The organism is Streptomyces cyslabdanicus, from assembly GCF_052663305.1.
Genome location: NZ_JBQRUW010000073.1, coordinates 1 through 56,355, shown reverse-complemented (window position 1 = coordinate 56,355; position 56,355 = coordinate 1). Strand labels below are relative to the sequence as shown.

The window sequence follows — 56,355 nt, the reverse complement described above, 5'->3', positions numbered from 1 at the left end:
GCGCGGGCCACCTTCAGACGGGCCTTGGCCCGGTTCTTCGAGCCCTTCTGCTTACGGGACAGCTCCCGCTGCGCCTTCTTCAGTTTCTTCTCCGCCCGGCGCAGGAACCGCGGGGAGTCGATCTTCGTGCCGTCGGACAGGACCGCGAAGTGGGTGAGTCCGAGGTCGATGCCCACCGTCCGGTCGGTGTCGGGCATGCGGGCCGCGTCGGCGGCCGGGTCGGTGTCGACGACGAAGGAGGCGAAGTACCGCCCGGCAGCGTCCTTCGTCACGGTCACCGAGGACGGGACGGCAGGAAGAGACCGTGACCATTTCACCCGCACCTCGCCGATCTTCGGCAGGTTCAGCCGCCCCGTGGCGGTGATCTTCCAGCGGGCGTTCGCGGTGAACCGGATCGCCTGCCTGGCATCCTTGCGCGACTTGAACCGCGGCGCGCCCACCTTCGGGCCCTTGCGTCGGCCCTTCAGAGAGGTGAAGAAGTTGCGGTAGGCGGTCTCGACGTCCCGCAGTGCCTGCTGCAGCACCACCGCGGACACCTCGCCCAGCCAGTGCCGCTCACTAGTCTTCTTCGCCTCGGTGAGAAGCGTCTTCGACAGCACCGCCGCGGTGGGAAACGGCTGGCCTGCCGCCCGGGCCCGTTCCCGCGCCGCGACCGCGTCGTTGTACACCACCCGCGCGCATCCGAACGCCCGGGCCAGCGCGATGCGCTGACCGGGTGTCGGGTCGAGACGGAAGACGTACCGAAGCTGCACGATCCGGACGCTAGCACCGGTCACCGACAGTCCGGGGACAGTCCGGGGCGGATCAGCCGAATCCAGCTCCGCTGGAACGATCCGGCAACGCTCCGCGTCGCGACCCCCGGATTCGCCTCACCACCCGCGTGAACGCCGGTGCACTGCGAATGAAGGCCGGTAGCATCCCTGGGGCAGGTCCGCCCGTTCGCCGGGGCCGCCGCCGCAGAGCACCTTGCCGCCGTCGCGCTGCGCCCCGGCGATCGCCGACAGTGCCACGTCCCTGCGGACCGTGTTGACCACCGGGCACACCTGGGAGGCCGGGTCGTCGCCCGGCCCCACGCGCAGCCCGGCGACCCGTGGCACCAGCCGCTCGAGGAACTCCTCCCGCACCCGGACGTCCACCACCGCCCGGCTCGTGGCGCTGCACCGCTGCCCGGCCTGCCCGAACGCGCCGTGCACGACCGCGTCCACGGCCCGGTCCAGGTCGGCGTCGTCGCAGACCACGACCGCGTTCTTGCCGCCGAGCTCCAGCTGGGTGCGCAGCAGCCGGTGCGCGCCGGCGGTCTGGATGGCGGTGCCCACGGCGAGCGAGCCGGTGAAACTGATGCCCGCCACCGCCGGGTTGGTGACGAGCGCCTCGCCGGCCGCGACGTCGCCCTGCACCAGGTTGAGCACCCCGTCCGGAACTCCGGCCTGCTGGAACACCTCCACCAGCAGGGCCGCGGTGAGCGGGGTCAGCGGCGAGGGCTTCAGCACCGCCGTACACCCCGACAGCAGCGTGGGCGCCACCTTCCACATCGGGATCGCCAGCGGGAAGTTCCACGGCGAGACCAGGCCCACCACGCCGATCAGGCGGCGGAAGGTGCAGGCGAACGTGCGCTCGTCCTCGGCGGGCGCCGTGACGCCGCCGAGCAGCCGCGCCTGTCCGGCCGTGAAGTCGAGTACGGACCGCGCGCGGGCCACCTCACCGTGTGCCTCGGTGAGCAGCTTGCCCTGCTCGCGGGTGATGACGGCGGCGAACTCCTCGGCCCGTTCGCCGAGCAGTGTCCCGGCCCGGGCAAGGAACGCGGCTCGCCTGACCGGTCCGAGCCCGCGCCAGCCGGGCAGCGCGGCCGTGGCGGCGTCGACCGCCCGGTCCACGTCGACGCCGCCCGACTCGGCGAACTCCCCGATCCGGTCGGTGACGTCGGCCGGGTTGACGTTCTCCCGGGTCAGCCCCGACTCGGCCGGGTCCCACCGTCCGTCGATGAAGTTGCGCCGAAGGTGCTGTGACTGTGCCATGCCCTCCCCTTCGCTGGACCACGCCGGCCGTGCCGCCGGACCTGGTCAGGCCCTCCGAAGGGCCGGGCCGTCACAATGCGCGATTGCCGAATGCGGCCGATAGCCGCGGCCTATCGCGTGCCGGGCACACGCCTGGCGCGTGCCAGGCGCGTGCCAGGCGCGGATCCCGGGTCAGCCGGACGGCTGTTTCCGGCCGTCGGACAGCGGGGTTGCCACGGGATCCGTGAGGGCGTCGAGCAGCCGGTCCGCGGGCAGGGCCGGCACGGTGCGGCCGCCGAAGCCCGCGGTCGTGGTCGCGGCCAGCAGGGAGTTGAGCACCGCCTCCTCGACGGCGTCGAGCACGGCCTCGAACAGGGGCCCCAGTTCGGCGTCGGCGACAGTGGCGCCCGCCTGAGGGCGCGTGGCGAAGGCGATGGCGTAGTCGCCGCTGCCGTGGCCGTAGGCCGCGCCGGTGCGGGCCAGGGCGAACACGGCCCGCCGCGCGACGCGGGTGAGTTGGCGCGCGTCGAGCGGGGCGTCCGTGGCCACCACGATCATGCAGGAGCCGGTCTCCGCGACCGGCGCCGGGTCGCCGGTCAGGCCCAGGGACCGCGGGGTGACGCGGCGGCCCAGCACCCGCAGCGTGCCGCCGAAGTTCGCCTGCACCAGGACTCCGGTCGTGCACGGCCGGCCTCCCAGGTCGGGTACGCGCGAGGCGGTCCCGATCCCGGCCTTGAACCCCAGGGCGACGGTGCCGGTTCCCGCGCCGACGCAGCCCTCGGCCACCGGACCGCCTGACGCCCCGTCGAGTGCGGCCCGGACGTGCTCCTCGTGCACCGGCCGGGCGCGGATGTCGGACAGGAGGCCGTCGTTGCACTCGCCCACGACCGGGTTGAGGCTCTGGACCTCGCCGCATCCGGGCCGTTCGAGCATCCACCCGACCAGGGCGTCGGCGACCCGGAACACCGACAGGGTGGAGGTGAGCAGCACCGGGGTCTCCAGCGTGCCGAGTTCGGTGAGCTGGGTGGTGCCGATGAGCTTGCCGTAGCCGTTTCCGGTGAACACCCCTGCGGGAAGCGGCGCGTTGGGGCCGACGGCACCGGGCACGACGGCGGTCACTCCGCTGTGCACCTCGGGGGGACGCCGGACGGTGGTGTGCCCGACCCGGACGCCCGGCACGTCGGTGATCGCGTTGAGGGGGCCGGTGTCGCCGTGCCCGGCGACGATGCCGAGGTCACGGGCCCGGCGCCGGGTGCCCGGTGCCGGCTGGAGGTGAGCCGTGGGTTCCATACGACCGGACGCTACGTCATGCGCGGCCGCGTCCGGCGTGCGGCGGGCGCCCATGGGGCCCAGCAGGTGGCGGGAGAACAGATGTGGTGCGGCGAACGACTGTCACGGCAGGGGCTGTTCCGTCCAGATGACCTTCCCGTCGGTGGTGTAACGGGTGCCCCACCGCTCGGTGAGCTGGGCGACGAGGAAGAGCCCGCGCCCGCCCTCGTCCTCGCTCGTGGCGCGGCGCAGCCGCGGTGAGGTGCTGCTGCCGTCGCAGACCTCGCAGATGAGGGCGCGGTCGCGGAGCAGCCGTAGCCGGATCGGGCCGGTGGCGTACCGGACGGCATTGGTGACCAGTTCGCTGGCGGCGAGTTCGGTGGTGAAGGCGAGGTCGTCCAGCCCCCAGGCCGTGAGCTGGCCGATGACCGCCGCACGGGAACGGGAGACGACGGCCGGGTCGCTGGGCAGGTCCCACTCGGCGACGTGCTCGGGGCCCATCGCGCGCGTACGGGCGACGAGCAGGGCGACGTCGTCGGCCGGCCGGGCCGGGAGCAGCGCGTCGAGGATCGCCTCGCAGGTGTCCTCCGGGCCGCGGTCGGCGCGGGCCAGCACGGTGCGCAGCGTGTCGAGGCCGGTGTCGACGTCGCGGAGCCGGTCCTCGATCAGGCCGTTGGTGTACAGCACCAGTTGGCTGCCCTCGGCCAGCTCCAGCTCGACGGTCTCGAACGGCACGCCGCCGAGCCCGAGCGGCGGCCCCGGCGGCAGGTCGACGAACTCCACCGTGCCGTCGGGCGCGACCACCGCGGGCTGGGGGTGCCCCGCGCGGGTGAGGGTGCACCGCCGGGACACCGGGTCGTACACGGCGAACAGGCAGGTGGCGCCGATGATCCCCGAGTCCGGTTCCGGGGTGTCCGCCGCCCGGCCCTCGCCCCGGTCGAGTTGGCCCACCAGGTCGTCGAGGTGGGTGAGGAGCTCGTCGGCCGGCAGGTCCAGGGAGCAGAAGTTCTGCACGGCGGTGCGCAGCCGGCCCATGGTGGCGGCGGCGTGCAGGCCGTGTCCGACCACGTCGCCGACCACGAGCGCCACCCGGGCGCCGGACAGCGGGATGACGTCGAACCAGTCGCCGCCCACTCCGGCCTGCGCGGGCAGGTAGCGGCAGGCGACCTCTACGGCGTTCTGCTCCGGCCGTCCCCGGGGCAGCAGGCTGCGCTGCAACGCCAGGGCGGTGTGGTGCTCGCGCGTGTAGCGGCGGGCGTTGTCGATGCAGATGGCCGCGCGGGCGGCCAGTTCCTGGGCCAGGGACAGGTCGTCGTCCTCGAAGGGGGCCGGTTTGCCGCAGCGGTAGAAGCTCGCCACCCCGAGGGTCGCGCCCCGGGCCCGCAGCGGCACGGTGATCAGGGAGTGGATGCCCGCCGCGAGGATCCGTTGCCCGCGCTCCGGGTCCTGGGCGAACCAGCCGGCGGCTTCGGACAGGACGGGTTCGAGGACGGACTGCCGGCTGTCCAGGCTGTGGGCCTGCGGTGTGAACGGCGCGAACCGGACCTCGTCGCCGAGACCGTACAGAGGGGATTCCTCCTCCACCGCACCCAACGCCACCCGGCGCAACGCGGTGCCCGCGCGGAACGGCTCGGGCTCCTCGCCGCGCAGCACGGCATCGGGCAGATCGACGGCGGTGAAGTCGGCGAACCGGGGGACGGTCACCTCCGCCAGTTCCTCGGCGGTCCGGGTGACGTCCAGCGTGCTACCGATCCGCAGGCCGGCGTCGTGCAGCAGCTCGAGACGCCGACGGGCCTGCACTGCCAGCCGGCCGACGCCGGGCTCGCCGACGAGCAGCGGCCAGCTTCCTCCTTCGTCGCCGTGATCGTCCGTTCCGGCCCGGGCCGGGGTGTGCGGCCCTTCGGTTGCGGGTGTCGCAGGGGGCGCCGTCGCCGGCTTGTGCGGGGCGACCGGGGGTGTCCGGTCCGGCTTCGGTGCGACGAGGGGCGGCGCGGGCGGGATGGCGACGGGGGCCGCCGAGGAGGCCCGGGACGACTCCGCCGAAGCACCGGGTCCGGTGACCCGCAGGCTCGGTCCGCCGAATACGCGGGCCTCGACGACCACACCGGCCTCGCCCGTCGGTCCGGTGACCGGGCGACGTCGCAGCATGGCGACCCGCCCGCCGGTCAGGGTCACCTCGTCGAAGGTGTGCTGCGGGGAGGCGATGAGCGCCTCGGCCTTCTCCCGCAGCAGGGCCAGATCGATCCGGCCGAGCCCGCTTCCCTCGTGGTCGTCGTCCTGACCTGGCGGTGCGCACGCGGACCAGGACCATCCGGCCGTGCCGTGGTGTGCCCGTCGGTACGCGGCGAGCAGGGCCCTTTCCCGTGCCGTGGCCTGCTCCAGCAGCTCCGCCTCGATGTCGTGTGCGGCTTCGCCGGCCAGCCTCAGCATGACGGGGTCGCTGCGCTCACGCAGGCAGGAGAGGTCGACGACCGCCTCGGTACGCCCGCTGAGCGGGTTACGGACGGGCGCGCCCGCGCACGCGAAGGGCTGCAGGCAGTCGGCGAAGTGCTCACGGCCCACGACGTAGAACGGGAGGCGACCGGCCAGCGCGGTGCCCACGCCGTTGGTGCCCGCGGCCGACTCGGAGGCGTCGCATCCGGGCGCGAACTGCACCTTGTCGAGACGCTGCAGGAGCTGCCGGCCTCCCCCGTGCCGCTGGACCATGCGGCCCCGCCCGTCACACAGCACGACCGTCACGTTCATGTCGGTGAGCGACGCGGACAGGTCCTTCAGCACCGGCTCGGCCGCGCGCAGCAGCCGGTCGTCCGGGTCCAGCTCGATCGCGCGCGGAAACCCCGGCCGATGCGGCTCGAAGCCCGCGAACCAGCACCGCTTCCAGGAGTCGAGCACCAGGCCGCGGACGTCCGATTCGACCAGCGCACCGGTCAGAAAACGCTCATGGGCATCGGCAAGCCCGCCGATGTCATCCCATGCGATGGGCACCGGGATCACTTCCTCACACGAAAGTGCTCCCCGGTCGTGTCGCCGTTCGGCCGGTCCGGGAACTCCTCCACATCCACTCACCGTAGACCTACTGCGACGTGAACGACAACATGCGACATATGGGGCTAATCGTCACGGTGCCAAGGCGGGTTCGCCGTGCGGGCACGAGGGTCCCTCGCGGATGACGGACGGCGGCCCAACGGCGGGGCGTGGCCCGTCGGCTCAGTCGCCGCGGAGCAGGCGTGTCTCGGCGGCCGGGAGGCCCTTCGTCCACCAGTGGCCGTAGCGCCGGTAGACCGAGTCCTCGCGGTCGGCGAGGAACAGGACGAGTGATCCGGCCTCCGCGGCCAGCCCGCGCCAGACGTGCTCGGGAAGCGGGTGGAAGGCGGTGGCCTCGATTCCTCCGTCGACGGGACGCCAGACGCCCGCGACGTAGCCGTCGACCAGCAGGGTGGGCAGCACGTCGCCGTTGACGCGCGTCACCAGCTTGCGGTACGCGGGTGGGATGACGCGACTGCGGTCGGCGTAGGCCAGCAGGATGCTGTCCCACATCGCCATCAGCCTGGGCGGGGCCGGGGTGTCCTCGGCCGGCCGCGGCGCGCCGGGGATGTCGTACAGCACCGTGCCGCCGGGTCCTGGCACCTGCTCCAGTTCGGCGGTGAGCCCCTGCAGCGCCGCTTTCACCCTGGCCTGCTGGACCAGCGCGAACTGCGCCATGTCCGGCACCGAGGCCGGGCCGAAGCCCTCCAGGTAACGGCGTATCAGAGTGCGCAGCCCCGCGAGGGCGGCGTCCGGATCGGCCAGCGTCGGCGGTGTGGCGGCGGCGATGTACGACTGCCGGGTGCCGAACGACCAGGGGCCTCCGGTGGGCGCGTGCCACAGCGGCGCGTACTGCCGCAGCATGCGCCAGGCCGTCGGTTCCACCGGAGTGCCCAGGACCTCCTCGAGCCGGCCCCGCACCTCGGCGGCGGACCGCGGCCGGCCGGTGTACTCCAGCAGTCCCGGGACCAGCGCGTCGGCGTCGGCGGCGGTGAGCCCGGAGGCCGTGAAACGGGGGTCGCCGAGCCGGGAGCCGCGCAGTGTCGGTTCCATGGCCTCGCGGAACGCCCGGTAGTCCGCCGCGTGGACCATGTGCAGCGTGATCCGCATCAGTGTCGACCTGACCGCCCGGTGGCCGGTCACGGCGGCGTCGAGGCCGGCCGGGTCGAAGCCGCTGAGCCGGTTCCACAGCGCCAGGTACGGCGAGGCGGGCTGCTGTGCCTGGAGGGCGACCACGCGCCGCACCGCGTCGGCGGCGGTGAGCGGCTCCCGGGCGAGCAGCAACTGCCGGGCGAGAGTGGAGCGGTTGAGGGCGCGTGCGGTCACCATCGGGCCATCATGCCCCGCACGTCGGCCGGTTGTGCGGGAGACCCCCCCGTGAGCCCCCCGCACTTCCACCGGAGGTCAGGGTCAGACCCTGACCTCCTCCCCGACCTCGGCGCTCTCGGCCGCGGTCGCCTTCGGTGCCCGGCGTCCGGGCATCCACCAGTTGGCCTTGCCGCACAGTTCCATCACGGCGGGAACGAGGACCATCCGGATGACGGTGGCGTCGATGAGCACGGCGACGGCCATGCCGAGCCCGCCCTGCTTGACCGCGAGGTCGGGGCCGAGCAGGGAGGTGGTGAACACGGCGACCATGATGGCGGCCGCGGCCGTGATGACCTTGGCGGTCCGCGCCAGCCCGACGGTGACGGCGCTGCGGGTGTCGCCGGTGCGCTCGTACTCCTCACGGACCCGCGAGATCAGGAAGACCTCGTAGTCCATCGACAGGCCGAACAGGACCGGCATCATCATCATCGGCACCCAGGTGGTGACCGGCATGGCGGTGGGGAACCCCAGGGCCGGGCCGAACCATCCCCACTGCACGATCGCGACCAGCACACCGTAGGCGGCGCCGATCGACAGCAGGTTCATCACCGCGGCCTGGAGCGCGATCGTGACCGAGCGGACCATGGCCACCAGCAGCACCAGGGACAGCGCGATGACAACCGCGATCATCAGGGGCAGGCGGGAGCCGGCCTCGTCGGCGAAGTCGATCGTGCCGGCGTTCGGGCCGCCGACGTAGACCTGTTCGCCGGCGGACGCCTGGGGGAGCACGTCGTTGCGGAGCCTGTGCACCAGCTCGGTGGTCGCCGCGTCCTGGTACCCGGTCTTCGGGAAGGCCATGAACATGGCGGCCTGCCCGTCCTTGCTGACCTGGGGCGGCGTCGCGTAGGCGACCCCGTCGGTCCTGCTGACCGCTGCGACGACGTGGCTCAGGTCGCCGCCCCGGGAACCGACCTCGGTGGCGAAGATCAGCGGTGCGCTGTAGCCGGGCCCGAAGCCCTCGGAGAGGATCTCGTAGGAGATGTAGCTGCTCCGGTCGTGCGGCTGGACACTGGCGTCGGGCTGGCTCAGCCGCATCGACAGCGTGGGGGCGCTCATCACCAGCAGGATCCCGGCGGCCGCGACCGCCGCGACCAGCGGCTTGCGCTGCACCACCCCGGCCCAGCGCTCGGCGAGGGGACGGCGCCCCGCGTCCGGGGCGTCGTCGGCCTGCCGCCGACGGGAGGCACGACGGGGCAGACGCAGCGAGTTGATCCTGTAGCCGGTGAAGCCCAGGAACGCCGGCAGCAGGGTCACCGCGGCGATCATCGTCAGCAGCACGGCCACCGAGGTGGCGACGGCCACGCCGGTCATCAGCCGCTGTTGCATGACGACCAGGCCCAGCAGCGCGATCACCACGGTCGTACCGGCGAACAGCACCGCGTGACCCGCGGTGGCGAGGGCCTTGACGGTGGCGGACTCCGGCTCGTCACCCTCCTGCAGGGCGTCCTTGTAGCGGGTCACGATGAACAGCGCGTAGTCGATGCCGACGCCGAGCCCGACCATTCCGGCGAAGAACACGGTGAAGTCCGGCGAGGGGACCACATGCCCCAGCAACTTGATCAGGGCCACGCCACCCAGGATCGCCAGCAGCGCCGTCACGATCGGCAGGCCCATCGCCACCAGCGACCCGAAGGCGATGAACAGGATCACCGCTGCCGCCAGCACACCCACACCGTCGGCCGGGCTCTGCGCAGGCGTCTCGGCCTTCTCCGCCTTGTTCCCGCCGAGGCCGAACGTCACCCCGTCGCCGGAGGCGTCCCTGACCGTGTCCACCAAGGGCTTGACCTTGGCCTTGTCCACGTTCTTGTCGGTCAGCGGGATCGTCGTACGGGCGATGTGGCGATCCTTCGTCACCAGATTCGCGTTCTGGTACGGCGAGACCACCGGCCCCGTCTCGGGGGAGTCCGCCAGATCGGCGACCACCTTCTCGATCTTCCTGCGGGCGGCGGGGTCGTCGATCCCCTTCTCCGCCCTGATGGCGAGGGTCAGCGTGTCCCCTTGCTGTTCGGGGAAGTGCTTCTCGATCAGGGCCTGCGCCTTGGCCGACCCGGATTCCCCGCCGGTGAAGTCGTTGTCGGGGGCAGCGCCGAAACGGAAGCCGAAGAACGCCACGGCCACCACACTGACGATCCAGGTCAGCAGGACCAGGCGGCGGCGCCGGTAACAGAACCGGGCCAGTCCCGCCAGGGCTCCTTCCGTACGGGGCGTGTCGGTTGCCGTCATCTTCTCCTCCTGCGACTGGACATCGCCCGATCATGTCCGCCGGACCCGCCTGGAGACGTCCCGCAGGCGCAGACACTTCGGGCTGCCGCCGACGGCGCAGGCGGGAGCCCGCGCGTACCGCGGGCGCCACCCCTGTACCGCGGGCGCGGTACAGGGGCGCTCGTCCGCGAGCGTGATCCGCCCGCGGCGGCATCCCGCTAGGGTGCGCCCATGGACAGAGGACGGTTCGGTGTTCCGGCCGGTGCCGGGGACTGGGCGATCGCCGTCGGCGTGGCGGGGGCGCTGCTGGCCACCGGGCTGTCCGGGCAGCACTCCGCCGACGGCCTCGGCCTGCTCGGCTATGCGCTGCTGGCGGCCGGCGGCCTGGCGCTGGCCGCGCGCCGACGGGCCCCGCTGCCCGTGCTGGCCGTGACCGGACTGTGCGCGGTGGGGTACCAGGCGGCCGGTTTCGATGTGCCCGCCGTCGCCTACCTGTTCGCGGTGTACGCCGCCATGCGGGCGGGGCACCGCACCGTCACGGTGGTGACGAGCGTGGCCATGCTGGCCGCCCTCCCCCTCGCGGCCCTGGCCTCCCTGCACGACCTCGGGGAGGCGTTCGCGCAGGCCCGCGGCGCCCTGGAGGTGGCCTGGCTGGTCGCGGCCGGCGCGGCGGGCGAGGCGCTGCGGCAGGCCGAGCGGCGGGCGGACGAGGCCGAGCGCACCCGGGAGGAGACCGCGCGGCGCCGCGCCGACGAGGAACGGCTGCACATCGCACGGGAGTTGCACGACTCGCTGACCCACCAGATCTCGATCATCAAGGTGCAGGCGGAGGTCGCCGTGCATGTGGCCCGCAGGCGCGGCGAGCAGGTGCCGGCGGCCCTGCTGGCGATCCAGGAGGCCGGACGTGAGGCGAGCCGGGAGCTGCGCGCGACCCTGGAGGCGCTGCGCGACGACGACACCGCCCCGCCACGCGGCCTCGACCACGTTCCGGACCTGGTGGAAAGAGCCCGTGCCATCGGCCTGGACGCGACACTGACGATCGAGGGGAAACCGCACGACGTGCCCGCCGCGGTGGACCGGACCGTCTACCGGATCGTCCAGGAGTCGCTGACCAACATCGCCCGGCATGCCGCCGCAGACACCGCGTCGGTCCGGATCGACTGCCGTGCGGACGCGCTCACGATACGGGTCGACGACGACGGCAGGGCCACGCCGGACACCACCCCGATGCCCGGTGTCGGACTGCTCGGGATGCGTGAGCGCGTCACCGCTCTCGGGGGCCGGTTGCGGGCGGAGCCGCGCGTCGGGGGCGGCTTCACCGTCCAGGCCGAACTTCCCGTGGAGCAGACGTCGTGATCCGTGTCCTGCTGGTCGACGACCAGCCGCTCCTGCGCAGCGGCTTCCGCGCGCTGCTCGACATGGAGGACGGCATCGAGGTGGTGGCGGAGGCCGGTGACGGGCAGGAAGGCCTGGCCCTGGTCCGGGAGCATCTGCCCGACATCGCGCTCGTCGACATCCGGATGCCGGTCCTCGACGGCATCGAGGTGACCCGGCGCGTCGCCGCGGACCCGGCGCTGTCCGGGGTGCACGTCGTCATCCTGACCAACTACGGCCTGGACGAGTACGTCTTCGACGCGCTGCGCGCCGGCGCGGCCGGGTTCCTCGTCAAGGACATCGTGCCGGAGGACTTCCTGCACGCCGTGCGCGTCGCCGCGCGGGGCGACGCGCTGCTCGCGCCGTCGATCACCCGCAAGCTGATCAGCCGGTACGTCACCCAGCCGCTCGACACGGGCGTCGGCCCCGGCCTGGAGGAACTGACCAACCGCGAACGCGAGGCCGTCGCCCTGGTCGCCCAGGGGCTGTCCAACGACGAGATCGCCGACCGCATGGTGATCAGCCCGATGACAGCGAAGACCCACGTCAACCGGGCCATGGTCAAGCTCCGGGCCCGCGACCGCGCCCAACTCGTGGTCCTCGCCTACGAATCGGGCCTGGTGACTCCGCGGAGCCGCTGACCGCGTCCGGTCACCGGCGACCGCCACCGCTGTGCATCGTGCACGGGCCGCCGTGGGCCCCGGAGGCCGACGGGCCACGCGCCTCCGACCGGGCGATCGTGGTCACTCCGCGCAGTGAAACCCGCGGGCCCCCGGAACCGGCCTGCCCGGCGGCAAACCCGGGCCGCACTGCGGGGATGCCGCGGCCGCGACCCAACACGGGCCGAAACGGAGAGCGAGATGACTGTCGCTCGATGTGATCTTCTGTGTGTGTCGTCGGGCAACGGGCCCGAGGTGTCCAAGGGGATCTCATGCACACATCCGCTGACGGCAGGCCCTTCGCCACCGCATCCCTCGCCGGCATCCTTCATCCGGCCGGCTCGGGCGCCGCCGTCGCGCCCGCCACCACCATCGACCACGGCCCGGTCCTGCTCGCGCCGAGCCGCGCCGGAGCAGAGTGGATGCGGCGTCCGCGGTTCCGCGCCGGCTCGTGCGTGATCTACTCCGTGCAGGGGCGGCGATCCCGGTGAGCGTCGACGCGTGTGTACGCAGGGAGGCGCGGCGGGCGCCGGAACCGCACCGGCCGCTGGCCGGGATCCCGTTGACCGCCGCGGGCGGCTCGACGGCGCTCACGGTCGCCGCCGAGCACCTGGCGCTCCTCGGCTGCGAACCGGCCACCGCGGGTCCGGAGCACGGCACCGGTGACGCCGGTGACGCGGGCACCCTCGTGGCCGCTTCGGGTTCCGGCAGCCTGACCTGCGCCCTCGACTGGGCGGGCCCGGTGGCGCTGCCTCTGGCGAGCGAGGCCGACGTGCAGTCCGCCTGCGGCATCGCCCACATCCACGGGCGCCGGTACGGGGCGCCCACGCCGCTCGGACTCGACTACGCCGGAGCGGTGACCGGCGTGCTCGCCGTGACCGGCGTGCTCGCCGCGTTCCACGCCGCCGCGCGCGGCACCCGGATCGGCCGGGTGAGCACCTCGGTCGCGCAGGGCGCGCTCCTCGCCGCGGGCCAGTACCTGGCCATGGCGAGCGCCGCCCCCGCGCACCCGTCGGACGTGCCGGTGCCGGTGGCACGCCCCGCCGCGGACGCCGGCGCCCCGCCGTTCACGAGCGCCGACGGGGTCAGGTTCGAGATCGAGACCCTCGACGCCGAGGCCTGGCAGCGCTTCTGGACCGTCCTCGACGCCGAGCGGACCGCGATCCGCCGTGGCTGGCCGCCGTTCCAGCACCGGTTCGCCACCGCCGTCTGCCCGCTGCCCGCCGCGCTGCACCGCGTCGCCGCGCGGCGTCCGTACCGGGTGATCCGCACCGCGGGCGCCCGGACCGACGTCAGCGTGCTGCCCGTCCGCGGCCTCGACGCGCCGGAGCCGACCGCCCTGCCCGAGACCCCGTGGACCGTCAGCGCGCTGTCCGCGGCCCGGCACGCGGTGCCCTCACCCGCGGCGGCGGCCCCCACGGTGTCCCGGCCGCTCGCCGGGCTGGTCGTCGTCGAGTCCACCGGACGGGTGCAGGGACCGCTCGCCGGGACCGTGCTCGCCCGGCTCGGGGCCCGGGTCGTCAAGGTCGAACCGCCCGGCGGGGATCCCCTGCGCGGCACCGAGCCGATGGTCGGCGACTGCTCGGCCCGGTTCCTGGCGCTCAACCACGGCAAGGACGTGGCGGAGGCCAACCTGCGGACCCCGAGCGGCCGCGACACGCTCCGTGAACTCGTGCGCGACGCCGACGTGTTCCTGCACAACTGGGCCCCCGGCAAGGCGGCCGCGTGGCATCTCGACGCCACCGACCTGGCCGGGGTCAGGCCCGGCCTCGTCTACGCCCGGGCGTCCGGCTGGGGTGAGGCTCTCGGGCCCACCCCGCCGCTCGGCACCGACTACCTGGTGCAGGCGGGCAGTGGTCTGGCCGGGCTGACCGCGCGGCACGGCGAGCCGCCGACGCCGTCGCTGATGACGCTGCTCGACGTGCTCGGCGGGCTGGTCTGCGCCGAGGGGGTGCTGGCCGCGCTGGTGGCGCGGTCCGCCACCGGCCGCGCGGGGCACGGGAGCGCCCCGCCGCTGCGCGTGGACACCTCCCTGCTCTCCGCCGCGGCCGTACTGACCCGGCACGGATCCGGTGGCGCCGCCGCCTCCCGCCGTCCGGCGCCGTCGGTCCCGCTGACGACCGACCTGACCGAACTCGCCGCGGACCCGCGGTTCGGCGCCGCACTGACCCGGGCCGGCTGCGTTCTGCCCGGTACACCCTGGGAGTTCACCGCATGACGGAGACCTGGACCACGGCCGGCGGCGTCGACGTACCCGACCGGGTCCCGGCACGGCCGCGCCGCCGGCACGCCGAACAGGGGCCCGTACCCGGCCGTGGCCTGTGCGCCCTCTTCCAGGCGCGGGCCGCGGCACACCTCGAACGCCCCGCGGTCGTCGACCCCGAGGGCACCCTCGACCGGCGTGCCCGGCGGATCGCCACGGCGCGGGGTACCCCGCGGACGCCCGGCGTCACGACCACAGGGAGCGTCCATGACCAGTGACCTCGGCTCCGAGACCGCCACGGAGCCGCCACTCCAGGACGTCGGCGACGTCGGGCTCCGCCCCGGCCTGCGCCCGGGGCCGCGGCTTCCCGCCTACCTCCGGCCGGCCAAGCTCGGCATGGTCGACCACTACCTCAGCCTGGCCGTCGTCTGGTCGCTGCTCCCCGTGGCCCAGCGGTTCGACGGGGCGTCGTTGCCGACGCTGCTCGCGTTCCTGCTGGGCGAGGTGTGCCTGGTGGCGGCGGCCGTCGCGTTCGGCGACGTCACCAGCCACCGGGACGGAAGCGGCGCCGCGCACTACGGCCACGACGCGCCGGGGCGGGCACTGGCCCGCAAGCCACTGTCGGCCGGGGCGCTCACCGAGGCGGCCGCGGTCCGTTTCGCCTGGGGCGCGCTTCTCGCCGGGTGGCTGTGCTGGACGGTGGCGCTGGTCTGCGCGCCGCACCGCCCGGTGTGGGCTGCCCTCGCCCTCGCGGCCGCCGCCGTCGTCGTCCCGCAGTACTCGTGGGGCCTGCGGTTCACCTTCCCGGGCCTTCAGGAAGTGAACCTGGCCGTGGTCGGCTGGGCCTTCGTGCTGCCGCTGTTCGGCCTGCTCACCGGGGAGTTCACCGGGCTCGCGGTCGTGGAGGCGTTCCTGTTCGGGCTGGGGCCGGTCCTGTTCGGCGTGTACTCGAACCCCCACGACGTCGAGGGGGACCGCGTGGTGGGCCGGCCGACCGCCGCGCGTCCGCTGTCCCTCGCCGGCAACCGCCGGTTCGTCGGTGCGCTCTCGGTCGTCGAGACCACGGTGATCGTCAGCGCGCCGCTGCTGGGGATCGCCCCGTGGTGGTTCCCGCTCGCCTTCGTCCCGCTGAAGGCGACCCGCGTGAGGCAGTTCACGGTCGGCATGGTGCGCGGCGACGTCCTGCGCGGCCGGCTGATCGGCATCCGGGCCCACCGGATCCTCGTCGTCACGCTGGTGGCGGTCAACCTCCTGAACACCAGCCTCGCCTGAGCCGGAGGGCGGCGCGAGGACCCGAGCCGACGTCCCCGCGCCCCGCGCGGAGGCCCACCCGGCCCCTCCGCGCCACGCCCCACCGTCCAGCAGCTCCCGTGCGCGCAACGCGATTCCTCGGAGGTCACCCGATGAAACTCCTCGCCCCCGGACCGTTCTTCGACGTCCTGGCCGACCGCGGCACCGGGACGACGGTCCATCTGAGCCGGCCGCTGGACATCGCGGACGACGGCCGGACCACGTACGACATCCCGGACCTGGCCCATCTGGTGAGCCAGGCGGCGGGCTGGCTCGAGGGGCTGGGCGTGGCGCCGGGCGACCGGGTCGCCGTGATCAAACCCAACCACTGGGACTACGTCCTGCTCGCCTGTGCCGCCGCCCGTATCGGCGCGGTGCCCGCGCTGATCTCCGACCGCCTCCCGGCGGAGACGCTCCAGGTACTGCTCAAGCGCCTCGACGCCGCCGCCCTGGTCACCACCTCGGCCACGCTGGCGGCCGCGCGCGGTGAGGAGACCGACCTCACCGCCTTCACCCGCCGCACCCTGACCCTCGACGCCCCCGCACCCGGCGCGGTCCCGCTCGCGGACGTGCGCGGCCACCGGACGCCGCCGCCCCGCCCCCGCCCGGACGACCTGACCCTGGCCATCATGCACACCTCGGGAACCACCGGGGTCCCCAAGCTGGTCCGGCACTCCGCCAGAACGCTGATCCACCGGATCGCCGCGGCCGAGACCCGGCGCCTGCCCCTCGTGTCCACCCGACGCGACGACACCGTCGCCCAGGCGGCGTCGTACGCGCACGGGCGGGGTCTCGCCTGGACCATCAGCGTGTTCTGGCTCGCGCCGCGCGCGGCGGTGATCCTGGACGGCTACGGTCCCCGGCTCGCCGAACCCGTCCTGCGCGCCCATCCGCCGACCGTGCTGGAGGCCACGCCCTCGGCCTTCGTGCGCTGGCAGCCGCTGGCGGCGTCGCCGGACAACCCCTTCCACGACGTCCGGCTCTACATCAACACCTACGACGCCGTCCACCCGCCCACGGTACGGACGTTCCTGACCGCGACCCGGCGCCGGCTGCCGCTGTGGGTGCAGGTCTGGGGGCAGTCCGAGACCGGGCCGCTCACCTTCCGCTGCCTGACGCGCAGGTCGGTGCGCGCCACGGGGGAACGCCATCCCACCACCCGTGACCTGGGGCGGAGCGTGCCCGGGACCGCACTGCGCGTGGTGGACCCGGCGACCCTCCAGCCCGTAGGGCGTGCCAGGCCCGGCCTGGTGCAGGCCCGCACGAGAACGCTGTGCGCCGGATACGTCAGCGAACCGGAGCGGATGCGCGCCAAGTTGTCCGGTCCCTGGTTCACCACCGGGGACCTGGGCCTCATCACCCGCTCCGGCCGGCTGCTCCTGCTGGACCGCGAGGTGGACGCGATCCCCGACGGCAGCTGCGTCGAGATCGAGGACGTGATCCACGACCGGCTGCCGGAGGTCGTCGAGGCGGTGGTGCTCGGCCGCGCGAGCGGACTGCCGCAGCCGGTCCTGGTGACCCGGGACGGCACGCTGGACATCGGCGCGTGGCGGCAGGCCGTGACCGACCTTCCGCCGCTCGGCGAGCCGACGGTGCTGCCCCTGGACCAGCTCCCGCTCACCGCGACGGGCAAGGTCCGGCGGCAGGAACTGCGCGACCGACTGCTCGACGGCGCACCGCCGTACGGCACGGGGCGGTGGACCTGAGCCGGGACCCGGCTCCATCGGGCGATGAAGTCGAGCCCGTAAGCCGGCCCCGCCCGGGCCACGAACCCGAGCCTCCGACCCTGACCGGCCGTCAGAGCGTGACCGGCCGTCAAAGCGTGACCGGCCGGCGCGCGGTGCTCGCGGTGTGTCCGAGCGCGGAACTGACGGGGTATTGACTTCCCTATGCCCATTAGGTTTTCTTAATGGCATGAGGGAGGACCGGAGGCTGCGCCGACGCAACGACACCGTGCGGGAGATCCTCGACACCGCGCTCGAGGTGATGGCGGAGGAAGGCGTGGCCGCGCTGAGCCTGGCCGAGGTGGCCCGGCGGATGGGGATGCGGCCGCCCTCGCTCTACCAGTACTTCCCGTCCAGGACCGCCGTCTACGACGCCCTGTTCGAGCGAGGGATGCGTGAGACGGTCGGCGTGCTCGAGCCGTACCGGGCCATGCTGTCCCGGGATCCGCGCGGCGCCCTCCTGGCGGGCCAGCAGGCCACCGTGGCCTGGGCCATGGCCCATCCGGTGCTGGCACAACTGCTGTACTGGCGGCCCGTGCCCGGATTCGAACCCACGCCACGGGCCTTCGAACCCGCGGTGCGGCAACTGGAACTCCTGCGGGCCGCCCTCCGGGCCGCGGTGGGCGCCGGGCAGCTGTCGCCCGCCGCCGCCGAGGAGGACGGGGTGGCCCTCTACACGGCGCTGATGGCCGGAGTGATCAGCCAGCAGCTCGCCAACGAGCCGTCCGCGCGGGTCGAGGAAGGCCGCTTCACCCGGCTCACCCGGACGACGGTGGACATGTTCTTCCACTTCTACGCCCCCGAGGAGGGCGAGTGCGATGACACAGACCTACGAGGAGGCCGCACGCCTGCCGCGTACCGACCGTGACCAGTCGGCCGCGGTCGCCGAGGCGGAGGGCCGGGCCGCCATGGACGTCCTCGCGAAGCTCGGCGACGACGACTGGCACCGTCCCACCGACTGCGTGGAATGGGACGTGCGGACGCTGGTCTCCCATCTCGTCGCCCAGTGCGAGGACAACATCTCCCTGGCCACCATGGTGCGCAGGGAGATCACGGGCCGGCTGCGCCACCGGGGCATGGGCCCGGTCGACGCGCACATGGCGGCGCAGGTCGCCGACCACGCCACCGCGTCCGGACCGGAGTTGGCCGAGCGGTTCGCACTGCTGTGGCCCCGCGCCGTACAGGCCCGTCGGCGCCGCCCGGGACTGATGCGGCGTGCCAGGGTCGGCACCGGTGTGGCGGAGACACCCCGGATGTCCGTCGGCCACCTGCTCGACACCATCTACAACCGCGACCTGTGGATGCACCGCATCGACCTGGCACGGGCCACGGGACAGTCCCTCGTGGTGGGAGAGCACGACCGGCTCATCGTCGAGCAGGTGGTCCGCGACCTGGCCCTGGCCTGGCCGGGAGCGCCCGTCGCACTGGAGCTCACCGGGCCCGCCGGGGGCACGTGGCTGATCGGCTCGGGCGAGCCCGCGTCGGTCGTCCGGGCGGACACCGTCGCCTGTCTGCGCTCCCTGGCCGGACGTGATCCGGACGTACCGCTGGAACTGGTCTCCGGAACCGACGCGGCTCTCGCGGCCACCCGCCGCGCCCGGATCGTCTTCTGATCCCTCGTCGCACGCCCCGGCAGCGGGCCCTGCCGGGGCCATGGGCCGGCCGTCGCGGTACTCACCCGCCGGCTGACCGGCCCGGTACGCTCGGCGTCCCGCTGCCGGCGGGACTCGACCGCGCGTACGCGCGGCAGGAAGGAGCCGAAGGGCATGCGTCCCACCATGAGGCAGGGCAGCGGGGAACGGCTGCCCGAAGGGCTCGCGGAGGCGATACGTGAGACCGCCGGTGACATCGCCGCACTGTTGCGGGGCGCGGCCGACTCGACGCGCGCGGTACCGCGATCCACGTGGACGGTCGGCGAGGCGGCCGCCCATCTGGCGCTGGCCAACGAGTTGATGGCCGACCTCGCGCGCGGGCGGGAACGCCCCTACGGGGACGGCACACCGCAGAGCCTGGCCGCGGCCAACGCGCGGGCCCTCGCCGCCTTCGAGGAGCGTCGGCCCGAACCACTGGGGGCGATGATCGCGGAACAGGCCGAGGCGTTCCTGGACGCCGTGGATCGGGCCGCGGGCGAGGGCGCCGCGGACGAACCGGCGCTCGTCACGCCGCTGGGCCGCATGGGCAGGGCCACGCTCGCGTCCTACCTCCTGACGCACATGCTGGGCCACGGCTACGACCTGGCGCGGGCCCTGGGCCGCCCGCACATGGTCGACCCCGGACGTGTCGGGTTGTGCATGCCGTTCATGCTGCTGGTCATGCCGAGGGTCGCCGCGGCGTCCACGGCGGGCGTGACGGCGCGTTACTCCATCCGGCTGCGCGGCGGCACCACGTTCGGCGTCGCTCTCGACGACGGCGCCATGCGCGTGACCCCGCGGCCTGAGCTCCGGCCCGACTGCACCATCCTGATCGAACCGGTCGCGTTCCTCCTCATCGCGTTGGGCCGCCGCACCCCGTGGTGGGCCATGGCCAGGGGGCACGTCATCGCCTGGGGCCGCAAGCCCTGGCTCGCGCCCGGCTTCCCGAACCTGTTCACCGCCCCCTGATCCGCCCGCCCGGCTCCGCCGCGTCGCGGCCCTCGGACATTGCGTCGGCACCGCTACGAGGAGAAGGTCTCGATGTACTCCTCGGCCTCCCCCAGTTCCGGCGCGTCGCGCAACTCGATCCGCTCCCCCAGGCGTTCGAGCTCCAGCAGGGTGACGGTGTTCTCGCCCGGCACCAGGAGCGGCGCCGGGAGGTAGAGCGTCACCTGGGGGCCGATCTCCCAGTACCGGCCGAGCAGGAAGCCGTTGATCCAGGCGAACCCCTTGGCGAAGCCGGGGAACGCCAGGAAGGTGTCGGCCCGCTCGTCCACCGTGAACCGTGCCGTCGCGAATCCGGCCGGGCCCCGCGGGTCGGTGGCGGCGGCCGCGCGGGCGAGCTCCCGCGCCGACCACTCGTCCAGCGGCAGCGGCCGCATCGTCCAGCCGTGGACCATCCGGCGTCCCACCCGGACATGGCCGAGGATGCCCTTGCCCTGTCCGAGGAGCGGGCCGTAGTTGATCCGTCCCTGGTTCTCGACGAGGAGTTCGAGCCGCACCCGGCGGCCTGTGCCGTGGAGGGTGAGCGAGCCGGCCTCCCGGTCGACGACCCCGGCCGGGGCTCCGTCGACGAAGACCTGGGCGCGGTCGTGCAGCCCGGTGACGGCCAGTTCGAGGGCGCCTTCGGGGAGTTTCGGGTGCGCGCGGTAGAGCACCAGGCCGGAGGACTGCCCCAGTTCCTCGAAGCTCAGCGGGTGGGGTGAGGCCACCGGCCGGGACACGGCCTCCAGCCCGTCGAGCAGTGCGGCGCCCCGGACGACCGGGACGGCGCGGGGTGCCAGCAGCGCGGGGTCGGTGGGCGGTGGCTGCTCCGGGGGGCCGGTCAGGACGCTGAGCCGGTCGCGCAGGGCGAAGAACTTCGGGGTGAGCCCGCCGTGTTCGGCGATCGGCGCGTCCGAGTCGTAGCTGGTGACGGTCGGCTGGAGGGTCTCGCCGTCGTGGTTGGCCCCTGCCCAGAGCCCGAAGTTGGTGCCGCCGTGGGCCATGTAGAGACTGACCGAGCCACCGGCGTCGAGGATGTCGCCGAGCGTGCCCGCCGCGCTCCGCGGCGACCGGACGTGGTGCCGCTCCCCCCAGTGGTCGAACCAGCCGTTCCAGAACTCCGCGCAGACGAACGGCTCGCCGGGGCGGCGCGTCCGCAGCAGCGCGGCGGCCTCGGCCGCCTGAGAGCCGAACGTCGCGGTCGCGAGCTCGTCGGGCAGGGTGCCGCCGTCGAGCATCAGCGCGGTCGGGCCGTCGGCTGTGAAGAGCAGTTCGGTGATGCCGCGCTCCACCAAGGCGTCGCGGACCCACCGCAGATACCCGTGGTCGTCGCCGTAGCTGCCGTACTCGTTCTCGATCTGCACCGCGACGACGGGTCCTCCACGCGCCGCCTGAAGGGCGCCGAGGCGCGGGATCAACTCGTCGAACCAGCCCGCCACCGCGTCCAGGAAGGGGCCGTGCGAGCACCGCGGCCGCATCCCCGGGGTGCCCGTCAGCCAGGCGGGCAGGCCGCCGTTGTCCCATTCGGCGCAGATGTACGGGCCGGGTCGCACGATCGCGTCCAGGCCGGCCTCCTGCGCGAGGCGCAAGAACCGTTCGACGTCGCGTGGGCCGTCGAAGCGCGTGCGGCCCCGGTGCCGCTCGTGGAAGTTCCACGGCACGTAGGTGTCGACCGTGTTCAGGCCCAGGGCGGCGAGTCGCGCCAGCCGGTCCGGCCACTGGTCGGGGTGGACCCGGAAGTAGTGCAGCGACCCGGCGAGGACGCGGTGCGGGCGGCCGTTTCGCAGGAGTGCGCCGTCGGCGTGGGACAGGGCGGGCACCGCCGTGCGCGTGGTGGGCTTCTTCACGGCCTCTCCCTTCGGTGTGGGTGGGGAGAGCGGAACCCGGCTCCCCCGCGGTCCGCCGCACGGCCGGACGCGCTGACGTGCCGGAACTATGACACAGGATGTTAGCGATGCCAATGGCGGCCCGCTCCGCTCCTTCGTCCACTCCTTCTCCGCCGCTTCTCCGCCCGGACAGGCACTCCGAGCAGCCCGGACGCCGCCGTGCGGGCGCTATCATCGCCGTCGGAGGAGCGAACGAGGGAACCCATGAAGCAGCGGAGCGAGGGCGACGACGCCGCACGGCCCCCGGGCATGACCGATGTCGCCCGGCTCGCCGGGGTCTCCCCGCAGACCGTGTCGCGGACCCTGGCGGGCCACCCCAACGTGCGGGAGGGAACGCGGGCGAAGGTCCTCGCGGCCGTCGACCAGCTCGGGTACCGCAAGAACAACGCGGCGCGGATGCTGTCGTCCGGCCGCAGCCGCACCCTCGGTGTGGTGACGCTCCAGACCACCTTCTACTCGCGCACCGCCGTCCTGTACGGCATCGAGAACGCGGCGCGCGAGGCGGGCTACTCGGTCTCCACCGCCACCACCGCCTCCCTGGACACCTCCGCCATCGAGGGAGCGCTGGCGCGGCTCGCGGAGCAGGGCGTCGAGGGGATCGTCCTCGCCGTCCCGCTGATCCACGTCAGCAGGCGGATCGAGCAGCTCACGGGCTCGGTTCCGACCGTCACCATCGACGGGTCGCGCACCTCCGCGACCGAGGTGGTGGCCGTCGACCAGACCCAGGCCGCTCGCCTGGCCACCCGGCATCTGCTGGATCTCGGGCACGAGACGGTCTGGCACGTCGCCGGACCCCGCGCGTGGCTCGACGCGGTCAGTCGCACCCAGGGCTGGCGCGACACGCTGGAGGCGGACGGCAGGAGCGTCCCGCCCGAGCTGGAGGGTGACTGGTCGCCCGCGTCCGGGTATCGCAACGGCCTCGTCCTGGGCCGGATCCCGGATGTCACGGCGGTGTTCGTGGCCAGCGACGAGATGGCCTTCGGAGTGATCCGGGCGCTGCACGAGCTCGGCAGGCGGGTGCCCGACGACATCTCCGTCGTCGGCGTCGACGACATCGCCCTGGCCGAGTACTGCTCGCCGTCGCTGACCACCGTGGCCCAGCCGTTCACGCAGATGGGAGCGCTCGCCGTCGCCCATCTCATGCGCCATCTGGAGAACCCGGGCGCCGCCCCGGACCCCGCGTCCGTCGAGCCGGCCCTGATCGTGCGCGCGAGCACCGCGCCGATGCGCCGCGGCGGCCAGTAGGAAGCCCTCCGCCCACGGCCGCGGCGGCGCCGGGTGACGGCCACCCACGGCCGGCAGCGGCCGGCGCGGCCAGCGCGGCCGGCGGCGGATGCTGCCCGCCCGGGATGCGCGGCGATGCCATGCCCACCGGTGAATCGCCGTCGGCATCTGGTGTTATCGATGCCATTCCCCTACTGTCTCCCCCGCCCCATCAGCGTCATCACGGCCCGGCAAGGGCCCCGTCTTCCTCGCTCTCCCGTTCCGGAGTCATCAGGAGGCCCCAGCGTGGATGCCATCCACTCGCAACGTCCTCGACGCACACCCCGGTCAAGAACAGGCGCCGCCGCGACCGCCGCGCTGCTCGCGCTGGGCACACTGTCGGCCGGTGCCCTTCCCGCCCATGCCGACCCGGCCACCGCGACGGCGACGGCCGCACCGGCTCCCCCGGACCACCCCGCGACACCGGTCGAGCTGACCGGACCCGGCCTGACGGTCCAGGTGGCCAAGGAGTTCCCGCAGGTCATCTCGTACACGATGGGCGGCAGAACGCTCGACGGCCAGGCCCGGGCCCTGGACACCTTCACCGTCAACGGCACGGCGCACACCGCCACCACGACCATGAAGGCGCACGGCGACCAGGCCGTCTACACCTCCGTGTTCGCCGATCTGCCGGACCTCACGATCACCTCGACGATCACGGTGACCGACCAGAGGACCGTCGTCTTCGCGGTGAAGAGCATCGAGGGCGCCGCCGCCCACACCGTCGACCAGTTGTCGATCCCCGACCAGTCACTCCTCTCCGCCGACTCCTCCTCCCCGGGCACGACCCTGGCCCGTACGAGGATCTCGACCGACTCGACCACCACGGCCGACGAGTTCGTCCCGGTCACCGCCGCGACGGCCCCCGACAAGGCCGCCGTCGGCACGCCGTACGGCTTCGTGAGCAACGGTGATCTGGCCGGCGGCATCATCACCAACGCCACCGATGACTCCGCGCAGGACAACAACGACAACTGGAACACCCGCCTGCAGTCGCGGATCGTGGACGCCGGCAACGGCGCCCGGCGCGCGGAGCTGTCGGCAGGCACCTACACCTACGCGCCCCGGGGCGCCACCGACCCGCGGGTGAGCACGTACGCCCTTCCCAAGGCGACCGTCGTGCTCGCCGCGGACGCCAACGGCGACGGCCGGGTGGACTGGCAGGACGGCGCGATCGCCTACCGGGACCACATGCCCCGGCCGCTCGGCGCGGACCGGGTGCCCGAACGCGTCGTGCAGCACATCCCCTTCAACTTCGCGAGCCAGGCGACCAATCCGTTCCTCAAGACGCTCGACAACGTCAAGCGCGTGTCGATGGCCACGGACGACCTCGGCCAGTGGGTCCTGGAGAAGGGCTACGCCAGTGAGGGCCACGACTCGGCCCACCCGGACTACGGCGGCAACTACAACACCCGGGCCGGCGGGCTCGCCGACCTGAACAAGCTCACCAAGGCCGGCGCCGGGTACAACGCCGACTTCGCCGTGCACGTGAACGCCACCGAGGCGTACCCGCAGGCGAAGAACTTCAGTGAGGCCCTGGTCAAGGGCCAGGTCAACGGCTGGGACTGGCTGAACCAGTCGTACCACATCGACCAGCGCGCCGACCTGGGCTCCGGAGCCGTCCTCGACCGGTTCGAGCAACTGCGCCACGAGGCCCCGGGCGTCAAGGGCCTCTACATCGACGTCTACTACTCCAGCGGCTGGCTGGCCGACTCGCTGGCCACGCAGTTGCGGACGATGGGCTTGGAGATCGCGACCGAGTGGGCCTACAAGTTCGAGGGCAGGTCGACCTGGTCCCACTGGGCGAGCGACAAGGGCTACGGCGGCGCCACCAACAAGGGCATCAACTCCAACATCGTCCGGTTCATCGCCAACTCCGACCGCGACGTGTGGAACGTGGACCCGCTGCTCGGCGGGTCCAGCGTCAAGGAGTTCGAGGGCTGGACCGGCCACGACGACTTCAACGCCTTCTACCGGAACATCTGGACCGACAACCTGCCGACCAAGTTCCTCCAGCACTACCAGGTCATGGACTGGGACTTCGGCAAGTCCGCCACCCTCACCGGCGGCGTCCGGGTCGCGATGGCCGACGGCAGACGCCAGGTGTCGATGGACGACGCGGTCGTGCTCGACGGCGACACCTACCTGCTGCCCTGGGGCGAGGCGAAGGGCGGCAACGGCACCTCCTCGCCGAGCCGGGCCGACAAGATGTACTACTACAGCGCCTCCGGCGGCACCCACACCTTCGACCTGACCCGGCAGTTCGCCTCCACCCGCACCTTCACGCTGTACAAGCTCACCGACCAGGGCCGGGTGAAGGCCGCCCAGGTGAAGGCCCAGGACGGGCGGGTGACGCTCACCGGCGACAAGGACCAGCCCTACGTCCTGGTCCCGAACGGGAACCAGGCCCCGCACCGGGACGCGCACTACGGCGAGGGCACCGGCCTGGTCGACCCCGGCTTCAACTCGGGCGGCCTGGACGCCTGGAACCCGCGGGGCGGGGCGGCGGTCACGCGCAGCGCCACCGGTGACAACGTCGTGCGGCTCGGTTCCGGCGAGTCCGGCATCTCCCAGCGGGTCAAGGACCTCAAGCCGGGGCGGCGGTACACGCTGAGCGCCGACGTCGAGGTCGCCGCCGGGCAACGCCGCGCCGTCACCCTGAGTGTGACCGGCGACGGGGTGCGGGCGGGCAACGGTTTCGACACCACCCCGCTGCGGAACACCATGGCCGCCGACTCCAAGCAGGGCACCTACGCGCAGCGCGCGTCCGTCGCCTTCACCGCGCCCGCCGACGGCAAGGCCACCGTGGCGATCGGCGCGGCGGCCGGGGACGCGGCGGTCACCCTCGACGACGTGCGGATCATGGCCGACACCTCCACGCCGCTGCCGCGGGGCGAGGACGGCCCGTCCGGCGGCACCGTGGTCGCCCAGGACGACTTCGAGGGCAACCAACCCGGCTGGGGACCGTTCGTGAAGGGCGACGCGGGCGGCTCCACCGACCCGCGCACCAGCGTCAGCGACCTGCACGCCCCGTACAGCCAGAAGACCTGGAAGAACACCTACTCGCCCTACGCCTCGGGCACCCTCAAGGGCCAGGCGGTGGACGACGTCATCGGCGGGAAGCACTCGCTGAAGGCCCACGAGGAGAACACCGGCCTGGTGTACCGCACGGTGCCCGCCACGGTGCCGTTCACCGCCGGGCACAAGTACGCGGTCTCGTTCCGGTACCAGACCAACGTCGAGGGCCAGTGGGCCTGGGTGACGGGGGCGGACCGGGTCGGGGACGGCAAGGTCGTCTCCCAGGACATCACTCGCGAGACCCTCGCCCCCGCGCTGGACACCGCGACGTACTCCAGGGAGATCGTCGCCGGCTGCGGCGACACCTGGGTCGGCCTGCGCAAGCTCGGCGGCACGGCCGGCACGGACTTCGTCCTCGACGACTTCCGCGTGACCGACCTCGGCCCGGTGAGCGGCGGCGCCGCCTGCGCGAGCGTGGCCACCCCGGCCGGCACCGACCTGAGCCCCGGCGTGCCGGGCGAGTACGTCACGACGTTCACCAACAACGAGCAGAGCGACGTCACGAACGTCGCCCTGCGGCTCGACGGGCTGCCCGACGGCTGGACCGCGATGGTCGAGAAGCGCGACGGCAACCTCTTCGAGAGCGTGAAGCCGGGCGCGACCGTGAGCACCACCTGGATCCTGACCCCGCCGAAGAGCGCCGCGGGGACGTCGGCGGCCTGGAAGGCGACGGCCGTCTACGCCGACTCCGGCGCCACCAAGACGGTGTCGGCGGACGCCAGGGCCACGGTCTCGACCGTCCCGGTCCTCTCACCCGGCTCGATGACGGCGACCGCCGACTCGGAGAACCTCTCCTCGGGACCGGCGGAGGGCCCGGTGTCCAACGTGCTGGACGGCGACCCGGGCACCATCTGGCACACCGACTACAGCCACGGGGACGCGCCGTACCCGCACTGGGTGACGCTGAAGCCGGCCGGTCCGGCCGACGTGGACGGCTTCGGCTATCTCGACCGGCAGAGCGGCGGGCCGAACGGCCGGGTGGCGGACTACGAGGTGGCCGTCTCCGACGACGGCCGTGCCTGGACCACGGTGGCCCGGGGCACCCTCGTCGACTCGCCGCAGATGCAGCGGATCTCCTTCCCCTCGGTGCGCGCCTCCTACGTGCGGTTCACCGCGCTCAACGCTCTCAACGGCCAGCCGTTCGCGGCCGCCGCCGAGATGCGCGTGTACGGCACTCCGGTGGACCTGCCCACCGGGTACCCGCCGGCCGACCGGCCGTAGCAGCGGCACCTGCCCGGGCCTGGGGGGGGGGGGAAGGGGGGGGGGAGGGGGTGGAAGGGGTTGTTTTCGGTGGTGGTGACCCTCCCCTCCCCACCCCCCCCCCCCCCCCCCCCCCCCCCCTTTCCTTCCCCCCCCCCCCCCCCCCCCAGGCCCTGCTACGGGACGTGCCGGGCCGGGCCGGTGGCCAGGTGGAGCAGGGACTCCAGGGGGCCGCGCCGGAACAGTCTGGTCCATGCCGCGGCCAGCAGCACGGCGGCGGCGATGAAGGCGAGGAGCACCGGCAGCGCGGACATGCCGTCGTCGTCGACAGCGGCCACGTGCCAGACGTCGGAGAGGAGCCACAGGGCGACGATGTGCAGCACGTACACGGTCAGCGCGATCATGCCGACCTCGGCGACGGGCCCGGTCAGGCGCGTGAGCCTCGGCAGCCGGTCGGCGACGATCAGGCACACGGCCATGACCACCAGGGCCACGCCCGTGTTGCCGAGGATGGAGAACGTCGTCTCACTGTGCGGCGCGGCCACCAGCAGCCAGGCGGGCGGGATGCGGTCCCCGGTCTCGCCCACCCGGTCGGACCACCACGCCGAGTTCGCCGAGCCGCCGTCCGTGGCGGCCGAGACGGCCGCCAGGGCGTGCGGGACCAGGCGCAGGGCCAGCCAGGAGCCGCCGTAGCCGAGCAGGGCGAGGGCGCCGCCGGCCGCGGCCAGCCGGGACCGGACGCCGGGCCGGGTGAGGTCGAGCCGGGCCACCGCCATGCCCGCGATCAGGAACGGGATCCAGGCGAGGACCGGATACCCCCCGGTGAACAGCAGTTCGATGATGCCGTCCGTGCCGGTGATCCGGGCCAGCGGGTCCCGGCCGATGACCGCGTCCGCCCAGTGTCCCTGCTCGATCGAGATCCGCAGCAGGTAGAGGATCTGGGGCAGGACCAGTGCTCCGGCGGCGGCGACAAGCGCCAGGACCCCGGCCCGCAACCGGTACAGCGGCAGGACGGCCAGGAAGAGCAGTCCGTAGAAGCTGAGGATCACGTCGACACCGGTGTCGAGGGCGGTCAGGGCGTAGCCGAGGACCACGAGCACGGCCGCGCGGATCATGATCCTGACCACCGCCTGGCGGCCGGCCCGCCCGGTCCGGGGGCTCGGCCGGCCGGTCAGGATGATCAGCGAGAAACCGGCCAGCAGCGCGAAGAGCGCCGAGGAGCGGCCCCGTGCCGCCTCCAGCAGGAACCCCACCGGTCCGCCCACGGTCACATCGGGTCCGACGTGGGCGGAGTACATACCGAAGACCGCGAGTCCGCGCGCGAGGTCGATGCCGACCAGCCGTCCGGTCGACGGCGGCCCGGCTCGGGTGGACGGGGGCTCGGCCCCCGGCCCGGACGACGTCTGTGACGGCACCTGCGACGGCCCGGTCGACAATGCGTTCTTCGTCATGTCCCCAAACTCTTCGAAATTCCCGAACCAGTGTATATGCCGCGTTTCCGGAGACACCCGGCCGACCGGCCGGAGCCGTCCCGGCCGGTCGGCCGGCACCCGCCGCTGACCGGCGGGAGGCCTCCGCGGTCCGCGAGCGGGCGGTCACCCCGCGTGATACAGATCGAGCGAAGGGGCTGCGACGAGCGGAGCGCACGTGATCCGGGTAGTGGTGGTCGACGACGAGGCCCTGGTCCGCGGGGGCTTCACGCACATCCTCGACGCGGCGGACGACATCGAGGTCGTGGCGGCGGTCCACGGCGGCCGGGCGGTGCGGGCGGTGCGGGAGTCGCACCCCGACGTGGTCCTGCTGGACATCCGGATGCCGGACGTGGACGGGCTCACCGTCCTGGCCGACCTCCGGCGCCTGCCGGACCCTCCGGTGGTCGCCATGCTCACCACGTTCGACACCGACGAGTACGTGGCGACCGCGCTGCGCTCGGGCGCCGCCGGTTTCCTGCTCAAGGACACCGACCCCGAGCAACTGCCGTCCCTCGTGCGTGCCCTGGCCGAGGGCGGCACGGTGCTGTCCTGCGAGGTCACCCGGACAGTGGTGGACGGCTACCTCGGCGGCGGCGTGCGCGAGCCGTCCGCCGTCCGGCGCACGGCCCGGCTGACCGAGCGGGAACGCGCCGTCCTCGTCCTCATGGCCGAAGGGCTCGCCAACGCCGACATCGGCGCCCGGATGCATCTGAGCACCGGCACCGTGAAGGGCCATGTCAGCGCCGTTCTCGGCAAGCTCCGGGTCGGCAGCCGCGTCGAGGCGGCGCTGATCGCCGAACGCGCGGGCCTGCTCACGCCGTCGCGGGACGGCCGTGCCGGATGAGTGCGCGACGGCCCCAGCCCGCTCTGCTCGACGCCGCCCTGGTCCTGGCCGCGCTGGCCGACGCCGCGGTCCACGTCCACGCCGCGGCGCGCGGGGGCACGGTCTGCGCGCTGCTCGCCGCCCTGGCCTTGGCGCTGCGCCGCCGACTGCCCTTCACGACGTTCGTGCTCACGCTCCCGAGCGCCCTGATCGGCGACGTGGTGATCGCCCCGATGACCGCGCTGTACACGCTCTCCTCGCTCAGCCGCCACCGCCCGCTGCTGGCCGGCTGCGCCCTGGTCTACGCGCCCACGGACTTCCTGCCCTGGCCGTGGTCGTCCCTGAAGGCCGCCGAACTCACCCGCACCGGCAGCCTGTTCCACCTCAGCTACACCCTGGCCACCGCGGCCGCGCCCGTCTTCCTGGGCCAGCTGGTGCAGGCCCGACGCGACCTGTCGCTCCGGCTCGCCGAGATCTCCGAAGCCCGCGAGTACGAACGGCTGCTGACCGCCCAGAGCGTGCTCGCGAAGGAACGCGCGCAGCTCGCCCGGGAGATGCACGACGTGGTGTCCCACCAGGTCAGCCTGATCGCCGTGCAGGCCGGGGCGCTCCAGGTGGCCGGCCCCGACGCCGAGACCAGGAAGGCCGCGGCGACGATCAGGCGGCTGGGTGTGGAGACCCTCGACGAGCTGCGCCACATGGTCAGCGTGCTGCGCGCCTCCGACAGCCGCCCCACCGAGCTCACCCCCCAGCCGTCCCTCGCCGACCTGCGCCGGCTGGTGGACGGCAGCGGCATCGACGCGGAGCTGAAGACGGACCTTCCCGAAGACCTCCCTCCCCCGGTGCAGCGCGCCGTCTACCGCACCGTGCAAGAGGCGCTGACCAACATCCGCAAGCACGCGCCCGGCGCCCGGGCGACCGTCCGCATCGAGCACAGCGGCGGCACCCTGCGCGCCACGGTCGCCAACACGGCCCCCACCCGGAGCGCCCTCCCGCTGCCCAGCGCCCGGCACGGCCTGGCCGGTCTGCGTCAGCGCGCCGAACTCCTCGGCGGCACCGTCACCGCCGGGCCCACGGCGGACGGGGGCTACGAACTCCTCCTGGAACTGCCGACCGGCGACCCGTCGTGACCGCCTACGGCAGGTGGGCGGGCGGCCTGTGCCGGTGGCCTCCGACACGCGCCCGCGGTCGAGCGTGCCACGAGGGAACCGGGATGCCCGGACGACCGCCCCGCGCCGTCAGGACCTCCATCGCACATAGGACTTGAAGATCGGTCCGGGCAGCCGGGCGGCGAGCCGGTCCTGACTCTGGCGGGACAGACCGGCGAACGCGCAGCCGATCGCCGGGCCGGCCAGCAGGGTGATGAGGGTGGCGACCAACGCGGCGTCGATCACGCTCTCCCTCTGGTAGCCGCCGAGGGCCAGGGCACGGACCCGGATCCGCCTTCCCGCCTTGCCCTCCGCCCAGTGCAGGGCCGCGGCCGTGTCGACGAGGCTTCCGTCCTCGGCGACGAACAACCCGGAGCAGGCCCTGCTCTTGACCCCCCTGCTGCCCGCCTCCCGATGGCACTCGCGGGCGGTGAACTCGCCCGGGGTGCCCGCCCATCCCACCGCGGAGACCTCCACCGTCCCCAGCAGCAGGATGCCGATCACGAGGGCGGCGGACCCGCACCACCACAGGAGGCGCCGGAGCGGGGAGGCGGCGGACCGGTCCGCTCGATCGGCCAGTTTCTGCAGGGTCCGCTGCCGTTGCGCACCGGTGTGCCATCCGGCGGCCCCCGGGGCGCCGGGCGCGCGGTGGACGCTCGCGGCGGCGGCCGCGGCCCTGCGGCGCCGCACTCGCCGGCGCAGCGCCGCCCGGTGGTGGAACCTCGCCACACCTGCCTCCCGCCCGGCCGCGCCGTCACCGTCGGCGGGCCGGCTTGGTCGTCGACGTCGGCCCGTGGTCGGCGTCGGCCCGCCATCGTCGCCCGTCTCAGAGGCGACTGAACGTCTCGATGTCCTCGGTGAACTCCTCGATCGCCTGGGCGGTGAGCGTGGGCCGGGTCTCGGCGACGGCCTCGAGGTAGTCCTCGGTGGTGGCCGGGCGGCCCTGCCGATGCGTGACCTCGCGTTCGAAGGCGGCCTGCGCCCCCTTGCGGGCGGCGAACTCGATGTCGGCCGGGGTGAACAGCTCACTGGCGGCCACCAGTTGCGCCACGTCCACCGAGTCGGTGGTCCGGAGGTAGCGGTCCCAGATCGCCGAGCGGGCCGTCGCGTCGGGGGGTCCGATCGGGATGACGTAGTCGAACCGGCCCGGCCGCAGGAACGCCGGGTCGAGGGAGCGCACCGAGTTCGTGGCGCAGGCCAGCAGCCGGGAGTCGTGCTCGCGGAAGCCGGGGATGAGCTTCAGCAGTTCGTTGGTGACCCCGTGTCCGGGGTCCACCGCCATGCCGGAGCGCACGCCCGCGATCTCCTCGACCTCGTCGATGAAGAGCAGCACCGAGTCCAGTTCCGCCAGGTCCGCGAACACCTCCCGCAGCGCCGCCGCCAGCCCCTCGTTCGTGTCGGCGGCGAGCCGGGACGGGAAGAGTTCCACGAACGGCCAGCTGAGCCGGGAGGCCACCGCCTTGGCGAAACTGGTCTTGCCGGTGCCGGGCGGGCCGAACAGGATGACCCCCTTCGGCGGGGCGACGCCGTAGCGGTCGGCGAGTGCCGGCTCCGCCAGCGGGAGCACGACACGTCGTTCGACGACCTGCTTCTCCCGTTCCATGCCGGCCATCGCGTCCCAGAGTCCCTCGGGAAGCATGCGACCGCCCAGCTCCGTGAGGGCGCCGGCGTCGGAGGGTCCGTGCGGTTCGAGTTTCTCGTAGTAGACCAGGTCGTCCCGGAACCGGTAGCCGCAGTGTTCCAGGGCTGTGCTCCCGGCGGCACCGGGGGGCAGCAGGGCGCTGACACGACGTACGCCCACGGCCCTCAGGCGCCGTTCCAGCTCGGTGAGGAGGGCGCTGCCGATGCCGCGCCGGCGCCACCGGGCGGCGAGCGCCACCAGGAGGACCCAGCCGCGCTGGCCGCTCGCCTGCGCCGCGGCCATGCCCACCAGTTCGTCGCCCACGACGGCGACCACGGCGTTCTGTCCGGCCCGGGCCTCGGCCATCACCTCCGAGACCGGGAAGACCGGATCCTCGTTGGCCTGCCGGCTCTCCTCCCAGATCAGGATCGCCTGGTCCAGATCGTCGTCGCGATAGTCGCGCAGGTGCCATGCGGGCATCGCAACCACCTCACCGCTCCCGGCAGTCCATTGTCTCCGCTGGACCGCCGGGCGTCGAGCCAGGCGGGCCGGGCGGGTGCGGTAGGTGTCCACCCCGGTTCGTCAGTGGAGCGAGCTCGAGTCGAGGTGGGCGAACACGACCACGTTGTCCTGGTAGCCGTCCTTGGCGCGGTCGTACTTCCCGCCGCAGGTGATCAGCCGCAGCTGGGGAGTCGCGGTGTCCGCGTAGACCTTGTCGTCGGGGAAGGCCGCCTTGCTGAAGGAGTCGATGGCGTCGACCTTGAAGCGGGCCACGGTGCCGTCCGCGCGGGTGATGTCCACGACGGCTCCGGGTTCGAGCGAGGGCAGCTCGGCGAAGACCGCGGGACCGGTCTTGGTGTCCAGGTGACCGACGACGACCGACGCTCCGCGCTCGCCGGGTGCGGGACCGCCCTTGAACCATCCGACCAGGTTGGTGTCGTTGGCCGGCGGTGGGTTCAGTTGTCCCGAGGCGTTGAGGGACAGTTGGGTGAACGGCGCGTTCACCCCGATGTCCGGGATCGACAGCCGCGTCGGTTCCGAGCGGAGGAGTGACCTGCCGTCGGCTGCGGTGCCGGAGCCGGGGGTTCTGGTGCCGGCGCTGGGGGTTCCGGCGCTGATGCCGGGAATTCCGTTGCTGGCGCCGGGAGTTCCGGCGCTGATGCCGGGAATCACGTTGCCGGTGCTGGGAGTTCCGGTGCGGGCGTCGGCGCTCGGCGCGGGCTGCGCCGGCAGCAAGGGCGGCGCGGGCGGCGCGGCTTCCAGGGAGGCGACCGCCACCGGACGGTTCGTGTGCTTGGGGTGCGCCACGGGCGCGGTGACGAGGGAGTTGTGAATGAGCGCGATGCCCAGCCCGACCGCTGCCGCGGGCCACAGCAGGCGGAGCCGGTAACGACGCGTGGCGGGCTTGGTCCCGCTCTGCTCCGTCTGGGGCGGCTGCTGAGAAGCCATGGACGGTGCCTTTCGTCAAGAGAGGTGGTACTGGCCGCGGGCGACGGTTCGGGTCGGCCGCCGCTGCCGCGGCCTGCTCTGCCCTCCGGGGGGAGGTGACGCAGGCCGCGGCAGCCCAGCGACAAGCAAGATCAGTCCGATCAGGCCGCGGACGGACCCGACGCCTGACGGCGGCGGAGCATGTACGCACCGGCGCCCAGGCCGCCGAGCAGCAGCGCCGCCCCGACGCCGAGGGTGGTGGTGTCGGTGGACGACTGGGCGAGCCCGCCACCGCCGGCGTGCACGCCACCGTGCGGCCGGTGCCCGCGACCCTCACCACGGTCGCCACGGTCGCCGCGGTCGCCCTGGTCACCACGGTCGCCCCGGTCGCCCCGGTCGCCCCGGTCGCCCCGGTCGCCCCGGTCGCCGCGGTCGCCCTCGTCGTCACGGCCACCACGGTCGCCCTCGTCGTCACGGTCGCCGTCGGCCTTCATCAGGGCCAGGGCTCCCCCACCGGCGTGCACGCCACCGTGCGGCCGGTGCCCGCGACCCTCGCCACGGCCCTCGCCGCGACCCTCACCACGGCCCTCGTAGCCCTTGTCATGGCCACCGCGGCCTTCGTCGTCGCCGCGTCGATCGCTCTTCCTGCCCTCGTCGCTGTCGTTGTCGTCGGAGTCCTCACCGCCGCGCTTGTCAGCCTTGGCCGCGTGCTGCTGCGAGGAGGGGGACGCGGTCATGGTCACCGCGCTCGCAGCAGGGGCGGACAACGCCACGGCCGCGGCCAGGGCCGCGGAGGTGAACAGAGTACGGGTGATACGCATGGGTGTTCCTTCCGTCACGACTGCGAGAGCCGGCCCAACGCCCACTCAATCGGGAATCGCAGCAGCGACGTGATCACCTTCAGCGGAATCCTGACGCCCCACCACTTGAGCGCCGCATTCGGACTACTGACGCCCCCTCCATACCTCCGCGCGAGGGAACGGAGGCGGCCTGGGACACGGCCCGCCCTCCCTCGGCCAGGGGCGACCGAAGCCCCGCCCTCGGCCGGTCTCCCGCTGCCCCCGTCCGCCATCCGTTCGGCCCGCAGCCGATCGGTGACCGCGCACTCCACCACCGCTCAACTCCCCTGAGATGACTAGCGGTTGAGGGGCGGCCTCGGCCGGCTCCGGGCGCCGGCCGGCACCGACCAGCGGCCGTGCAGGGGGTGCTTCCACCCGACGGAGGAGTATAATTTTCATCAGTTGATGAATTACCGTTCTCCTGAGAGGAAGGGCGTGATGGAGCGGACCACGTGTTGTGTGGTGGGGGGCGGCCCCGCGGGCATGGTGTTCGCCCTGCTGCTGGCCCGCTCGGGCGTCGCGGTGACCGTGCTCGAGCAGCACGGCGACTTCCTGCGGGACTTCCGCGGCGACACCGTGCACCCTTCGACCTTGGCGCTGCTGGACGACCTGGGGCTGGCCGAGCGCTTCGCGCGACTGCCCCAGCGCCGGGTGCGCACCGTCCAACTGCCCGCCGGGCCCGGCGGGTCGATGGTGACGGTCGCGGACCTCGCGACGCTCCCCGGCCCGTACAACTACGTCGCGATGGTGCCCCAGTGGGACCTGCTCGACCTCCTCGTGGACGAGGCCCGACGCGAGCCGTCCTTCGAGGTGCGGATGAACACCGAGGCGACCGCCTTCCTGGTCGAACACGGCCGGGTCACCGGGGTGCGCTACCGCACCTCCGACGGCCGCACCGGTGAACTGCGCGCGGTCCTCACGGTCGCGTGCGACGGCCGCGGCTCGCTGGCCCGCTCCCGGCCGGAACTGGGGCTGCGCCGCTTCGACTGTCCGATGGACGCCTGGTGGTTCCGGCTGCCGCGGCACGAGGGAGACCCGAGCGGGCTGGTCGGCGGCGCGGGCGACCGCCTCCTGACCGCGATGATCGACCGCGGCTCGTACTGGCAGTGCGCCGCACTCATTCCCAAGGGGACCGACGCCGAGCGCCGCGCCGCCGGCCTCGACCGCTTCCTCGCCGACTTCGCCGCCGCCGTGCCCTGGGCCGCCGACCGCACGCACACGCTGCGCTCCTGGGACGAGGTCAAGCTCCTGGACGTGCGGCTGGACCGGCTGCGGCGCTGGCACCGCCCGGGTCTGCTGTGCATCGGCGACGCCGCACACGCGATGTCCCCGGTCTTCGGCATCGGCATCAACCTCGCCGTGGAGGACGCCGTCGCCGCCGCCCGGTACCTGGTCGGGCCGCTGCGCCGAGGGACCGTGGGCCTGCGCGACGTACGCGCCGTGCAGCGCCGCCGCCGTCCCACCACCGTCGTGACGCAGGCGCTGCAACGGGCCGCCCACGCCGGATTCATCGGGCCCGTCCTGCGGGGGCGGCAACCGCTCGGCAGCGACGACCGGGCCCGGCGCACCGCGGGCCTGCTCAGCGCCTCCCGGGCGGCCCGGCGGCTGCCCGCGTACTTCCTCGCCTACGGCGCGCTGCGCGAGCGCCCGCCGGAGAGCGCCGTCCGCCGACGGAGGCGGACGTGACGCCGCGGGGTGCGGTGGCTCAGTCGGCGTCGTCGCGCAGTGCCCGGTGGATCTCCCGCAGCGAGCCGGTCAGCCGGGCGTAGTCCTCGCCCGCCACCGGTGTGACGAAGCGGCGCTCGACGACCCCCGCGTGTACGGCCGCGGCCCGGAGGAACACGGCACGGCCTTGTTCGGTCGGCTCCACCAGGACGCTTCTGCGGTCCTCGGGGGACGGCAGGCGCCGGACCAGGCCGGCCTCCTCCATGCGGTCCACCAGGCGGGTGATCCCGCCGCTGGTGAGGGTGAGGTCGGTGGCCAGCACCCGCTGGGAGACGTCCTCGCCCGGCTGCCGGCAGAGCCGGATGAGGACCTCGAACATCGTGTGGCCGATCCCGCACTCCTGGCGCAGAGCGGTGTCGATCCGCTGCTCCAGACGCGTGGCGACCTTGATCAGCAGGCCGAAGTCGCGCACCAGCGCACTGTTCGCGGCGCGGGCGGTCTCCTCGTCCTGCCGGGTCGCGTCGTCCACCTCCCTGATGCCCTCTCTCACTTCGGTCCCGCGTGGTCCTGCCCCGCCGAGTTTACTGCCGAATCACCTACCGATGCCTCAACCACTGAGCAATCAGCCGCTGACTGGTTGATTACTGAGCAGTTGATTGCTGAGGAGTCAACGAAGTTCTATGGTGGCGGCGTCCGTACGACAGCCGGAGAGAGGGAGACCAGTGGACCTGCAGCACTGGCTCGGCCGAGCCACCCAGTCGATACAGGAGTGGGCCGACACCTTCGCCCCCTACGAGCCGCACCCGTCGCTCCGGGTCGACGACGACCGGTTCGCCGCCGCCTTCGAGGAGTTCACCGGCCGGCTGAAGGACAACTACCCCTTCTTCCATCCGTCCTACGTGGGCCAGATGCTCAAGCCCCCGCACCCCGCGGCGGTGGCCGGCTACCTCACCGCGATGCTGATCAACCCCAACAACCACGCCCTGGACGGCGGTCCGGCCACCGCCCGCATGGAACGGGAGGCCGTCGCGCAACTCGCCGCGATGTTCGGCTACGACACCCACCTCGGCCACCTCACCACCAGCGGCACCATCGCCAACCTCGAAGCCCTCTTCGTCGCCCGGGAACTCCACCCCGGGCGGGGCGTCGCCTACAGCGAGGACGCCCACTACACCCATGGCCGGATGTGCCGCGTCCTGGGCGTGGAAGGCCACCCCGTCCCCACCGACGACCGGGGCCGTACGGACCTCGGCGCCCTGGAGGAGCTGCTGGGGACCGGCCGGGTGGGCACGGTCGTCCTCACCGCGGGCACCACCGGGCTCGGGGCCGTCGACCCGATCCACGAGGTCCTGCCCCTCGCGCGGCGCCACGGCGTCCGGATCCACGTCGACGCCGCGTACGGCGGCTTCTTCACCCTGCTCGCCGGCGCCGGCGGTGACGCTGGGCTGCCGCCCGAGCCATGGCGGGCGATCGCCGGGTGCGACTCGGTCGTCGTCGACCCGCACAAGCACGGACTCCAGCCCTACGGCTGCGGTGCGGTGCTCTTCCGCGACCCGGAGGTGGGGCGCTTCTACCTGCACGACTCGCCGTACACGTACTTCACCTCCGACGAACTGCACCTCGGCGAGATCAGCCTGGAGTGCTCGCGCGCCGGGGCGTCGGCGGCCGCCCTGTGGCTCACCTTCCGGCTCCTGCCGCCCACGCCCGACGGTCTGGGCGGCGCCCTCGCGGCCGGCCGCCGGGCCGCGCTGAAGTGGGCGGACCTGATCGACGCCTCCGAGGTCCTGGAGCTGTACCAGCGGCCCGAGTTGGACATCGTCACCTACTTCCCCGCCGTGGAGCCCGCCACGCTGAGCGCCGTCGACACCGCCTCCGCGCGCGTCCTCGGCGACGGCATGACCGGCCCCGACCCCGTGTTCCTGAGCACGCTGCGGGCCGACCGCGAGGCGTTCTCGACCCGCCACCCGAAGATCGTCGCGGACGCCGACGGCGCCCGCGTCCTGCGCAGTGTCCTGATGAAGCCGGAGGCCGAGCACCACGTGGAACGGGTCCACGCCGAGGTCGAGCGGCTCGCCCTGTCGCGGTGACCGCCCGGAGGCACCGTGACCGGCCCGTTCCGGCGCACGGCGCGTAGCCCCTCCCGCCCTCGCCTGGTCAGGGTCGCCCGGTGGTGCGACGCTGGGGAGGTGAGGTGAGGTGTCCGAGGAAGGGATTCCGGGAGGGCCGATGGGACGTGACGTCCCGGCGCTGGTCTTCACCCGCGAGGACCGCCGCCGGTACCGGACCAAGATGCAGAAGTGCCTCGACGCGTTCGCGCAGATGCTGCGCGAGTCACGGTTCGAGTCCGAGCGGCCCCAGGTGGGGCTGGAGATCGAACTCAACCTGGGCGACGACGGGGCGGAGCCCGCGATGTGCAACAGCGACGTGCTCGAGGCGATCGCGGACCCCGCCTGGTCGACGGAGCTGGGCCGGTTCAACCTCGAGATCAACATCCCGCCCCGACGGCTGACGGAGGGCGGCCCGGACGCCTGGGAGTCCGAGATCCGCGCCGCGCTGAACCACGCGGAGGACCGCGCCGGTTCGGTCGGCGCGCATCTGATCATGATCGGCATCCTGCCCACGCTGCTCCAGGACGACGTCGGCGAGGCGGCGCTGTCGGAGAACCCGCGCTACCGGCTGCTCAACGACCAGGTCTTCGCGGCCCGGGGCGAGGACCTGCACATCGAGGTGGACGGCGTGGACCGGCTGCGGACCTACGCCGACACGATCACTCCCGAGGCCGCGTGCACCAGTACCCAGTTCCATCTCCAGGTCTCCCCCGAGGAGTTCGCCGGGTACTGGAACGCGGCGCAGGCGATCGCCGGGGTCCAGGTCGCGCTGGCGGCCAATTCGCCGTTCCTGTTCGGCAAGGAGCTGTGGCACGAGACCCGTATCCCGCTGTTCGAGCAGGCCACCGACACCCGCCCCGAGGAGATCAAGGTGCAGGGGGTACGGCCCCGGGTGTGGTTCGGCGAGCGGTGGATCAACAGCGTCTTCGACCTCTTCGAGGAGAACGTGCGCTACTTCCCGGCGCTGCTGCCGCTGTGCGACGAGCAGGACCCCGCGGAGACGCTGGACCGCGGCGACATCCCGGAGCTGGCCGAACTCACCCTGCACAACGGCACGATCTACCGCTGGAACCGCCCCGTCTACGCCATCGCCCACGACAAGCCGCACGTGCGGGTGGAGAACCGAGTGCTGCCCGCAGGACCGACCGTCGCCGACACCCTCGCCAACGGCGCCTTCTACTACGGGCTCACCCGCGCCCTGGTGGAGGAGGACCGGCCGGTGTGGTCGCGGATGTCCTTCTCGGCCGCCGAGGAGAACCTGCACACGGCGGCGCGGCACGGTATGGAGGCACTGCTGTACTGGCCCGGGATGGGCGAAGTACCGGTGGCCGAACTCGTGCTGCGACGGCTGCTTCCGCTCGCCCACCAGGGACTGGAGCGCTCCGGTATGGACGACGCCTGGCGCGAGCCGCTGCTCGGGATCATCGAGCAGCGGTGCGTCACCGGTCGCAACGGCGCGATCTGGCAGAAGGAGATGTTCCACCACATCGACGCCACCGCCCACTGCGGCCGGCACGAGGCGCTGCGGCGCATGACGCGGCAGTACGTCGACTACATGCACCTCAACGCCCCGGGCCACACGTGGCCGGTGGACTGACGGAGGCGTCGGGACGGGCGGTGGCCCTGCGGACCCGGGGATCTCGGGGCCGGGGACCTCCTAGTTGCGTTGATGTGCAAGTATAGTGGAGGTCCGCCGCCGGCATCGAGGAGGTGAGAGACATGGACTCCAGTAGTAGTCCGGGCCGCCCAAGGCCCCGCGTTCCCATGTCCCCCAGCTCCCCGGGCATCCGGTAGCCCGCGGCCCCGCGCCGCGCAGGCGGCCGCCGTGCCCTCGTCCTGCCCCACTCTCCCGGGGCGAGGGGAGGTTCCCTCGTGAACCTGACCACGTTCGACTTCGCCCTCCGGCTCGCGGCCGGCGTCGGCTGCGGCGCCCTGATCGGCGTCGAGCGCCAATGGCGCGCCCGTATGGCCGGCCTGCGCACCAACGCCCTGGTGGCCTGCGGCGCCACCTTGTTCGTCCTCTACAGCGAGGCGGTCGGGGACTCCGGCAGCCCCACCCGGGTCGCCTCCTACGTCGTCTCCGGCATCGGCTTCCTCGGCGGCGGGGTGATCCTGCGTGAGGGCGGCGGCGTCCGTGGCCTCAACACGGCGGCCACGCTGTGGTGTTCGGCGGCGGTCGGGGTGCTCGCCGCCTCAGGCCGGCTCCAGCTGTGCCTGCTCGGCACGGCGGTGGTCCTGGCCGTGCACCTGGTGTTGCGCCCGGCGGGCCGGCTGATCGACCACGTCCCGCAGCGCGACCCGGACCACGAGGGCGTACGGGCCACGGTGCACCTGGTCTGCGACCGCTCCGACGAAACCCATGTCCGCGCCCTGCTGTCGCAGGCCCTCACCGGCGGCGGGGTGGCCGCGACCGGGTTGCGGGTGCGGCGTGACGACGGCGAGACCACGGTGGTGCAGGCCGCCGTGTCCCTGGCCGGGGACCCGGCGCGCGGTCTGGAGCATCTGGTCGCACGCCTGGCCCTGGAGCCCGGCGTCCGGGACCTGCACTGGCATCTGGACGACGCGCCCCTCGGCACGGAGGGGAAGGTGGTGGCGGCATGAGCGACCTCGACGTGCTGCGCGCCCGCCGCGCCGTCCGCCTGGCGGCCCGGCAACTGGCCGAGGACGCCCCGAAGCTCGCCCGCGGCTCCGCGACCGCCTACCGGGCCGGCCTCGCCGTCCGCGCCGCCGCACTGCACAGGGCGGCGCTGGCCGCCTGGTCCTCCGGCATACCCGAGGACGTCATCGCGGCCGACGGACTCCTGCCGCGGGCCGTGGTACGCCGCTGGATCGCGGCCGGACAGCCGTCGCGACGCCCCTGCGACAGCCGGCGCTGACCGCCGACGCCGGTGCCCGCGCGGGCAGCCGACACGACCGGCCTCGCCCTGCCCACCGAACCCCGCGACAGACCTGTCGCGACCGACGACGCCACGGCGAAGTACCGGCGAGCACCCGGACCGGTCCGAGCGGACGACGCCCGGTGTCCCGTGCGCGAGCGGCGGATTGTGTCCGCCGCGACGCGCGAGCCCCCGTGGTCGGGGGGCCGGATCCCGTGCCCTCGGTCGTCACGCTGTCCGAGGAACACCTGTATCCGTCGGGCCCCGTCCGGTAGATGTGGGACGGCTCCGCCCGTTCTCGTCCGCATCCTACCCGGTGGTGATCATGGAATCCCACCCCCACCCGTGCCCGCGGCCGCCCTCGGCCCGCCCCGCCGAGCCCGTGCTCGCCGGCACCGCCCGCCGGGGCTCGGGTCCGGCCGCCACCCTCCCGTCCAACGCGAAAGGCCGGCCTTCCCCGTATGAGCATCCCTTTCGAACTCCCCGCCGAGGACCGCGTGTCGAGTCCCCACACCGGCTACACCCGGGCGCACTGGGCAGCGGTGGCGGACGGGCTCACGGCGGCGGCCTGGCGGTGGAGCACCCCCGGTGACGCCCTGCTCGACCTGCCGGGGCGGCCCTCCCGTTCGGGAACGCGGTCCGACGGTCTCGAGGGGTATGCCCGCACCTTTCTCGCCACCGCCTTCCGCGTGGCCGGTGCCGACGGCGACGACCCGCACGGCCTTCTGGAGCGCTACGCGCGCGGCCTCGCCGCGGGCACCCGTACGCCCGGCCGCGACGACATGGAGTCCTGGCCCTCGATCCTCGACCACCACGTACAAGGCCAGCCGATGGTCGAGTCGGCGTCGGTCGCGCTCGGCCTGCGGCTGACCGCGCCCTGGCTGTGGAAGCACCTCGACGACGGGGTGCGGGACCGGGCGGAGGCCTGGCTGCGCGGGGCGCTGCGGCACACGCCCGCGCCGAACAACTGGTACCTGTTCCCGTTCACCGTCGCGGGGTTCCTGGACTCGGTGGGGCGCGGCGACGCGGAGACCGCCCGGGCCCGGGAGCGCGCGCTGGACCTGCTGGAGGGCTGGTACGCGGGCGACGGCTGGTACTCCGACGGCGACGGCCGCGCCTTCGACCACTACAACGGCTGGGCCCTGCACCTGTACCCGGTGCTCGACGCCCACCTCGGCGACGACTCCGCGCTTCTCGCCCGCTGCGGGGACCGGTTGCGCGCGCATCTGGAGAGCCTCTCGCTGATGTTCGGCGGGGACGGTGCCCCCGTGCACTACGGGCGCTCCCTCACCTACCGTTTCGCCGCCTCGGCCGCGGTCGGGCTCGGCGCCCTGACCGGCCACACGCCGCTGGCTCCGGGTACCTCGCGCCGGCTGATGAGCGGCACTCTGCGGTATTTCCTGGACCGGGGGTCGCTGACCGGTGACGGTCTGCTGAGCCTGGGCTGGCACGGTCCGCACGAGGCCACGCTGCAGGCGTACTCGGGGCCGGCCTCCCCCTACTGGGCGTCGAAGGCGTTCGTGTCGCTGCTGGCGCCGGCCTCCCATCCGCTGTGGACGGCGGTGGAGTCGCCCGCGCCGGTGGAGGAGCGCGACCGGGTGCTCGCCCTGCCGGCCGCCGGGCTGCTGGTGCAGGCGACCCGCGCCGACGGGATCGTACGGCTGCACAACCACGGCAGCGACCACGTCGGTCCGCACCTGGGCGACGCGGCGGCCGGCGACGACCCGCACTACGGGCGTCAGGCGTACTCGACCCGGACCGGCCCGACGGCGCCGGGGAACGTCGCGGACAACCATCTGTCGGTGGAGGTGGACGGCCGGCCCAGCACCCGGCGCCGCGTCCGTCCGCTGGGCGCCGGCCACGGCGACGGCTGGGGCTGGGCGGCGTCCTGGCACCGGCCGGTCTTCGTCACCGGCCCCCCGATGGTGCCGGGCCTGCGGGTGGAGAGCGTCACGGTGGCGTACGGACGTCACGAGCTCCGGGTGCACCGGGTGGTCGGAGCCCCGGCCGGCTCCCGCGTCACGCACACCGGCTGGGCCACCGGACCGGAGCAGGACGCCGTCTCGGCGCTGCACGGGCTGCACGGCTGGGACCCCTCCCCCGGCACGGTCCGCGCCCCCCAGGGCACCGCCTACACCCGGTGGGCCCGGGTGCCGCGCCTCACCGGCCGGACGGAAGGCACGTCCGTGCACGTCAGTCTCGCCACACTGACCGCCGAGCGGGACCCGGAGCCCGCGGTGGAGGCCGTGTCCCGATGCGTGGCCGACGAGACCGGTGTCGAGGTGACCTGGGCCGGCGGCGCACGCACCCGGATCGCCTTCGCCCCGCTGACCGTGTCGCACGACGGGAACCGTGAACTCCCGGGCGCCGTCCATGCGTAATGAACGTGAGCGTGGGCAGCCTCGTCTGTGAAAAAGCAGTGCGGGGTTGTGAGCGTGTGGTGCGCCGAGCGCACGACGGACCGTCAGATTCACGCTCTGCACCGGGACTTGACCGCCTAAATGGTAGATATCACGCAATCTGCCTTATGTAGCGAACACATAACGGTTAACGGGCCGGCGGCGGCAAGCAACACCCCGCATATCAGGGCGCAACCAAGTGGCGAACGCTGCTGGGCACTTGCCCTCATGGAGTTGCGGAGGGTCCCCTAAGTGAGTGATAGCATCCCCGCGTCTGTGACCTTGGTCCACTCGGCTCGCGCACCGCATTGAGGTCGGTCTGTTCTCAACGCGACAGCGGTCGGGTCGCTTTGAGTGGTTGCGCCACGGACTCCCACGAGGTGCCACCCACCCACGGCTGCAGACCAAACGCCAGGAAAGGTTTCCATGATTCGAGACGCACTTGTGTGGTGCCTGGTTGCCGCGGTGGTGCTCGCCGTCGCCGCGGCCCTGGTGCTCTATCGTCGGAACAATGCCATCACGACGAAAAAGAGCCAGGCCGAGGCTGCCTACACGCAGAAGTTGAGCGAGGCCGAGGGGCAACTTGCCACGGTGTGGCATGAATTGCAGCGCCACAAGGCCGAGCACGACCAGACCATCCGAGAGGCCGAAGAGGGGGCGGAGGAAAGCACCAAGGCCGTCCTCAAGGGCTCCGCGCGCTTTCTGCAGAGCCTCGCGGCCGAGCAGTTGGCACTTCTTGAGGAGATTCAGCGGAAGTACGGCGGACACGCCGTGCTGGCGGATCTGCTGGAAGTGAACCACGCCAATGCGCAAATGGCGCGTAAGGCTCAGGGCATTGCCGTGATGTGCGGTGCGCCGCTGGGTCGCCGCAGTAAGCCCGCCAGTGTTTATGACGTGGTGCGCAGCGCGCAGGGTCAGATTCGCAACTTCCGCCGTGTCGAAATCATGCAGCAGACCGGTTTCGCGTTGAAGGCGTCCGCCGTTTCCCCGGTCGCTCTCGCGGTCGCGGAACTCCTCGACAACGCCGCCAGTTTCTCCCAGCAGGGTTCGCCGATCGAGGTGACCTTCCAGCGGGTGCAGAAGAACCTGTGCATCGTCATCGACGACGCCGGTGTCGGCATGAACGACGAGGACCGGCTCAAGGCGTCCACCCTGCTGGCGGGCGAGTTGCGCCCCCGGCTGTCCCAGCTGGGCAACCAGCCGAAGTTCGGTTTCCCCGTCATCGGCCTGCTCGCCCAGCAGTACGGCTTCCGGGTGGACGTCACCGGCATCTCCCGCTACGGCGGTGTCCGGGCGGTCGTCCTGCTGCCGGAGGAACTGTGGACCGAGGAGGACATCACGCCGCCCGAGATCTCCCAGGTCAGCCCGATCCGCAGCGCGACGGGCCGCTCCGAGGCCGGGACGCGTACCGCGCACGGCCTGCCCAAGCGGGGGTCCCGCCAGGTGCCCATAGCCAGTGTTCCCGACGCCGTTCCCGACGCCGTTCCCAACAGCGACCACCGGGCCGAGCCCGTCGCACCGTCGGACGAGGCCGGCCGCGCCGGCCGAAGCCTGGGAGCCTTCCAGCGCGGCACGATCTCGGGCCGGAACCTCTCCGCGGCTCCGTTCGAAGGGTCCGATAACGCATGACCAGCGACCTGTCGTGGATGCTCGAGGACATCGTGAGCAACGTGCCGAAGGCGCGGCACGCTGTTCTGCTGTCCGCAGACGGTCTCCCCCGCGGAGCGACCGACGGCATGTCGGAGAAGGACGTGCGCACCATATCCGCCGCCATGGCGGGGATGCAGGCGCTGAGCCGGGCGACCTCCCACTTCGCCGGTCCGGGTGAGGACAGGCAGTGGAACCAGACGATCATCGAGTTCTCCCACGGCTGGATCTTCCTGATCGGGGCGGGGCAGGGTGCCTACCTCGCCGCGGCCGCGGCGCCCGACGTCGACATGCAGCAGATCTCCTTCCGCATGCACCGGCTCGTCGCCAGGCTCGGCAACAACCTCACCTCGCCGCCCCGGGTGAACGCGGAGGCCGCGGCCGAGCGTTCCGGCCGTGCCGGGGGCCACCAGGGCGCCAGGCGGGGAACCGGCCTCCCGATCGCCGAACTCGACGAGGCGGTCGGCGCGGTGCGGGGAGCCCGCCACGCGGTGCTGCTGGGCGCCGACGGTCTGCCCCGCGGGGCCACCACGGGCATGAGCCAGGACCTGGCGGACACGATCTCGGCGGCGATGACGGGCATCCACGCCTACAGCCGCGCCACCTCGCAGTTCGCCGGTGTGCACGAGCACGCCCGATGGCGGCAGACGGTCATCGAGTTCCAGCACGGCTGGATCTTCCTGATCTCGGCCGGTCACCGCGCCTTCCTGGCCGCGGCGGCCGACCACGACGCCGACATCGAGGAGTTCACGACCCGGCTGCACCAGGTGGTGCCCCGGCTGAGCGCCCACCTGTCACCGCACGGGGCGGTGAGCAGCCAGTGAACAACGAGCCCGATCTCGAGCTGACCTCGGCATTAGTACCACTGTTCGTGGTCACGAACGGGCGTTCCCTGCCCCCGGACCACGCCTACGAGCGCACGACCCTGGTGTCCGCCGAGGACGGTGTCTCCGCCGCCGGCCTCATGCTTTCCCCGGAGGCGGGCCAGGTTCTGGAGATGGTCACGGACGGCTTTCTGTCCGTCGCCGAAGTGGCCGCTCATACGCACCTGCCGCTGGGGATCGTGCGGATTCTTCTGGCGGAGTTGGAAGAGGGCGGCCTCGTCATCACGAGGAAGCCCGTCCCCCGCGCCGAACGTGTCGATCGGGAAATCCTCAGCGCGGTACTCGATGGCCTCAAAGCCCGATTCGGAGCGTGATACGTGTACCTGGATTCAGCCGTCTCCACCGCGGTCAAGATCCTTGTGGTGGGCCACTTCGGAGTCGGGAAGACCACGTGCATCGGAAGTATCTCCGAGATCGAGCCTTTGCGGACCGAAGAGGAGATCACCGAAGCGAGTGTGGGATTTGACGATCTGTCGGGAACTCCGGACAAGACGACCACGACGGTCGCCATGGACTTCGGCCGTCTGACCATCAGCGACGAGGTGGTGCTCTACCTCTTCGGAACGCCTGGTCAGGAACGGTTCAAAGAGATGTGGGAAGAGCTGTCCCGGGGTGCTCTCGGCGCCCTGGTGCTGGTCGACCCCGAGCGGCTCTCCGAGTCCTTCCCGGTCCTCGACCTGGTCGAGCGTTTCGGCCTGACCTACGCCATCGGCGTCAACCGCTTCGAAGGCACCACCGACTACCCGCTCGCGGAGGTGCGCGAGGCGCTGAACCTGTCCGCTCAGACCCCCGTCGTCACCTGTGACGTACGGGACGAGAACTCCGCGGCGCAGGCCCTCATCACCCTCGTGCACCACCTTCTGTCCCTCATTTCTTAGGAGCGACCCGCACATGCAGCAGCATCCCGGCATACAGGGGCCTCCTCCCGGCTGCCCCGCCCACGCCAACGTCCCGGTCTACGGACCGCAGTTCGGCTCCGATCCCGACAGCCTCTACGAGTACCTGCGCACCCTCGGCCCGAGCGCGCCGGTCGACGTCGCCCCGGACGTCCAGGTCGAGCTGGTCACCAGCTACGACGCGGCGCTGTACATCCTTCAGAACCCCGCCTCGTTCGTCCGGGACTCCCGGCGCTGGAACGCGCTGAACCAGGGACGTGTCCCCGAGGACAGCCCGGCGGTGCCGATGATGGGGTACCGACCCAACGCGCTGTTCAGTGACGGCGCGGCGCACGCCCGGCTGCGCCAGGCGGTCACGGACAGTCTGGCCAGCGTCAACGAGCTGCACCTGGTGCGGCAGACCCAGCAGTCCGCCGACTACCTGATCAGCCGGTTCAGCACCGACCGCCTGGGCCAGGCCGAGTTGATGGCCGACTACGCCCAGCCACTGCCGCTGCTGGTCTTCAGCGACCTGTTCGGGTGCCCGCCGGAGATCGGCGACCGCGTCATCGTCGGCATCAGCGGCATCTTCGACGGCACCCCCAACTCCGACCAGGTGCTGGCCGAGGCGCTCGGGGAGCTGATCGCCCTCAAGCGGCGCCGTCCCGGGCAGGACCTGACCACCCGTCTGATGGAGCACGCCGCGGGGCTGACCGACGAGGAGGTGCTGCACCAGCTGGTGACCCTGCTCTCCGGAGGCACCGCTCCCCTGGCGGCGGCCATCGGCACGAGCAGCGCGCTGATCCTCGACGAGCAGTGGCAGGCCGGCCTGCCGATCGAGGACGCCGTCACCCAGGTCCTGTGGAACTACGCGCCGATCGCCAACTACGCGGCCCACTACCCGACGCACGACGTGGAGTTGGGCGGCAGGACGCTCAAGGCCAACGACCCGGTCCTGATCTCCTTCGCGGCGGCCAACACCGATCCCCGGCTGGCCGAACACCGTGAGCAGCTCAGCGCGAAGGCGCATCTGGCCTTCGGCGCCGGCCCGCACGCCTGCCCGGCCAAGGACCCGGCGTTCATGATCGCCGTGACCGCCGTCGAGTCCCTCCTCAACCGGCTGCCCGACGTCGAAGTGCGGGTGCCGTTCAAGGACCTGAGCTGGGTTCCGGCACCGTGGAGCCGTTCGCTGGTCGCGCTCCCGGTCCGGTTCACGCCCCGGGTCGTGGCGCCTGCGCCCGCTCAGGCGCAGGCGGCCACCCCCGCGCCGCTCGCCTCCACCGCACCGCCCCGACCTGCGGCGACGTCCGCGGCCAAGCCCAAGGCCGGCATGTTCAGCCGCTTCCTGGCGTGGACTCGAGGGGAGTGACGAAGGCAACCCCGACCGGCATAGTCATCTCGTATGTTCAAGCCACCGCTGGGGTATGCATGGCGGCTGATACCTAGAAAGGAGCCGTCGTGGAGACAGCGGTAACTCCGCCCCCCGACAGACGTTTTGCGGTCTCGCTCTTCTCTCGTCTACGGACGTCGAAGGGCCAGGCCAACCCCTTTCCGATCTACGCGGAGCTTCGGTCGAGGGGCGGAGTCGTCGCGGCGCCCTGGGGAGGTCATCTCGTGACGCGCTTCGACCTGTGCGATCAGGTCCTGCGCAACCGGGACTGGCTGGAGCCGGACGCCCGCTGGCGTGAACAGCAGGGGGACGGCACCCGTTGGACCGCCCCCTCCTCACGCGAGATGAGCAGGACGCTGCCCGCCCTCAATCCCCCCGAACACACCTGGGTGCGCCGGTCGGCCGGCATGTTCGACCGCACCTCCCTGGAGGAGATCCGTGGCACGGTGAGCCGTATCACGGGTCGGCTCATGGACTCTCTCGCCGATCAACTGCGCGAGGGAGAGGCCGATTTCAACGCCCTGGTCAGCGAGGAACTGCCGGTCGCCACCATCGGGCACTGGCTGGGCCTGCCGAGCGCCGACTTCCCGCGGCTGCGCGAGCTGACCCACGACCAGGTCTTCACCCAGGAGTTGCTGCCCTCGGCCAGCCAACTGGCGCTGTCCGACGCGGCCACGGCCGAACTGCGCACCTACTTCCTGGAACTGGTCCGCGAACGGCGTGCCCACCCGGGCGACGACCCCGTCTCCCGCTGGATCACGCTCTGGGACGACATGGAGAGCGACCGGGACAGGGCGGACGAGGCCGTCTACTTCCTGGCGCTGTTCGTGCTGCTGGCGGCCCTGGAGACGACGTCCACCCTCTTGTCCACCATGACCCTGCTGCTCCTCGAACACCCCCGGCAGTGGAACCGGCTCACCGTCACCCCCGACCTGGTGCCGGCCGCCGTGGAGGAGTCGTTGCGCTACGACCCGCCCACCCATGTGATCAGCCGGGTCTCCTCCAGGGACACCGAACTGGGCGGTGTCGAGGTGCGCAAGGACGAGATGGTCCACCTCATGGTGGGAGCGGCCAACCGCGATCCCGCCAAGCACGAGGATCCCGAGTTGTTCAACCTGCACCGCAAACCGGCACACCTGGCCTTCAGCGGCGGCATTCACTACTGCCTCGGCGCACCCCTGGCCCGGCTGGAGGCCCAGACCCTCCTGCACCACCTGGTCGGGCGCTTCCCGAACCTCACGCTCGTGCGCCGTCCCACGTGGGCGCCGCGCGTGGCGTTCCGGCGCCCGCTGAACCTGGATGTCGCTCTCATATGATCGAAATGACCAATATCCTCGATACCTTCCCTTACAAAGCGATACACGTCGAGCAGGACGGACCGGTGCTCCAGGTCCGGCTCAACCCGTCGGCGCAGGACAGCTCGCTGACCGTCGCGGCTCTCGACGACCTCCTCTCCCTGCTCAACAGCCTCCATGACCGGCCCGACATCCGGGTGTTGCTGCTGTCGGCGGTGGGCGACGACTTCTGCCTCGGCGCCGATCGCGACGAGTTCCGGGCGGCACTGGCGGAAGACCCGACCGGCGGTGCCATGCGCCGCATCGTGGACAAGGCCTACCGGGTGTGCGACGCCCTGGAGAACTCGCACGCGGTGACGATCGCCAGACTCCACGGCAAGGTCGTGGGCGCGGGACTGGCGCTCGCCTCCTTCTGCGACCTGCGCGCGGGAGCGGACACCTGCCGGTTCCGCATGCCGGAGATCGCCCTCGGTCTGCCCCCTGCCTGGGGAGGGGCCATGGGCCGCCTGGTCGCCGAGGGCGGGTCCGCCAGGATCCGCGAACTGATGCTCACCTGCGAGCCGTTCGACGCGGCCACCGCCCACCGGCTCGGGCTCCTGCACAAGGTCGCGCCCGTGGAGGAGCTGGACGCGGCCGTCGACACCTGGATCAGGCCCCTCGTCCGGCGCGCGCCGGAGGCCCTCACCCTCACCAAGCGCATGCTCGCCGGCTACGCGCGGGCGGACCGCACCGCCGATGTGGCGCTGCTCGACGCCCATCTCCTCACCGCGCAGCTCAACCAGGGCCGTGCGGTGGCCCAGCGCTGACCGCGTTCTCGGTCCGTACGCGCCCGACGCCTGCCCGGTGTCGGGCGCGTACGGCGTTTCCGGCGTCCGTGACGACGACGGGCCGGCCGTCGCCGTGCGCTCGCCGTCGCCGCGTCACACCTCTGGCCCCGGGGACCTACCGAACGGTATACAAGCCCGGTCGAACGTGCGACGGCGGCGCCGCCCGGTGCCGGCCGCGTGCGATGTCCCGGCCCAGGGGGAGGAACTGATGGTTCATCGGGAACGTTCGGGTGTGGCGGCCGCGAAGCGGCGGTGGCCGGTCGCGGTGGGGGCGGCGCTCGGCGGATGCGCGCTCGTCGCCGCCTCCGCGGTGCCCGCCTCGGCGCACGGCACCGGGCCCGGCGCGGGATCCGGCCCTGGCGGGCACTACGTGTCGCTCGGGGACTCCTACACCTCCGGCCCCGGAATCCCCGGGCAGGTCGATGCCGACTGCGGGCGTTCGGACCGCAACTACCCGTCGATCGTGGCGGCCGAGCGGAAGGTCGCCTCGTTCCGGGACGTGAGCTGCGCCGGGGCGACGACCGAGGAGATGTGGAAGCCGCAGGGCGCCAACGACGCCCAGCTCAACGCCCTGCGCAAGGACACCGACCTGGTGACGGTCCAGATCGGTGGCAACGACGTCGGGTTCGGCTCCATCATCGCCACCTGCGCCGCGCTCGGCTCCCAGCAGCCGACCGGAGACCCCTGCCGCCGCCACCACGCCTCGTCCGGCATCGACCGGCTGACGCTCGACATCGCGCGGACGGCACCGAAGGTGGACCGTGTGCTGCGGGCCGTGCACGCCCGGGCGCCGCACGCCCGGGTGCTCGTCGTCGGCTATCCGGACCTGCTGCCCGACGACGGCAGCGGCTGCTTCCCATCGGTGCCGTTCGCCTCGGGGGACTTCCCCTATCTGCGGGACACCGAGAAGCGGCTGAACACGATGCTCCGCCTGGTGGCCGCGTGGAACCGCGCGGAGTACGTCGACACCTACCGGCCCACGGTCGGCCACGACATGTGCAAGACCCCCGCGGACCGCTGGATCGAGCCGTTGCAGCCGGCCTCCCCCGCGGCCCCGGCCCACCCCAACGCCCAGGGCGAACAGGCCATGGCCCGCGCGGTGCTGGAGGCGCTGGGCAAGCGGCACGGGCAAGGCTGAGTCACGACGGCGGTGTACGGCGACCGGTCACCCGCCGCACACCGCCGTCGGCGCGTTCGACCGACATGCCCGAACCAGCTCCCCCTGGTACACCCACGGGCAAGCATGGGTTGACTGAGGTCATCTCGCCTTCGCTGGTGGCGGGCCGCGCCTCGTAGCCGCGGACCGGCCGACGGCCGGGCGCTTGCCGGACCGGGCGTTCAGGTGTGTGCGAGTTGGAGCACGGCGATGCCCGCCACCACGGTGACGCTCGCGGCCAGCCGTCGGGCGCCCAGCCGCTCGCGGAAGAACACGGTCCCGAGCAGCGCGGCGATGACGATGCTCGTCTCGCGGAGGGCGGCGATGGACGCCAGGTCGCCGTGATCCTGCGCCCATACCACCAGTGCGTACGCGGTCAGTGAGAGCAACCCACCGGTCAGTCCGCGCATCGTGGCGCACCGCAGCCGGGGCACGAGTGCGCGCCCGCGCAGCGCGAGGGCGCCGGCGCAGAAGAGCATGCCCTGCAGCAGGAAGCTCCAGGCTATGTAGCCGAAGACGCTGTCCGAGCGCCGTACGCCCGTGCCGTCGACGACCGTGTACGAGGCGATCATGACGCCGGTGCCGAGGGCAGCCGTCAGCGCCGGCAACCGGGTGCGGTCCGGCAAGCCGTCCGCCAGGGCGAGGGCAACCAGTCCGGCGGAAATGACCAGGACGCCGGTGAGTTCGGGGGCTGACAGCTCCTGGCCGAGAACGCTCACGGAGACGACGGCGACCAGCATGGGGGCGACGCCGCGCGCCACCGGGTACATCTGGCCGAAGTCACCGAGCCTGTACGCCTGGAGCAGCAGCGTCTGATAGGCGACCTGGAGCACGGCCGAGGCCGCGATGAAAGGCCAGGCGGCAGAGTCGGGGAGCGGGGTGAAACAGACCCAGACCGCACTGACGCCGACGAAGACGAGGTTGATCAGGGTGAAGCCGGCGAGCTTGTTCGGCATCGCGTGCGCCAGTGCGTTCCACACGGCGTGCAGCACCGCTGCGGCGAGCACCACTACGGGCACGGCTGTGCCTGCTTGCATGAACACATCCATGAGCGTCGACCGTTCCAGGAGCTGAAGCGGTTGGGAATCGGATTCCGCATTATGCTACTCGCATGGAACACCATTCCCCGACCGGGAGTCCTTCGGCCGACGCACGGACCGTTGACGTACAGAATCTCGCCGCCCACGTACGCGCCCGGCTGCCGCAACTGCGCGACGCGGAGGCCAGGGTCGCTCAGGTCCTGCTCGATCAGGGCCCCGAACTGGTCCGGCTGAGCGTCAGTGACGTCGCCGCGATGGCGCACACGGCTCCCTCCTCCGTAATCCGCGCCTGCCAGCGGCTGGGCTTCCGCGGCTATCAGGAGGTGAAGATCACGGCGGCACGGGAGGCGCCCCGGCCCACCCCGCCGGAAAGCGCCGACCCCACCTCCCGCGCGTTGGCCGACACCGTGCAAGCGGCACGCGAGGCCCTGGACGGGCTGTCCGCGACCGTCTCCCCCGACCACCTGCGCACCGCCGCCGAGGCCCTGCACGGCGCGAGCCGGATCCTGGTCGTCGGTGCGGGCCTGTCCACGGCCGTGGCCACCGACGCGGCCTACCGTCTCAGGGCCCTGGGCTGCGCCGTCGACTCCCCCACCGACCCCCTCACCGCCGAGGTGGCCGCCTCGTTGCTTCCGGCGGACGCCGTCTGCCTGGCCGTCAGCCACACCGGCGCCACCCGTACCACCGTGGACGCCGCCCGGCGGGCCCACGCGCGCGGAGCCACCGTCATCTCACTCACCAGCTACGCCCGTTCACCGCTGACCGAGACCAGCCAGTGCACGCTGCTTGCCGGCGGCCAGGACCTCACCCTGGGCCTCGAAGCCGTCGCGGGCCGCCTCGCTCATCTCGTCGTGGTCGACGCGCTGGCCCTCAGCCTGCTGGCCCTGCGCGGTTCGGACGCCCAACAGGCCCTGGCGGTTTCCGCAGAGGTCACCGCCGCTCACGCGTACTGACCTCGCGCATCCGTCCGGCCAGGTTCAGACCGGCCGGCTCAGGGGGCGGGCGGTGTGGGACGCGCGCTGGGAGGCGCGGTGCCGTCGGCCGCGGCGGGTCAGGCCCCAGGGTTTGAGCACGGAGATCACCGTCATGAAGACGTACGAGGTCAGGGAGACGATCGGGCCCATCAGGACTCCGCGGGAGTCGGCCGGCGGCTCGCCCGCGGCGACGTCGTGGACCATCGAGTTCAGGCCCGGGCGCAGCACGAGGACGGTGGCGGCGGTCGTGGCCAGGGTCAGCCAGAACTTCGTGTAGACCCAGCGGTGCCGTGCCAGCCCCCACGGGGTACCCAGAGACAGCACCAGACCGCTGAGCAGGGTGAGGAACGCGACCGGCAGCAGGAGCCAGTCGGCGAAGAGTTTCATGGCGCGGACGGAGGTCTCCACGGTCACCGCGGAGTGCGTGGTGACCGCGGCGATCCCGAGGGCGAGCAGTCCGAGGGAGAGTCCCAGCCAACTGGCGGAGGCGACCACATGGACCACGAGGAAGGCACGGCGTGCGGGGCGGCTTGTTCTCACCCGCCACACGGTGCCGGACGGCGGCGCGACCGGCGTCCGACGGGGGGAGTAACCCGGTGTACCGGCCTCGGCGTACACGGCCGGGACTGCTCCGTTCGGGTGCGCGTGGGCCACGGCGCCGACCGCGGGGCCCGCCCGCCGCTCACGCTGGGGACAGCGCCCCACCGGGCCGGCACCCCCTGACCAAGGAGAGCGACATGCCCATCGACACCGTCGAGCGTTTCCTGACCGCCCTCGACCCGCACCACCGGGAGCGCGTCCAGGGCCTGTCACGCAAGGAACAGGAGAGCCTCGCCGCCGCCTGGGAGGCGGAGCTGCGGCAGGACACCGACCTCGACACGCTGAGCGAGCTCTCGCCGCCCGCGGCCGAGTGCGAGGCGGCGGCGCGCGTGGCCAGGAGGCTCCTCGAACGCTGAACGGCGGCTCGGCCCCGGCGCCCTGGCGACCGGCCGGCCTCCGACGGGGCCGCCCGTACGAGCCCCGTACGCACTCCGGGTCGGCGGCCGCGGGAGTACGCGGCCGCCGACGCCGTACTCCCCCCGTCGTACGGCCGCGTCGCTCAGACCCCGGTTGCCCCGGGGCGCCGGGTCACCGGCGGACCAGTTGGGTCTCGGCGGCGTCCAGGTCCGCCACCGGGACGGGCTCGGGGCGGCGCGCGGTGTCGCTGACCTTGAGCAGGAGGGCGACGAGCAGCCAGTTGGCGACCATCGCCGAGCCGCCCTGGGCCAGGAACGGCAGGGCCTTGCCGGTGAGCGGGATGAGCCCGGTGACACCGCCGACGACGACGAACACCTGGAGCACCAGCGTGGTCGCCAGACCGGCGGCCAGCAGCTTGCCGAAGGGGTCGGTCACGGTGATCGCGGTGCGCAGGCCGCGTTCGGCGAGCAGCGCGTACAGCAGGATCACCGCCATCACGCCGACCAGGCCGAGTTCCTCGCCGACGGTGGTGAGGATGAAGTCGCTGCGCCCGGCGAAGCCGATGAGCTCGGGGTGGCCCTGGCCGAGGCCGGAACCGAACATCCCGCCGGAGCCGAAGCTGAACAGCGCCTGGGCCGCCTGGTCGGAGATCAGGCCGGCCGGTCGCTGCTCCGGAGGGAGGTAGATGTCCATGGGGTGCAGCCAGGCGACGACTCGGCCGTGGACGTGCGGTTCGAAGGAGCCCACGACGAAGGCTCCGACGGCGAACATGGCGACGCCGAACACCACCCAGCTGGTCCGCTCGGTCGCGACGTACAGCATGATCACGAAGGCGCCGAAGAAGATGAGCGAGGTGCCGAGGTCCCGTTCGAAGACCAGGACGAGCAGGCTGATGACCCACACGGCAGCGATCGGACCGAGCTGCCGCCCTCGCGGCAGGTACATGCCCATGAAGCGTCGTCCGGCCAGCGCCAGGGCGTCCCTGCGGAGCGTCAGGTACCCGGCGAAGAAGAGCACGATCACGATCTTCACGAACTCGCCGGGCTGGAAGGACAGCGGCCCGAGGAAGATCCAGCGCTTGGCGCCGTAGACGTCGCCGGGATAGAAGGCCGGAGCCATCAGCAGCACCAGGCCCACGGTGACGGCCAGGTAGGGGTAGCGCTGGAGCCGGCGGTGGTCCTTGAGCGTGATCACGACCGCGATGAATCCGGCGACCGCGAGGGCGACCCACATGACCTGCCCGCCGACCGCCGTGGGCGAGCCGTACCGGGCCTCGTAGGCCATGTCGAGGCGGTGGATCAGGACGATGCCCAGGCCGGTGAGCAGGGTGGAGAGGGGCAGGATCAGCGGGTCGGCGTGCGGGGCGAACCGCCGTACCGCCAGGTGGCACAGCAGCGGCAGCAGGGCCAGGAGGGCGACGTGGACCACCATGCCGGGCGGCAGGCTGCCCGTGATCGCGAGGGAACTGCCCGCGTAGCCGAATCCGCAGATGAGCACGGCTCCCAGCAGCAGCGCCAGTTCCAGATTGCGGCTGCCCTGATCGCCGCCCCGACTCGCTGCTCGGACTCGGCCGCCCATGGCCTCTCCCCCCGTCACGTTCTGCCGGTCTCCCGTCTCGGGACCCGGTGACATCCGGCACGACTATACAGTTGCGCAATGACGCAACTAAACGTCGAGGGGCGGGGATGGCCGGGGTGGCGGCGCCGGGACCCGCGGGGCCCCGGCGCCGGCGCCCCCCCAGGCCCCAGGGTACACACCCCAACCTGCCGAGGCACACGACTC

The 56,355-nt window shown here is 72.8% G+C and carries 46 protein-coding genes; 30 read left to right on the top strand and 16 right to left on the bottom strand.

The window, feature by feature from the left end:
- From ACTYVM_RS35005 to ACTYVM_RS34980, 6 genes are all read right to left on the bottom strand, one after another.
- Positions 1-752 (bottom strand): RNA-guided endonuclease InsQ/TnpB family protein (locus tag ACTYVM_RS35005; RefSeq protein WP_445529615.1); only part of this gene is annotated, 752 nt, incomplete at its 3' end.
- Between the two features lie 117 nt (positions 753-869).
- Positions 870-2,015: an aldehyde dehydrogenase family protein gene (locus ACTYVM_RS35000; RefSeq protein ID WP_445529820.1), complete on the bottom strand. Its 1,146-nt coding sequence runs from the start codon at positions 2,013-2,015 to the stop codon at positions 870-872.
- Between the two features lie 171 nt (positions 2,016-2,186).
- Entirely contained in the window at positions 2,187-3,284 is a 1,098-nt protein-coding gene (locus tag ACTYVM_RS34995) for a P1 family peptidase (protein ID WP_445529819.1), read from the bottom strand.
- A 102-nt stretch (positions 3,285-3,386) separates the two neighbouring features.
- Positions 3,387-6,248, bottom strand: coding sequence for a SpoIIE family protein phosphatase (locus ACTYVM_RS34990; protein WP_445529818.1), 2,862 nt, complete (start codon positions 6,246-6,248; stop codon positions 3,387-3,389).
- A 222-nt stretch (positions 6,249-6,470) separates the two neighbouring features.
- Positions 6,471-7,616: a winged helix DNA-binding domain-containing protein gene (locus ACTYVM_RS34985; RefSeq protein ID WP_445529817.1), complete on the bottom strand. Its 1,146-nt coding sequence runs from the start codon at positions 7,614-7,616 to the stop codon at positions 6,471-6,473.
- Positions 7,617-7,697: 81 nt separating this feature from the next.
- On the bottom strand, positions 7,698-9,878 hold the full coding sequence (locus ACTYVM_RS34980) for an MMPL family transporter (protein ID WP_445529816.1): 2,181 nt from the start codon (positions 9,876-9,878) through the stop codon (positions 7,698-7,700).
- 210 nt (positions 9,879-10,088) lie between these two features.
- Between ACTYVM_RS34980 and ACTYVM_RS34975 the strand changes: the two genes are divergently transcribed.
- The 10 genes from ACTYVM_RS34975 to ACTYVM_RS34930 all read left to right on the top strand — a co-directional run bounded on the left by ACTYVM_RS34975 (position 10,089) and on the right by ACTYVM_RS34930 (position 19,707).
- The gene (locus ACTYVM_RS34975) at positions 10,089-11,213 is read left to right on the top strand and encodes a sensor histidine kinase (RefSeq protein ID WP_445529815.1); all 1,125 of its coding nucleotides are present in this window, start codon (positions 10,089-10,091) and stop codon (positions 11,211-11,213) included.
- Complete coding sequence (locus ACTYVM_RS34970) at positions 11,210-11,872, top strand: response regulator (RefSeq protein ID WP_445529814.1); 663 nt, start codon at positions 11,210-11,212, stop codon at positions 11,870-11,872. Before ACTYVM_RS34975 ends, ACTYVM_RS34970 begins: the two co-directional genes overlap by 4 nt.
- 290 nt (positions 11,873-12,162) lie before the next feature.
- Entirely contained in the window at positions 12,163-12,381 is a 219-nt protein-coding gene (locus tag ACTYVM_RS34965) for a hypothetical protein (RefSeq protein ID WP_445529813.1), read from the top strand.
- A complete protein-coding gene (locus tag ACTYVM_RS34960) occupies positions 12,378-14,108 on the top strand; it encodes a CoA transferase (RefSeq protein ID WP_445529812.1) in 1,731 nt (576 codons plus the stop codon). The genes ACTYVM_RS34965 and ACTYVM_RS34960 overlap by 4 nt, the downstream gene beginning before the upstream one ends.
- Positions 14,105-14,371 (top strand): hypothetical protein, encoded by a 267-nt coding sequence (locus ACTYVM_RS34955; RefSeq protein ID WP_445529811.1) that lies wholly within the window; start codon positions 14,105-14,107, stop codon positions 14,369-14,371. Before ACTYVM_RS34960 ends, ACTYVM_RS34955 begins: the two co-directional genes overlap by 4 nt.
- Positions 14,361-15,365, top strand: a complete 1,005-nt coding sequence (locus ACTYVM_RS34950; RefSeq protein WP_445529810.1) for a UbiA prenyltransferase family protein — start codon at positions 14,361-14,363, stop codon at positions 15,363-15,365. The genes ACTYVM_RS34955 and ACTYVM_RS34950 overlap by 11 nt, the downstream gene beginning before the upstream one ends.
- 131 nt (positions 15,366-15,496) lie before the next feature.
- Positions 15,497-17,089: a class I adenylate-forming enzyme family protein gene (locus ACTYVM_RS34945; protein ID WP_445529809.1), complete on the top strand. Its 1,593-nt coding sequence runs from the start codon at positions 15,497-15,499 to the stop codon at positions 17,087-17,089.
- Positions 17,090-17,297: 208 nt separating this feature from the next.
- Positions 17,298-17,975 carry a TetR/AcrR family transcriptional regulator gene (locus ACTYVM_RS34940; protein WP_445529808.1) on the top strand — a complete coding sequence of 226 codons (678 nt, stop codon included), beginning with the start codon at positions 17,298-17,300 and terminating at the stop codon, positions 17,973-17,975.
- A complete protein-coding gene (locus tag ACTYVM_RS34935; protein ID WP_445529807.1) occupies positions 17,926-18,720 on the top strand; it encodes a maleylpyruvate isomerase family mycothiol-dependent enzyme in 795 nt (264 codons plus the stop codon). Before ACTYVM_RS34940 ends, ACTYVM_RS34935 begins: the two co-directional genes overlap by 50 nt.
- Positions 18,721-18,873: 153 nt before the next feature.
- Entirely contained in the window at positions 18,874-19,707 is an 834-nt protein-coding gene (locus ACTYVM_RS34930) for a maleylpyruvate isomerase family mycothiol-dependent enzyme (protein ID WP_445529806.1), read from the top strand.
- Positions 19,708-19,760: 53 nt separating this feature from the next.
- Here the strand turns inward: ACTYVM_RS34930 and ACTYVM_RS34925 are convergent, their stop codons facing one another.
- Positions 19,761-21,569 (bottom strand): glycoside hydrolase family 35 protein, encoded by a 1,809-nt coding sequence (locus tag ACTYVM_RS34925; protein ID WP_445529805.1) that lies wholly within the window; start codon positions 21,567-21,569, stop codon positions 19,761-19,763.
- A gap of 243 nt (positions 21,570-21,812) precedes the next feature.
- Here ACTYVM_RS34925 and ACTYVM_RS34920 point away from each other — a divergent pair, with 243 nt between their 5' ends.
- Positions 21,813-22,853 carry a LacI family DNA-binding transcriptional regulator gene (locus ACTYVM_RS34920; protein WP_445529804.1) on the top strand — a complete coding sequence of 347 codons (1,041 nt, stop codon included), beginning with the start codon at positions 21,813-21,815 and terminating at the stop codon, positions 22,851-22,853.
- Positions 22,854-23,117: 264 nt separating this feature from the next.
- Entirely contained in the window at positions 23,118-27,170 is a 4,053-nt protein-coding gene (locus ACTYVM_RS34915) for an endo-alpha-N-acetylgalactosaminidase family protein (protein ID WP_445529803.1), read from the top strand.
- Positions 27,171-27,325: 155 nt separating this feature from the next.
- On the opposite strand, the gene ACTYVM_RS34910 is transcribed toward ACTYVM_RS34915, so the two are convergent.
- Positions 27,326-28,600: a DUF418 domain-containing protein gene (locus ACTYVM_RS34910; protein WP_445529802.1), complete on the bottom strand. Its 1,275-nt coding sequence runs from the start codon at positions 28,598-28,600 to the stop codon at positions 27,326-27,328.
- A 196-nt stretch (positions 28,601-28,796) separates the two neighbouring features.
- Here ACTYVM_RS34910 and ACTYVM_RS34905 point away from each other — a divergent pair, with 196 nt between their 5' ends.
- Together ACTYVM_RS34905 and ACTYVM_RS34900 are read left to right on the top strand one after the other, a co-directional pair.
- Positions 28,797-29,465 (top strand): response regulator, encoded by a 669-nt coding sequence (locus tag ACTYVM_RS34905; RefSeq protein WP_445529801.1) that lies wholly within the window; start codon positions 28,797-28,799, stop codon positions 29,463-29,465.
- Positions 29,462-30,574 (top strand): sensor histidine kinase, encoded by a 1,113-nt coding sequence (locus tag ACTYVM_RS34900; RefSeq protein WP_445529800.1) that lies wholly within the window; start codon positions 29,462-29,464, stop codon positions 30,572-30,574. The genes ACTYVM_RS34905 and ACTYVM_RS34900 overlap by 4 nt, the downstream gene beginning before the upstream one ends.
- 108 nt (positions 30,575-30,682) lie before the next feature.
- Here the strand turns inward: ACTYVM_RS34900 and ACTYVM_RS34895 are convergent, their stop codons facing one another.
- From ACTYVM_RS34895 to ACTYVM_RS34880, 4 genes are all read right to left on the bottom strand, one after another.
- Positions 30,683-31,321: a hypothetical protein gene (locus tag ACTYVM_RS34895; protein WP_445529799.1), complete on the bottom strand. Its 639-nt coding sequence runs from the start codon at positions 31,319-31,321 to the stop codon at positions 30,683-30,685.
- Between the two features lie 97 nt (positions 31,322-31,418).
- Positions 31,419-32,702, bottom strand: a complete 1,284-nt coding sequence (locus tag ACTYVM_RS34890; RefSeq protein WP_445529798.1) for an ATP-binding protein — start codon at positions 32,700-32,702, stop codon at positions 31,419-31,421.
- Positions 32,703-32,795: 93 nt separating this feature from the next.
- On the bottom strand, positions 32,796-33,662 hold the full coding sequence (locus tag ACTYVM_RS34885; RefSeq protein WP_445529797.1) for a class F sortase: 867 nt from the start codon (positions 33,660-33,662) through the stop codon (positions 32,796-32,798).
- Positions 33,663-33,802: 140 nt separating this feature from the next.
- Positions 33,803-34,462 (bottom strand): GVDTG sorting domain-containing protein, encoded by a 660-nt coding sequence (locus ACTYVM_RS34880; RefSeq protein WP_445529796.1) that lies wholly within the window; start codon positions 34,460-34,462, stop codon positions 33,803-33,805.
- A gap of 456 nt (positions 34,463-34,918) precedes the next feature.
- Between ACTYVM_RS34880 and ACTYVM_RS34875 the strand changes: the two genes are divergently transcribed.
- Positions 34,919-36,166 carry an FAD-dependent oxidoreductase gene (locus ACTYVM_RS34875; protein WP_445529795.1) on the top strand — a complete coding sequence of 416 codons (1,248 nt, stop codon included), beginning with the start codon at positions 34,919-34,921 and terminating at the stop codon, positions 36,164-36,166.
- 19 nt (positions 36,167-36,185) lie between these two features.
- Here the strand turns inward: ACTYVM_RS34875 and ACTYVM_RS34870 are convergent, their stop codons facing one another.
- On the bottom strand, positions 36,186-36,695 hold the full coding sequence (locus ACTYVM_RS34870; RefSeq protein WP_445529794.1) for a MarR family winged helix-turn-helix transcriptional regulator: 510 nt from the start codon (positions 36,693-36,695) through the stop codon (positions 36,186-36,188).
- Between the two features lie 172 nt (positions 36,696-36,867).
- On the opposite strand from ACTYVM_RS34870, the gene ACTYVM_RS34865 reads away from it, so the two are divergent.
- The 13 genes from ACTYVM_RS34865 to ACTYVM_RS34805 all read left to right on the top strand — a co-directional run bounded on the left by ACTYVM_RS34865 (position 36,868) and on the right by ACTYVM_RS34805 (position 51,584).
- Positions 36,868-38,232: a pyridoxal phosphate-dependent decarboxylase family protein gene (locus ACTYVM_RS34865; protein ID WP_445529793.1), complete on the top strand. Its 1,365-nt coding sequence runs from the start codon at positions 36,868-36,870 to the stop codon at positions 38,230-38,232.
- 139 nt (positions 38,233-38,371) lie between these two features.
- Positions 38,372-39,850, top strand: a complete 1,479-nt coding sequence (locus tag ACTYVM_RS34860; protein WP_445529792.1) for a glutamate-cysteine ligase family protein — start codon at positions 38,372-38,374, stop codon at positions 39,848-39,850.
- 275 nt (positions 39,851-40,125) lie between these two features.
- Complete coding sequence (locus tag ACTYVM_RS34855; RefSeq protein WP_445529791.1) at positions 40,126-40,854, top strand: MgtC/SapB family protein; 729 nt, start codon at positions 40,126-40,128, stop codon at positions 40,852-40,854.
- Positions 40,851-41,129, top strand: coding sequence for a hypothetical protein (locus tag ACTYVM_RS34850; protein WP_400036221.1), 279 nt, complete (start codon positions 40,851-40,853; stop codon positions 41,127-41,129). The genes ACTYVM_RS34855 and ACTYVM_RS34850 overlap by 4 nt, the downstream gene beginning before the upstream one ends.
- Positions 41,130-41,590: 461 nt before the next feature.
- The gene (locus tag ACTYVM_RS34845) at positions 41,591-43,510 is read left to right on the top strand and encodes a DUF2264 domain-containing protein (protein WP_445529790.1); all 1,920 of its coding nucleotides are present in this window, start codon (positions 41,591-41,593) and stop codon (positions 43,508-43,510) included.
- 444 nt (positions 43,511-43,954) lie between these two features.
- A complete protein-coding gene (locus ACTYVM_RS34840) occupies positions 43,955-45,157 on the top strand; it encodes an ATP-binding protein (RefSeq protein WP_445529789.1) in 1,203 nt (400 codons plus the stop codon).
- Positions 45,154-45,999: a roadblock/LC7 domain-containing protein gene (locus ACTYVM_RS34835; protein WP_445529788.1), complete on the top strand. Its 846-nt coding sequence runs from the start codon at positions 45,154-45,156 to the stop codon at positions 45,997-45,999. The genes ACTYVM_RS34840 and ACTYVM_RS34835 overlap by 4 nt, the downstream gene beginning before the upstream one ends.
- Entirely contained in the window at positions 45,996-46,373 is a 378-nt protein-coding gene (locus tag ACTYVM_RS34830) for a DUF742 domain-containing protein (protein WP_445529787.1), read from the top strand. Before ACTYVM_RS34835 ends, ACTYVM_RS34830 begins: the two co-directional genes overlap by 4 nt.
- A gap of 3 nt (positions 46,374-46,376) precedes the next feature.
- Positions 46,377-46,937: a GTP-binding protein gene (locus ACTYVM_RS34825; RefSeq protein ID WP_445529786.1), complete on the top strand. Its 561-nt coding sequence runs from the start codon at positions 46,377-46,379 to the stop codon at positions 46,935-46,937.
- Positions 46,938-46,950: 13 nt separating this feature from the next.
- Positions 46,951-48,303, top strand: coding sequence for a cytochrome P450 family protein (locus ACTYVM_RS34820; protein WP_445529785.1), 1,353 nt, complete (start codon positions 46,951-46,953; stop codon positions 48,301-48,303).
- Positions 48,304-48,392: 89 nt separating this feature from the next.
- Positions 48,393-49,640, top strand: coding sequence for a cytochrome P450 (locus ACTYVM_RS34815; RefSeq protein ID WP_445529784.1), 1,248 nt, complete (start codon positions 48,393-48,395; stop codon positions 49,638-49,640).
- A gap of 5 nt (positions 49,641-49,645) precedes the next feature.
- Entirely contained in the window at positions 49,646-50,425 is a 780-nt protein-coding gene (locus ACTYVM_RS34810; protein ID WP_445529783.1) for an enoyl-CoA hydratase/isomerase family protein, read from the top strand.
- Positions 50,426-50,654: 229 nt separating this feature from the next.
- The gene (locus ACTYVM_RS34805) at positions 50,655-51,584 is read left to right on the top strand and encodes an SGNH/GDSL hydrolase family protein (RefSeq protein ID WP_445529782.1); all 930 of its coding nucleotides are present in this window, start codon (positions 50,655-50,657) and stop codon (positions 51,582-51,584) included.
- 200 nt (positions 51,585-51,784) lie between these two features.
- On the opposite strand, the gene ACTYVM_RS34800 is transcribed toward ACTYVM_RS34805, so the two are convergent.
- Positions 51,785-52,639, bottom strand: coding sequence for an EamA family transporter (locus ACTYVM_RS34800; protein WP_445529781.1), 855 nt, complete (start codon positions 52,637-52,639; stop codon positions 51,785-51,787).
- 74 nt (positions 52,640-52,713) lie between these two features.
- Here ACTYVM_RS34800 and ACTYVM_RS34795 point away from each other — a divergent pair, with 74 nt between their 5' ends.
- Positions 52,714-53,595, top strand: a complete 882-nt coding sequence (locus tag ACTYVM_RS34795; RefSeq protein ID WP_445529780.1) for a MurR/RpiR family transcriptional regulator — start codon at positions 52,714-52,716, stop codon at positions 53,593-53,595.
- 24 nt (positions 53,596-53,619) lie between these two features.
- Here the strand turns inward: ACTYVM_RS34795 and ACTYVM_RS34790 are convergent, their stop codons facing one another.
- Positions 53,620-54,156: a DUF2269 domain-containing protein gene (locus ACTYVM_RS34790; protein WP_400036240.1), complete on the bottom strand. Its 537-nt coding sequence runs from the start codon at positions 54,154-54,156 to the stop codon at positions 53,620-53,622.
- Positions 54,157-54,353: 197 nt separating this feature from the next.
- Here ACTYVM_RS34790 and ACTYVM_RS34785 point away from each other — a divergent pair, with 197 nt between their 5' ends.
- Positions 54,354-54,572: a hypothetical protein gene (locus ACTYVM_RS34785; RefSeq protein ID WP_400036242.1), complete on the top strand. Its 219-nt coding sequence runs from the start codon at positions 54,354-54,356 to the stop codon at positions 54,570-54,572.
- A gap of 172 nt (positions 54,573-54,744) precedes the next feature.
- Here ACTYVM_RS34785 and ACTYVM_RS34780 read toward each other — a convergent pair whose 3' ends face one another.
- Positions 54,745-56,151 (bottom strand): FtsW/RodA/SpoVE family cell cycle protein, encoded by a 1,407-nt coding sequence (locus ACTYVM_RS34780; protein WP_445529779.1) that lies wholly within the window; start codon positions 56,149-56,151, stop codon positions 54,745-54,747.
- Positions 56,152-56,355 lie beyond the last annotated feature (204 nt).

Bases quoted from the DNA above. Each gene is read 5' to 3' on its own strand.
- ACTYVM_RS35000 (WP_445529820.1), bottom strand. From the start codon at position 2,015: ATGGCACAGTCACAGCACCTTCGGCGCAACTTCATCGACGGACGGTGG.
- ACTYVM_RS34995 (WP_445529819.1), bottom strand. From the start codon at position 3,284: ATGGAACCCACGGCTCACCTCCAGCCGGCACCGGGCACCCGGCGCCGG.
- ACTYVM_RS34985 (WP_445529817.1), bottom strand. From the start codon at position 7,616: ATGGTGACCGCACGCGCCCTCAACCGCTCCACTCTCGCCCGGCAGTTG.
- ACTYVM_RS34980 (WP_445529816.1), bottom strand. From the start codon at position 9,878: ATGACGGCAACCGACACGCCCCGTACGGAAGGAGCCCTGGCGGGACTG.
- ACTYVM_RS34975 (WP_445529815.1), top strand. From the start codon at position 10,089: ATGGACAGAGGACGGTTCGGTGTTCCGGCCGGTGCCGGGGACTGGGCG.
- ACTYVM_RS34965 (WP_445529813.1), top strand. From the start codon at position 12,163: ATGCACACATCCGCTGACGGCAGGCCCTTCGCCACCGCATCCCTCGCC.
- ACTYVM_RS34955 (WP_445529811.1), top strand. From the start codon at position 14,105: ATGACGGAGACCTGGACCACGGCCGGCGGCGTCGACGTACCCGACCGG.
- ACTYVM_RS34950 (WP_445529810.1), top strand. From the start codon at position 14,361: ATGACCAGTGACCTCGGCTCCGAGACCGCCACGGAGCCGCCACTCCAG.
- ACTYVM_RS34945 (WP_445529809.1), top strand. From the start codon at position 15,497: ATGAAACTCCTCGCCCCCGGACCGTTCTTCGACGTCCTGGCCGACCGC.
- ACTYVM_RS34940 (WP_445529808.1), top strand. From the start codon at position 17,298: ATGAGGGAGGACCGGAGGCTGCGCCGACGCAACGACACCGTGCGGGAG.
- ACTYVM_RS34935 (WP_445529807.1), top strand. From the start codon at position 17,926: ATGACACAGACCTACGAGGAGGCCGCACGCCTGCCGCGTACCGACCGT.
- ACTYVM_RS34930 (WP_445529806.1), top strand. From the start codon at position 18,874: ATGCGTCCCACCATGAGGCAGGGCAGCGGGGAACGGCTGCCCGAAGGG.
- ACTYVM_RS34920 (WP_445529804.1), top strand. From the start codon at position 21,813: ATGAAGCAGCGGAGCGAGGGCGACGACGCCGCACGGCCCCCGGGCATG.
- ACTYVM_RS34910 (WP_445529802.1), bottom strand. From the start codon at position 28,600: ATGACGAAGAACGCATTGTCGACCGGGCCGTCGCAGGTGCCGTCACAG.
- ACTYVM_RS34900 (WP_445529800.1), top strand. From the start codon at position 29,462: ATGAGTGCGCGACGGCCCCAGCCCGCTCTGCTCGACGCCGCCCTGGTC.
- ACTYVM_RS34885 (WP_445529797.1), bottom strand. From the start codon at position 33,662: ATGGCTTCTCAGCAGCCGCCCCAGACGGAGCAGAGCGGGACCAAGCCC.
- ACTYVM_RS34880 (WP_445529796.1), bottom strand. From the start codon at position 34,462: ATGCGTATCACCCGTACTCTGTTCACCTCCGCGGCCCTGGCCGCGGCC.
- ACTYVM_RS34875 (WP_445529795.1), top strand. From the start codon at position 34,919: ATGGAGCGGACCACGTGTTGTGTGGTGGGGGGCGGCCCCGCGGGCATG.
- ACTYVM_RS34860 (WP_445529792.1), top strand. From the start codon at position 38,372: ATGGGACGTGACGTCCCGGCGCTGGTCTTCACCCGCGAGGACCGCCGC.
- ACTYVM_RS34850 (WP_400036221.1), top strand. From the start codon at position 40,851: ATGAGCGACCTCGACGTGCTGCGCGCCCGCCGCGCCGTCCGCCTGGCG.
- ACTYVM_RS34845 (WP_445529790.1), top strand. From the start codon at position 41,591: ATGAGCATCCCTTTCGAACTCCCCGCCGAGGACCGCGTGTCGAGTCCC.
- ACTYVM_RS34840 (WP_445529789.1), top strand. From the start codon at position 43,955: ATGATTCGAGACGCACTTGTGTGGTGCCTGGTTGCCGCGGTGGTGCTC.
- ACTYVM_RS34835 (WP_445529788.1), top strand. From the start codon at position 45,154: ATGACCAGCGACCTGTCGTGGATGCTCGAGGACATCGTGAGCAACGTG.
- ACTYVM_RS34820 (WP_445529785.1), top strand. From the start codon at position 46,951: ATGCAGCAGCATCCCGGCATACAGGGGCCTCCTCCCGGCTGCCCCGCC.
- ACTYVM_RS34810 (WP_445529783.1), top strand. From the start codon at position 49,646: ATGACCAATATCCTCGATACCTTCCCTTACAAAGCGATACACGTCGAG.
- ACTYVM_RS34805 (WP_445529782.1), top strand. From the start codon at position 50,655: ATGGTTCATCGGGAACGTTCGGGTGTGGCGGCCGCGAAGCGGCGGTGG.
- ACTYVM_RS34800 (WP_445529781.1), bottom strand. From the start codon at position 52,639: ATGCAAGCAGGCACAGCCGTGCCCGTAGTGGTGCTCGCCGCAGCGGTG.
- ACTYVM_RS34795 (WP_445529780.1), top strand. From the start codon at position 52,714: ATGGAACACCATTCCCCGACCGGGAGTCCTTCGGCCGACGCACGGACC.
- ACTYVM_RS34785 (WP_400036242.1), top strand. From the start codon at position 54,354: ATGCCCATCGACACCGTCGAGCGTTTCCTGACCGCCCTCGACCCGCAC.
- ACTYVM_RS34780 (WP_445529779.1), bottom strand. From the start codon at position 56,151: ATGGGCGGCCGAGTCCGAGCAGCGAGTCGGGGCGGCGATCAGGGCAGC.